The following is a 57,671-nucleotide window of genomic DNA, read 5'->3' as shown; positions in this document are numbered from 1 at the left end:
CGCAGTTCGATGACACCTGGCTGACCTACCTGCGTGACGACATGAATGCCAAGGCCAAAGTCATGTCCACGACCGAGAAAGTGGACCTGCAGTTCGTCGATGCCCGCGCGGATGTCAACAAGCAGCTCGATCAGGTCAAGGACCTGATCAACAAGAAAGTCGACGCCCTGATCGTCAATCCGGTCGACACCGCCGCTACTGCGCGGATCACCAAGGAAGCGGTCGCCGCCGGTATCCCGCTGGTCTACGTCAACCGCCGCCCCGACGATCCGAAACTGCCTGCGGGCGTCGCCACAGTGACGTCGGATGACATGGAGGCCGGCCGACTTCAGGCGCAATACATCGCCGACAAAATGAAGGGCAAGGGCAGCGTCATGATTCTTCTGGGTGACCTGGCCAACAACTCCACGCAAAACCGCACCAAGGGCGTCAAAGAGGTGTTGGCCAAGTACCCGGACATCAAGATAGACCAGGAGCAGACCGGCACCTGGCTGCGCCAGAAGGGCATGGACCTGACCAACGACTGGCTTACCCAGGGCCGAAAATTCAACGCGGTGCTGGCCAACAACGATGAAATGGCCATTGGCGCGGCGATGGCGCTGAAGCAGGCAGGCGTGGATAAAGGCAGCGTTTTCGTTGCCGGTGTCGACGGTACACCGGACGGGCTCAACGCCGTGACCAAGGGCGATCTGGCCGTATCGGTCTATCAGGACGCGAAAGGACAGGCCGACGGGGCGATCGATGCTGCGGTGAAACTGGCCAGGAAGGAGAAGGTCGAGCCCCAGGCGATCATCATTCCTTATCGCCTGATCACCCCTGAAAACGTCGCCACCTTCAAATAACAACGATCGCCAGGCCTGGGAGGGCATGCCAATGCGCTCCCGCAGCCTGCCGCTTGAGGAGTTGTGATCATGTTCGGTTCTGCTACTGCCAATCCGCCCGCGCAACGCGATCTGCCGTCCGGCGACGGGGGTGGAGGGGCGCCTGATGCCCAGGCCCCGTATCTGCTGGAAATCAGCCATGTCAGCAAGGGCTTCCCCGGCGTCATTGCGCTCAATGATGTGCAATTGCGCGTTCGCCCTGGCAGCGTGCTGGCGCTGATGGGCGAGAACGGAGCCGGAAAATCGACCCTGATGAAAATCATTGCGGGCATCTATCAGCCTGACTCGGGCGAAATCCGCCTGCGTGGCAAGCCGGTCCGCTTCGATACGCCTCTGTCAGCGTTGCAGGCGGGTATCGCCATGATCCATCAGGAACTGAACCTGATGCCGTTCATGAGCATTGCCGAGAACATCTGGATCGGTCGCGAACAGCTCAACGGCCTGCACATGGTCGATCACCGCGAGATGCACCGCTGCACTGCCGAACTGCTGGAGCGTCTGCGCATCAAGCTCGATCCCGAGGAGCTGGTCGGCACGCTGAGCATTGCCGAGCGGCAGATGGTGGAGATCGCCAAGGCCGTGTCATACGACTCGGACGTGCTGATCATGGACGAACCGACCTCGGCGATCACCGAAACCGAAGTCGCTCACCTGTTCTCGATCATCAGCGACCTGCGTGCCCAGGGCAAAGGCATCATTTACATCACCCACAAGATGAACGAAGTCTTCGAAATCGCCGACGAAGTGGCGGTGTTCCGCGACGGCGCCTATATCGGCCTGCAGCGCGCCGAAAGCATGGACGGTGACAGCCTGATCACCATGATGGTGGGCCGTGAACTGACCCAGCTGTTCCCCGAGCGGGAAAAACCGGCAGGCGACGTACTGCTGTCCGTCAATCAACTGAGCCTGAACGGCATTTTCAAGGACGTGAGCTTCGACCTGCGTGCCGGGGAGGTGCTTGGCATTGCCGGGCTGATGGGGTCCGGGCGTACCAATGTCGCCGAGACCCTGTTTGGCATAACCCCCAGCGACAGCGGCGAGGTGCGCTTCGATGGCAAGACGGTGCACATCGGCGATCCGCATCAGGCGATTGAACTGGGTTTTGCGCTGCTCACGGAGGACCGCAAATTGACCGGCCTGTTTCCATGCCTGTCAGTGATGGAAAACATGGAGATGGCTGTGCTGGCCAACTATGCCGGTAACGGTTTCGTGCAACAGAAGGCCTTGCGCGCACTGTGCGAAGACATGTGCAAAAAGCTTCGGGTCAAGACGCCTTCGCTGGAGCAGTGCATCGACACATTATCCGGTGGTAACCAGCAGAAGGCACTGCTCGCGCGCTGGCTGATGACCAACCCCAGGGTGCTGATTCTGGATGAACCCACACGCGGTATCGACGTGGGGGCCAAGGTGGAAATCTACCGCCTGATCTCCCTGCTGGCCAGTGAAGGCATGGCGGTCATCATGATTTCTTCGGAGCTGCCGGAAGTGCTTGGCATGAGTGACCGGGTCATGGTCATGCACGAAGGCGAAATGATGGGCATCCTCGATCGTGGCGAAGCGACCCAGGAAAAAGTCATGCATCTGGCCTCCGGCCACAAGGTTCATTGAGTTCGCACTACAGGGCTCGGTAGAAGAAGAACAAGAGGAAACGAACATGAGCGACGCGATTCTGCAAAATAAACCGGCCATGACGCCGACCCGAAGCAAACGGCGGCTGCCCACCGAACTGAGCATCTTTCTGGTGCTGATCGGCATCGGCCTGATCTTTGAACTGTTCGGCTGGATCGTCCGCGATCAGAGCTTCCTGCTCAATTCCCAGCGTCTGGTACTGATGATCCTGCAGGTGTCGATCATCGGCTTGCTGGCCATTGGCGTGACTCAGGTGATCATCACTACAGGCATCGATCTCTCGTCGGGCTCGGTACTTGCACTTTCAGCGATGATTGCCGCGAGCCTGGCACAAACCTCCGACTTCTCCCGGGCGGTTTTCCCGTCGCTGACCGACCTGCCGGTGTGGATTCCGGTCGTTGTCGGTCTCGGGGTCGGGCTGCTGGCGGGCGCCATCAATGGCAGCATCATTGCGATAACCGGCATTCCGCCGTTCATTGCCACGCTGGGCATGATGGTCTCTGCGCGCGGTCTGGCACGCTTCTATACCGAAGGTCAGCCGGTGAGCATGCTCTCCGACTCGTACACGGCCATCGGCCAAGGCGCGATGCCGGTGATCATCTTTCTGGTGGTGGCGGTCATCTTTCATATTGCCCTGCGTTACACCAAGTACGGCAAATACACCTACGCCATTGGCGGCAACATGCAGGCGGCACGTACTTCGGGCATCAACGTCAAGCGCCATCTGGTGATTGTCTACAGCATCGCCGGGCTGCTGGCCGGGCTGGCCGGGGTGGTTGCCTCGGCGCGGGCGGCAACCGGGCAGGCCGGGATGGGCATGTCCTACGAGCTGGACGCAATTGCCGCTGCGGTCATCGGTGGCACCAGCCTTTCCGGAGGGGTCGGGCGGATCACCGGTACGGTGATCGGTGCGCTGATCCTCGGCGTGATGGCCAGCGGTTTCACCTTTGTCGGTGTGGACGCCTATGTTCAGGACATTATCAAAGGCTTGATCATTGTCGTGGCCGTGGTAATCGATCAATATCGCAACAAGCGCAAGACCAAGCGCTGATTCAATCACCTGCAGCAAAGGGCCTTTCAAGGCTCTTTTGTGCGTTGGAGTTTGCAGGAACCGATTCGCTGTCAGTGGGTCAGAGCCTCATCAAGCAACCTGCTGGTCAGGTCTTTCGCCCGCATTTCAAGGGTTTTACGGTATTCGCTGTACAAAAATCCTTCAATTGTGTTGCCGAGCCCGCTAGCCGGCCTTAGACTGCCGCCCCTCGTAAATTGAGTGCCAGGTGGCGCTTGGAGATTATTGGTTTGAACGGCAACGTCAGGCCGCTCCTCAATGCACGTTTTTTTATAGAGAAATAAATGACAAAGGAAAAGTTGCTGGCCATGCCGGCCGATGACTACATGAACGCCGAGCAGCACGCTTTCTTCGTCGAGCTGTTGCAGGGCATGAAGGTCGAGATCCATGAGCGTATCGAGCAGAGCCGCATTGCGATCGAGAGCCTGGACACGCCTGCCGACCCGGCTGACGCCGCTTCGGTCGAAGAAGAGCGTCACTGGCTGGTCAACGTGATCGATCGCGACCAGCGCATGCTGCCACAGTTGGAAATGGCCCTTTCGCGTATTGCCGACGACACCTTCGGCTGGTGCGACGACAGCGGCGAGCCAATCGGCCTCAAGCGCCTGCTGATCAGCCCGACCACCAAGTATTGCATCGAAGCGCAAGAGCGCCACGAGCAGATCGACAAGCACCAGCGCCAGGCCTGATACGCAGGCAACAGCGACTGAGTGACCAGACCGGGAGGCAAGCAATTGCCTCCCGGTTTTGTTGTGCCCGGGATTTGTCGAAAACGCGTTAATCGCCATCGCTCGGTCGCTACGACCAACAGCGCATGGCACAAGGCCGTTATCTGGCGTTTAATAGCGTCATAACGACAATGACAGACGGAGTGACGCAGCATGGCCGAGAACCTATCCATGGCCGCCGGATTACCGCTGGCCGATACGCCCGACGCTGCATCGAGGTGGTGGGTGCCGGCGGTGCAAAGCGTGGTCCTGTGCCTGCTGTTCGCCGCCATGAGCGTTGCAGGTCTGTCGCTGTATGTCGTCGTTCCCCTGGCGCTGCTGGTGGTCTGGTTGCCGCGCCTGGTGCGCAGCAGGCAAGTGCTGCCAGGCAGCGCGGTTTGCGACAGCGATATCGCTTTGCTGACTCGCGACCTGTCGCGCACCACCAGTCATAACGCGCTGTCCGCGGCCCAAGTGGCCTTTTCCGTTGGTCGGCTGGCTGGCAAGGTGCAATCGCAACTGGGGGCTGCCGAACAGATCGTCAGCAGTGCCGAGCAGATGATCGCCACCGAGCAACAGACGGCCCAGTTGAGCCAGCAGGCATTGGTTGCTGCCAGCGAGGCGCGGCAGCGCAGCGAATCGGGTAGCAGCGTGCTGAATGAGTCCATCGAGCGCATGCACCACCTGAGCAAGCGTGCCGTCGGCAGCCGTGAGCTGATCGAGGCACTCAGCCAGCGCAGCGAAGAGATCCAGCGTGTGACGCTGGTCATTCAGTCGATTGCCAGCCAGACCAACCTGTTGGCGCTCAACGCCGCCATCGAAGCGGCGCGGGCTGGCGAGCACGGACGCGGTTTCGCGGTGGTTGCCGACGAAGTCCGTGGTCTGGCCGGCCGCACTGCCAGTGCCACGGGCGGGCAGATGGTGGCGGATATCCAGCAGCGCACCGCACAAGTCGTGGAGCAAATTCGCGAGCTGTCGGCCGATCTGGACGTGGGTGTCGAGCAGGTCGAGCTGACCGGCGAGCACCTGGGCAATATCGCCCGGCTTGCGGTCGAACTGGAAAGCCAGGTCGGCGAGATCGCGCAGGGCGCGAGGAGCAATCAGGATCAATTGGCGAGCCTGTTCGACGCTGTCGAGCATATGCGCAGTGATCTTGCCGTCAGCGATGAGCAGACCCGGCAACTGGCCAAGGCCGCAGTGCAGATGGAGGGGCAGGCCGAGACCATCAGCCAGCGCCTGGCGCAGGTCGGTCTGGATGAATACCACCAGCGCATTTACGACCTGGCTCGTGAAGGCGCGCGCATGATCAGCGAAAAGTTCGAGGCCGATATCGAACAGGGGCGGGTCAGCCTTGATGACCTGTTCGATCGCAATTACAAACCCGTTGCCAATACTTCGCCCACCCGCTTTACAACGCGTTTCGACCGTTACACCGATCAGGTATTGCCCGCACTGCAGGAACCGCTGCTGTCGCGCCATGAAGGTCTGGTATTTGCCATCGCCTGTACGCAACAGGGCTATGTGCCGACGCACAACAACGCCTTCAGCCAGCCTTTGACGGGTGATGCGACGGTGGATAACGCGCGTAATCGAAGCAAGCGCAAGTTCGATGACCGTACCGGCATTCGCTGTGGCAGCCACCAACAGCCGGTTCTGCTGCAAACCTACACGCGAGACACCGGCGAACTGATGCACGACCTGTCCGTGCCGATCATGGTCAACGGACGACACTGGGGTGGTCTGCGCCTGGGGTACAGGCCGCAAGGCCGTTGATACGCGTAACCGATCATTCGGGTTGGCAACGGGGCTGGCCTGTTAGTTGGTTTTCATTGAAAGAGTGCACCAGAAAGTTATCAGTGCGTGTGTGTAGGGTTTTATTTATAAGTAATAAAGTCATGACTATAGAAGTCGTAGGAAAGGTCTGAAAAGGCGCAACATGGCTTGACTGCTCACTGTCTTTAAGCAAGCTGTTTAAATCAACGTTATTTACGTTTTGATTTAAGTGCGGCCTTTTCCTGGCTTGCCTCTAGGGACGGAAAAGTTATGAGCGATAAATGGAGTTTCCAACAGTCAGCAGCCCTTTCAGATGTGGTGACACGCCGCGTCACGGCGCGGGTAGGCATTTTCTTCGATGGGACGGGAAATAACCGGGTCAACAGTCAGATCGGTGCCGACTGCCAGGCATTGATGGAGATCAATGCGGGGCAGCACATTAAAGCGTGTGCGGGTCGTCATGTTCAGCCTGGCAGTAGTTACAGTAATGATCCGAGCAATATAGCCAGACTGGTCGATATCTACCGCCTGCAACCTGTTGCCGAAAATGACGGTGAAGGCCTGAAGGTGTATTACCCGATCTATATAAGTGGCGCCGGCACTACTTCCGGTGGCCGTGATTCGGTATGGCCGGGGCAGAGTTTTGGCCGCGGGGCCACCGGCGTGATATCCAAGGTGGAAAACGCATTCAAAAAGCTGGAATCGGTATTGAAGGCGTTCCCCCGCGACAACCCCGACTGTGTGCTGGACGCGCTGGAACTGGACGTGTTCGGCTTCAGTCGAGGTGCAGCGTCGGCCAGGCATCTGGTCAATGAAATCCTCAAGCAGCGTTCGGGCATGCTCGAGCCGATACTCGAAAGCCGCAAGGTCAGGTTGAGCGACAGTTTCAGCTGGAGCAACGGCAGCGTACGGCTCAAGGTTATCGGTCTGTTCGACACCGTGGCGGCCATAGGCAGCTTCAAGGACATGGGCAATACCCGCGATGCGAGTAACAGGAGGGTCAATCTGTACCTGCCTCCGGGGTGTGCGCAACAGGTGTTGCATCTGGTGGCTCGCGATGAGTCACGGCGTAACTTTGCGTTGAACAGCGTCCTGCCCGTGTGGCCCAGAGAAATCGTTCTGCCCGGTGCACATTCCGATATCGGTGGGGGTTATCCTCCACAGATGGAAGAAAGCGTACTGCTCACGCGCCCCCGTACCAGCGTGGTCAGCCGTGACAGTTCCTGCGAGGCGGCACCGAGCTGGACGGAGGCACAGGCTGAGTTAAACCGGATGAACCGCGATCACTGGATCGACCCGCTCGATAGCCAGGCCTGGCTGAGGGTTCAGACATGCGAGAGCAAGTATTATTCGTGCAGGAAAAGCTTGAATGGCATGAGTACGGTCGCTGCCGCAGTGGGCATGAGCCGCCAGGTATTTGGCCATCTGTCGAGGGTGTCGTTGCTGGTCATGCACACACTGGCGTGTGATGAGGGCGTGCCTTTCAATCCGGTGCCACTGACACCTGAATTCCAGCTGCCTCCCGAACTCGAGAACATCTCTACCCGGTTGATCGACTATGCGCGAGGCGGGCCTTACCTGCTGGACAGTCATGAAGAGGCATTACTGCGCTGGCGCTACATCCATCAGTCCGCGCATTGGAATGCAGTGGTCGGCAGAGTAGGTACGTTAGGCGACGCTGTTTTCGTCCACGCACCCCAGCCAGGCGGCCGGGTATTGCATCCCAATATCGGCCAGCCCGGTTATCCGCAATAGGCCTCAACGCCCGAGTGGCTCACTCGGGCTTTTTGTGAAGACGCACGTTCAGCTCGTCGACCACCATCGCCCATTCGGCATCTTCGTGCAGCTGTTCCTTGAGAAAGTCAGACTGACGCGGCGTCCAGAATTCTGCGTCGATCAGTTTGACGTCGTCGGGCAGAGGATGGCTGGCGATAAACTTTTCGATGCTTTCATCATCGGAATCCAGCGCCAATTGGGCGAACAGGTCGTTGATGGTAGTTGTAGTCTGTTCCATGTCATCTCCTCGCCGGGGGATATCCCCGTATTCATCAGTTCTTATGGGAGTGGTGGGCACAGGCAAGAGTTCGATGCATTTGGCTGTGGAGAAAAGATGGCTTTTTCTGCGACGGCTATAAATGATATGTTTCTGCTATCGCAGGATGCACCCAACGCAGGCTGGAACCCGTCCAGCCTTTGCGCCGTGCCCGGGCTGACTGCAATTTTCAGGGCATCAGCGCTGCTGCGACACTGCTGTGTACAAAAGGTATATATCCCGTAGCTGCCATGAGCCGGTAGAATCCGCCACCCGCCTGCACAAGGTTTGCGGCGGCGCTGTCTGCGCTTCTGCGTGCAGCATGCCGGAAAATCTCCGGCCACATGAAGCGGTCTATGGACGAATCACTTTCTCGACTGCCCTGACATCAGGCAGCCTCATTTCATGTTTGAGGGTTTGTACTTTGGCTGTAAGTAATCTGGATACCCATGCCTTGTTCGTGCTCGGCGACCTCCGTGCACAGTTGGTCAAGCAGTTCCAATCCCGTTTTGTCTACATCACCGAACAATCAGCCGAAGGCATCTATATCGCTGAAATCGACACCGAAACCGCACTGGTAGTCGACGATAAACCTCGCCTTGAGCTCAAGGTGGGCGACCATTTCCGCGCTTCTGTTCTGCCCAGTCGCGAGGGCGGCAAGCTCGAATTGAAATTCCGTGAAATCAAGACCACCGTGTATGGGCTGGGCGAATATGCCTTCGTCGACGTCCCCGAAGGTCACGGTATCGTGTTCAAGGAAGGTCAGACCGTATTCATGGTCTTCGCTGCGCAAGAGCAACTGCAGATCGGCATGAGCAAGCTTCTCAAAGGCGCGGTCGGCAAGGCCGCCAAATGGCGCAAGGGCGAGCTGACCTTCAAGGCCAGCGAGTAACACTGGCCAAGCGTCGGTTCAGCCGCCTGTCGATTCTCCGTTGCCGGCACCGCTGCTGACTTCCGCGGGCACGTCGTCACCGGCCATGCGCTTGCGGAACAGCGCCGTGCGCGCCAGCAGCAGGGTGGTCACCGGTACCGTGATCGCCAGCAATACCGGGATCAGCCAGGCGTGGATCACCGGTTCCGACTTCAGCGCCGAGAAGTAGATGATCGACGCCAGCGCAACGCACCAGGCGCCCAGCGTCGATGCCAGGGCGGGCGGGTGCATGCGCTGGAAAAAGTCCTTGAGGCGCAGCAACCCCAGAGCACCGGTCAAGGCGAACAGGCTGCTGGCAATCAGCAGCCCGGCGGTCAGTATTTCCACCCAGAAGGGCACTGTATTCGGCAGTCCGGTCATTCGATCACTTCTCCGCGCAGCAGGAACTTGGCCAGAGCGAACGAGCCCACGAAGCCGAACAGGGCAATCAGCATGGCCGCTTCGAAATACGTGTCACTGGCGTAGCGAATGCCAAGCACCAGCATCATCAGCATGGCAATGATGTACAGATAATCCAGCGCCAGCACCCGGTCCTGCGCCGAAGGCCCCTTGAGCAGGCGCAGCAGGGTGATCACCATCGCCAGAGCGAAGATCAGCAGGCTGATCAGGATGGCGTTGTCGAGCAGTGCACTCATTGAAAGATCTCCATCAACGGTCGCTCATAGGTGGTTTTGAAGTGCTCGATGAATTGCGCTTCGTCCTCCAGATCGAAGACATGCATCAGCAGCACGCTGCGATCCAGTGCCAGCTCCGACCATACCGTTCCGGGTACTACCGTGGTGACCATCGCCAGCGCGGCCAGGCCGTGGGCGTCGTGCAGGTCCAGTGGAATGCGTACGAAGGCCGAGCGTGGCGGACGGCTTTCGAGCCGCCAGACGCTCAGGCCGACCTGCACATTGGAGACCACCACGTCGCGTCCCACCCGCCATAAGAACTTCAGGATCGTACCTGGTTTGCGAATACGTACCGGCAGCGGGCGCAGCGGGGTCATCAATACGGGGGCGAGAAACCCCAGCACCGCGCCCAGCAGCAAGTGACCGGGGCTGATCGACAGGTTCAATACCAGCCACAGCAGCCAGAGTGCCAACGAGAGGAGCGGGGCGGGAAACAGGCGCTTCATGGTTGCCCCTCCGGATCGACTTCCCGACTGGTGGGGCCGGGTATCGGGCGTGTGGCGAGCACTGACTGCACATACTGTTTGGGCTCATGCAGCGCTGCGGCGGTGTCCTGGGTATAGCGCAGCAAGGGCTCGGCCTTGAAGGTCAGCGCGATGCACAGACCCAGAAGGATGATGATCGGCAGGCATTCGTTGCGGCGCAGCATCGGCGAAGGGCGCTCGTGTGGCGTCCAGAAACGTTGCGTGCCGAGCCTCGAGAAAGCGATAAGCGACGCCAGCCCGGAAAAGATCAGCAGGCCGATCAGCATCCAGGCCTGGGTCGAAAGCGCTTCGTCCTGCGCGACGTCCAGCCCCAGCGGGTTCATCAGGGCGCTGAGCAATGTCAGCTTGCCGATGAACCCGGAGAGCGGCGGCATGCCGATGATCAGCAAGGCGCAGACGATAAAACTCAGGCCCAGAAAGGCCATGGTCATGGGAATGACCTGACCGACCACGACCTTCTGTTCGTCGTCCAGGTTGGTGCCGGGCGGCGGATGCAGAGACTCCAGGGTACGAGGCAATTGATCCACATCGTATTCCAGAGGGATCTCGTTGGCCGAGCGGGAGCGTTCGATCAGCTCGCCCAGGAGGAACATGGCACTCAGCGCCAGCGTCGAACTGACCATATAGAACAGCGCACCCGAGGTCAGGCTTGGCTGGGCGAAACCCACGGCAGACAGCAGAATGCCCGCTGACACCAGTATGCTCAGGCTGGCGAGGCGTTCCAGACGCTGGGCGGCGACGATGGCGATGGCTGCAGTGAAAATCGTTGCCATGCCGCCATAGATCAGCCAGTCGCCGCCGAAGAATGCCGATGCACCGGCCTGGCCGGAAAACAGCAGCGTCCACAGGCGCAGCAGGGTGTAGATCCCCACTTTGGTCATGATCGCAAACATCGCCGCCACCGGCGCGCTGGCTGCCGAGTAAGCAGGGACCAGCCAGAAGTTAAGCGGCCACATGCCGGCCTTGGCCAGGAACGCCGTGGCCAGAATCGCAGCACCCGCATGCAGCAGGCCCAGATCGGACTCCGCCACCTGCGGGATCTTGATGGCCAGATCGGCGAAGTTCAGCGTGCCGGTCACCCCGTAAATCAACGCAGCACCGATCAGAAACAGCGACGAAGCCAGCAGGTTGATCGAAATGTAATGCAGGCCCGTCGATACTCGTGCCCGGCCGGAGCCGTGCAGCATCAGGCCGTATGACGCTGCGAGCAGTACTTCGAAAAATACGAACAGGTTGAACAGATCAGCAGTCAGGAACGCACCGTACAGCCCCATGAGCTGGATCTGGAACAGCGCATGGAAACTGGCACCGGCCCTGTCCCAGCGAGCCAGCGCGAACAGCAGGGCGCAGACACCGACAATCCCGGTCAGCACCAGCATCATCGCTGACAGGTGGTCCACCACCAGTACGATGCCGAACGGCACGCCCCAGTTGCCCGGCAGATAGACACCGATCGAGCCGCTGCTGCCGCTGTGTTGTACCCAGAGGAACAGCACCACGGAAATACCCAGCCCGAAGATGCTGGAAAACAGATTGATACGACCCTTGAGCGGCCGGTGCTTTTCGCCCAGCCAGAGCATCAGCCCGGCGGTCAGCAGCGGCAGCAGGATGGGCGCGATGATCAGTTGGTTCATCCCGCTCATGCCTTGGGCTCCCGGCCATCTACATGGTCGGTGCCGGTCAGGCCTCTGGAGGCGAGCAAGACCACCAGAAACAGCGCCGTCATGGCGAAGCTGATGACAATCGCGGTGAGCACCAGCGCCTGTGGCAACGGGTCGGTGTAATTGAGCAGGTCCTGAGGAATACCGTCCTTGATGATCGGCTCTCTGCCGATGAACAGGCTGCCCATACTGAAGATGAACAGATTGACCCCGTACGACAGCAGGCACAGCCCCATGACCACCTGAAAGGTACGTGGCCTGAGGATCAGCCAGACGCCGGAGGCGGCCAGCACGCCGATGGCGATTGCAATGACTTCTTCCATCAGAGGATTCCTTGCGGGTTGGCGACAGGCTTGGGCAACTGCGTCGGCCGATGGCTACGCACCGACTGGTGCGCCAGTGCGGTGAGAATCAACAGCGTCGAGCCGACCACCACGGCGTACACGCCGACATCGAAGAACAGCGCGCTGGCAATGTGAATATCACCCAGGATCGGCAGATCGACATGGGCGGTGTGGGTGGTCATGAACGGATAACCCAGGAGCATCGAGCCCGCGCCGGTCAGCACTGCGCACAGCAGGCCTGTGCCCATCCAGCGTAACGGGCGCAGGCTCATTTGCGCCTCGACCCACTGGGTGCCTGCCACCATGTATTGCAGGATGAACGCCACCGACATCACCAGCCCGGCAACAAACCCGCCGCCAGGCTGATTGTGACCGCGGACGAACAGGTACATCGAAATAATGAAGGCAATCGGCAGCAGCAATCGAACCAGTGCTGCCGGCACCATCATGAAACCGAGCGCGGTATCGCTGGCGCTGCGCGGGTTGACCAGATCCGTCACCACGTCACGGGCCAGCAGGCGCTGCTGGGCGGGCAGCAGAATGCTTTCCTTCGGTGGGCGGAAGCGTCGCAACAGGGCGAACACTGTCATGGCGACCGCCGCCAGCACGGTGATCTCGCCAAACGTATCGAAGCCGCGGAAATCCACCAGCATCACGTTGACCACATTGGTGCCGCCGCCCTGGGGAAGCGCACGACTCAGGTAGAAGGACGAGATGGCGTTGGGCGTCTGGCGGGTCAGCATGGCGTAGGAGAGTATCGCCATGCCCAACCCCACGAGCACCGCCAGGCCGAAGTCGCGTATGCGCCGGGTGCGGGCACGCAGGCGTGCGCTGAGCGGAGCGACATCTTCGTTGCGTCGCGGCAGCCAGCGCAGACCGAGCAGGATCAGCACCGTGGTCACCACCTCCACGACCAGTTGCGTCAGTGCCAGATCAGGCGCCGAGAACCAGACGAAGGTGATGCAAGTCATCAGACCGCACACGCTGACCATCACCAGTGCTGCCAGACGGTGATATTTACCCTGCCATGCCGCGCCTATGGCGCAGGCAATCGCGATGAGCCATAGCGTGACAAACACCCCGGAGCCCGGAATCTTCGGTCGGTCGCCCCAGGTCAGGCCGCTGAAATACATCGGAATGAAACCGCCCAGTACCGCCGCGAGCACCAGCAGAAACAGTTGTGGCTGCAGGCGGCGAGTGCTGACCTTGCGTTCGAAACGGCGCGCCCAGTGCATCATCACAACCTGACTGCGCTCGAAAAAGCGCTTGCCGTTGAGGCGTCCCACCAGTGGCGGGGCGGTGATGCGCTCGTGCTTGAGCGGCTTGCGCAGCAACAGATACAGAATGATACCGCCGGCCATCGCCACCAGGCTCATGACCATTGGCAGGTTCCAGCCGTGCCAGATCGCCAGGCTGTATTCGGGCAATGTTCCACCGACTACCGGACGCGCAGCGGCGGCGAGCAGGGGGGCGACCGATTGCGCCGGGAAAATCCCCACCACCAGACACGTCAGGACCAGCAGTTCGACCGGTGCACGCATCCAGCGCGGCGGTTCGTGCGGCATGTGCGGCAGATCCTTGGCCGCCGGACCGAAAAACACATCGACCGTGAAGCGCAGCGAATAGGCAACGCTGAAGATCCCGGCAATGGTCGCGATCACCGGCAAGGCGATCTCGACCCAGGCAGTGGCGGAAATGAACACGGTTTCGGCAAAGAACATTTCCTTGGACAGGAAGCCGTTGAGCAGCGGTACGCCGGCCATCGACGCGCTGGCGACCATCGCCAGTGTCGCGGTGTAGGGCAGCAGCCTTACCAGGCCACTGAGACGCCGGATATCGCGGGTTCCGCTCTCGTGGTCGATGATACCGGCGGCCATGAACAGCGACGCCTTGAAGGTCGCGTGGTTGAGAATATGGAACACCGCAGCCACCGCAGCCAGCGGGCTGTTGAGGCCGAGCAGCAGGGTGATCAGGCCCAGATGGCTGATGGTCGAGTAGGCCAGCAGACCCTTGAGATCATTCTGGAAGATGGCGGCGTAGGCGCCGAGAATCAGTGTGCAGGCCCCCGCGCCACTGACGATCCAGAACCATTGCTCGGTGCCGGACAGCGCCGGCCACATACGCGCCAGGAGGAAGACCCCGGCCTTGACCATGGTCGCCGAGTGCAGATACGCCGACACCGGCGTGGGCGCGGCCATCGCGTGCGGCAGCCAGAAATGGAACGGGAACTGGGCGCTTTTGGTTAGCGCGCCGATCAGAATCAGGGTCAGTAACACCGGGTACAGGGCATGCGCACGAATCGCGTCGCCGGAGGCCAGGACACGGTCCAGGTCGTAACTGCCGGCCACATGGCCGAGGATCATCATGCCGGCCAGCAGCGCCAGACCGCCTGCGCCGGTGACCATCAGCGCCATGTACGCGCCGCGTCGGGCATCGGCCCGATGGTGCCAGTAGCCGATCAGCAGGAACGAGAACAGGCTGGTCAGCTCCCAGAAAAACACGATCTGAATCAGATTGCCGGACATCACCAGTCCGAGCATGGCGCCCATGAAAGCCAGGAAAAACGCGAAGAAACGCGGCACCGGATCGTCCGGCGACATGTAATAGCGGGCGTACAGCGAGACCAGCGCACCGATGCCCAGCACCAGCATCGAGAACAGCCAGGCGAAGCCGTCGATGCGCAGCACGAAGTTCATGCCCAGGCTTGGCAGCCAGAAATACTCTTCACGAATCACGCCGCCGTCGGCGATCTGCGGGAACCACAAGGCCATCTGCACAGCGCCGATGAGGGCGATCAGACCGGCCAGAAACGATTCCGCGTTACGCGCGTTGTGCGGCAAAAAGGCCGCCAGACAGCTGCCGATGAAAGGCAGAAGCAGTAGAACTATCAGGGACATAGGCTTCTAATCTGCAGGGGAATGTCAAGCATCATACGTGCCAGACACTCCGATACCAAAGAGACGGTTTCCGAAATTTCCTACAAAAAGTGTCTGCTTTTTTAATTCGGTAAATAATTGCTTCTGATGCGGTGATATGTCGTTGGAACAGTTTCGAAGAAACAAGGTGGTTGACGGCCTGCAATTAAGCACGGTTCATTCAGCTTCGCGCACGCCTCGCTGCTGTTGCTCTTCGTCGACTACGTTCTGTTCGGCGCGCGGAGAACGCCGCTTCATTTCGCTGACGATCACTCCGGCCACAATCAATGCCGCGCCCAGCAGGGCGATGCCCGGCAAACGTTCGCCGGCGAGTCTTCCGACAATTCCGGCCCAGACCGGTTCACCGGCATAAATCACGGTGGCGCGGGTAGGCGAAACACTTTTCTGTGCCCAGTTCATGGCAATCTGGATCGCCGCACTCATGGTCCCAAGTCCCACGGCACTGAGCACCAGCAACCAGGAAAAATCCGGCAAGTGTTCCTCGGTTGGAACGATCATCAGAAATGCCAGCGCTGAAGCGGTGGCCAGTTGCACCACCGTGACTCGACGCACATCGACCTCACCGGCGTAGGCGCTGATCATGATGATCTCGGCGGCAATGGCCACCGTGCTGATCAGCGTCACGATTTCGCCGGAACTGAGTTGCAGGGATGCGCCTTGCGGCCCCGCTACCAGCATCAGCCCGGTGAAAGCCAGGATGATGCCCAGTGTCGGCATCAATCCTGGTCGTCGACCGAGTACCAGCCATTGCAACAAAGGCACGCAGGGCACGTAGAGTGCCGTGATGAACGCGGACTGGCTGCTGGGGATAGTCTGCAGTCCGATCGTCTGCAAACCGTAACCGAGCATGATCGCGGTGCCGATGAAGACGCCCGCCTTGAGTTCGAGGAAGGTAAGACCGCGCAGCACCTTTATTGAAAACAGCGCTACGATAAGCGCTGCGGCGGCAAAGCGCAGGCCGACGAAGAACATCGGCCCGCTAACGGTCATCGCATGCTGGACCAGCAGAAAGGTGCCTCCCCAGAGCATGGTGATCAGAATCAGTACGGCTTCTGCCTTGCTGATGCGGGGTATGCGGCTGATAGACTTCATGTCAGCTCCTGGTTCCTGTTAATTGCCATGCGCGCGGTGAAAGGCGGAACAACCTGACAGTGTTCCTGGGCTGGGCAGTATAATGCGCAACGGTTTGATGTGAGCACCTGCATGCACAAAGAAAATTCCCAGCGCCCTCCGGTGCTGCAGCACGTCAGCCAGAACGTCCGGCGTCTGCGTAACAGTGCGGACCTCAGCCAGACGGCTCTGGCGGAAAAGTCCGGAGTCAGCCGACGCATGCTGGTCGCTATCGAGGCCGGCGAAAAAAACGTCAGCCTGGCGACACTCGACCGCGTGGCCGAAGCCTTGGAAGTGGCGTTCAGCGACCTGATCCAGGCACCTGAAAATCGTGATTACAGCCGCATCAACGAGCTGGCATGGGCCGGTACGATCGTCGGCAGCAAGGCGGTGCTGCTGGCCAGGGCCGTTGCCCGGCGCGAGGTGGAATTGTGGGAATTCTGCCTGCAGCCTGGGGACGCCTATGTCTCGGAGGCCGATCCCGATGGCTGGAGTGAACAGGTCTACGTCGTCGAAGGGCATCTGACGTTGCGCTTTGCCGACCCTGCGGCCGTGCAGCAGGTCGGGGCGGGCGAGTTCTTCATGTTTCCCAGCAACCAGTCGCACCGCTACTGCAATGACGCCGATGTGCCCCTGCGCTTCGTGCGTAATGTCGTGCTCTGACCTTTCCGATTCTTTATCGCAACTCGACCGAGGCGCTGTTCGATGACCGAAGATTCCCACCAGACGGCTGACATTCTGATCATCGGCGGCGGTCTGAGCGGCACCATGCTGGCGGCGCAACTGCTGCGCAGACCGGGCCAGCGCCGAATCCTGATTATCGAAACCCGCAGCGAACTCGGCAGGGGCGAGGCCTACAGTGCGACGGAGCCGGGCCATACACTCAATGGCAACGCTGCGCGGATGAGCCTCGATCCGGATAATCCGGATGACCTCACCCAGTGGCTGACTGACTATCTGGCCGCCGGGGGCTGGCCTGAAGCTTATGAGCAGAGGGTCCCGGTCGCCGAACTGTTTCCGCCACGCGGTGTGTTCGGGCTTTATGTTCAGCAGCGACTGCGTGAAGCCCTAAGCGCTGCTGAAGCCTTTGGCTCGACCGCCGTGCATGTGCCCGGCGAGGCAGTCGACCTGCAGGTCCATGAAGGTGGGGTCAGTGTCTCGCTGGCTGACGGCCGTAAGTTGCGCGGTAGCCGTGCCGTGCTGGCGACCGGCATGTACGCGGCTTCACGCACCCCGCGACGCGATTCGAACGAGCTGAACACGGCAGCGCTGGACCCTTGGGATGTGGCGGTGATGAAAAAGCTTGATCCGCAGTCAAAGGTGCTGATCATCGGTTCGGGGCTGACCATGGTCGATGCGCTGGTCTCGCTGGAAACGGCGGGGCACCGCGGGCCCATTCAGATTTTTTCCCGGCACGGCCTGCTGCCGCACGTTCGGCGTCAGCCGCCGGAATGGTCTGATTTTCTTGCTCAGGACCCGAGTATCCGCAGCACTCGGCAACTGGTGCGCAAAGTGCGTGAACAGTGCGAACTGGCCATCGAGAGCGGCATTGACTGGCAGGCCCCGCTGGACACCGTGCGGGCCAACGTCGGCAGGCTGTGGAATCAGGCCAGCGACCAGCAGCGCCGCCAGTTCGTCCGTCATGTAAGGCCTTGGTGGGAGAGTCACCACCATCGCTCTCCGCCGCCGAGCGCTGCGCTACTGGCGCGGCTGATCAGGCAAGGGCGGTTGAGTATTGATGCGGCCTCGTTGCAGGGCGTGGCCAGCCTGCCGTCAGGTCAGGTACAGATCAGCGTTCGTCGACGCGGGGAGAGTCAGCCGACGCAGATCACCGGCGATGCGTTGATCAACTCCACCGGTATCGAATACGACTGGCGGCGCGTGGACCGCCCGTTGCCCCGGCAACTGCTGGCACGCGGGCTGATCCAGCCCGGTCCGCTGGCACTCGGCATCGCCGCCGACGCCACTGGCGCAGTGCTCGACGCACACGGTCAGTACTCGGCACGTCTGTTCGCCATGGGCCCGCCATTGCGCGGCATGTGGTGGGAAAGCACTGCGGTGACCGACGTGGCAATTCAGGCCAAGGCGCTGGCGATACGCTTGTCGTAAAGCGCCGCCTGCTCAGAAGAGGACGCAGAGCGTCCGGAACGGCATGCCCACGCGGAGCATGGGCACGATAGTGTTTTACCGGACAGTGATCGTTCCTCACGCTCCAGCGTGGCGATGCCGTTCATGACGCTGCGCGTCAGCTCTTGGCGCCGCGCCGCGTAGCATGGACGCGATGGTGTTCTGCCGGACAGTGATCGTTCCTCACGCTCCAGCGTGGGAATGCCGTTCATGACGCTCTGCGTCATCGGTCTTGACCTTCACACCGACAGGTGCAGCATCCGGTCGCCCTGGACATTTTCACCCGGTCTGCGTTTGTTGACCGCCAGCTCGCCAATCTTGATCAAACGCGTACGCGTGACGTTGCGGGTCAGGCCCAGCAGGCTGGCTGTGTGCACCTGGTTGTGGTGGCAGAAGCGATAGGCCGTTCTGAGCAGCGTATCTTCGACCTTCTCGTGCAAGGCTCCGGCCTGTTCTTCAAACAGCTTTTGAAACGCCCGGTTGAGCAGTTGCTCGGCTGATTCGTCAGACGGGGTCTGGTCATCCTGACGCTCGATTCTAAGGTTCGACAGGCGCAGGTCATCACGCTGAATAACGCCTTCACGGCAGACCAGCAGGGTGTGATGGATGACGTTTTCCAACTCGCGAATGTTCCCCGGCCAGCTGTAAGTCTTGAGCTTGTGCTCGGCTTCGGGGCTGATCCGCACCGGACCATGCCGCAGCCGCTGGCCGTAGACCTCTATGAAGTGCCGGGCCAGGGGCAGGATGTCGCCCGGCCGGTCGCGCAGCGGGCTCAATTCCAGATTGACCACATCGAGCCGGTAATAAAGGTCTTCGCGAAAATGCCCGGCGTTGATGGCCTTTTCCAGCTGCACGTTGGTCGCCGCCAGGACGCGCACGTCAATCGGCACACTCTTGCGCGAGCCCAGACGCACCACTTCACGTTCCTGAAGCACGCGCAGCAATTTGACCTGCAGCGACATGGGCAGGTCGCCGATCTCATCGAGAAACAGCGTGCCGCCGTTGGCCTCTTCGAACCAGCCAGCCTTGGCGCTGATCGCTCCGGTGAACGCCCCTTTTTCGTGGCCGAACAGTTCGGCCTCAATCAGGTTTTCGGAGAACGCGCCGCAGTTGACCGCCACGAACGGCTTGTCGCGGCGGGCGCTCAGTTCGTGGACGTGGCGAGCAACCAGTTCCTTGCCGGTGCCGGTCTCGCCGATGATCAGCACGCTGGCATCGCTGGGCGCAACCTGCCGCACGTGAGCGAGCAGGGCCCGGGATTTAGGGTCTTCGAACACCTGCGCGGTGGCCCTGATCGAGGTGGCCAGCGCAGGCGAGTGGGGTAGGGTCAGCAGTTGTCCGGACATCACTTGGCCTGCGGGGGCAGATCGTTGGCGATCATTTCGCCGAACGGGCCCGTCAGGTTGGTGATGCCACGCCCGGCGAGGCTGGCGTAAGGCTCGGGCAGCAGCGGGAAGACCAGTTCGGCGAAGCGGTAGGCTTCTTCAAGATGCGGGTAACCCGAGAAAATGAAGCTCTCGATGCCCAGGTCGGCGTATTCCTTGATGCGTGCCGCGACTTCTTCGGGATTGCCGACCAGCGCCGTGCCTGCACCACCACGCACCAGGCCGACACCGGCCCACAGGTTGGGCGCAATCTCCAGGTTGTCGCGGCGCCCGTCATGCAGTGCTGCCATGCGCCGCTGACCTTCGGAATCAAAGCGTGAAAAGGACTTCTGCGCTGCAGCAATGGTGTCATCGCTGATGTGTTCGATCAGCGTGCTGGCCGCTTTCCAGGCTTCTTCGCTGGTCTCGCGCACGATGACGTGCAGGCGAATGCCGAACTTCACGGTACGTCCCTTGCGCGCTGCCCGTTCACGTACATCGGCGAGTTTCTGCGCCACGGCTGCCGGAGGCTCGCCCCAGGTCAGGTACACGTCCACCTGATCGGCCGCAAGGTCATGCGCCGCGTCGGAGGAACCACCGAAGTACAGCGGCGGGTAGGGTTTTTGAATCGGCGGGTAAAGCGCCTTGGCATTCTGTACGCGCAAGTGCTTGCCTTCGAAGTCGACCGCTTCACCTTGCAGGACGCGACGCCAGATTTTCAGAAATTCGTCAGTGACTTCATAACGCTCACTGTGGTCGAGGAAGCTGCCATCGCCACGGTTTTCGTCCGGGTCGCCGCCGGTCACCACGTTGATCAGCAACCGGCCGCCGGAAAGACGATCCAGCGTGGCTGCCATGCGTGCCGAGACGGTCGGCGAGATGATGCCCGGGCGGATCGCCACCAGGTACTTCAAACGCTCGGTCAACGGCACCAGCGCCGAGGCGATGACCCACGAGTCCTCGCAGGAGCGACCGGTAGGGATCAATACGCCGTAATAGCCCAGGTCATCGGCGGCCTGAGCCACCTGTTTCAAATAGTTGAGGGTGACGGGACGTGCGCCCTTTGTCGTGCCCAGATAATGGCCATCGCCGTGAGTCGGAAGAAACCAGAAAACGTTCATGACAAATCCTTGGAAGTAATCAGCCAGGTGAAAGCTGACGGGACCCGCTGTCGGTTGGCAGACACCTCACCAACAGCGTTCGGGGGTGGGGCCATTTATAGAACGTCTTTTTTATTCCGCAAAAGAACGTTAAACCATATTTTTAGATCCTAAGTGCATATGCGGAGTAAGCAACTTCGTAGAGTCCTGCGCAAACCCTTGCCATACGAGGCTTCGACGGTAATGCGACCCGGATCCCCATCCCGGCTATCAGAAGCCAAAACGTTGATAGTTGGTTCTTCACGATAAAAAACTCGCCCGGCTCAGCAGGTTTCCCGGCGCTCGTCAGCCTGTCGAAACTTTTCTCCGGCCGGCCCTGTCACTTTTCCAGGATCAACAGGAGTCAGACCATGGCAAGGGCAATCTGGAAGGGTGCAATCAGCTTCGGGCTGGTGCATATACCCGTCGCGCTGGTCTCGGCGACAACGTCGACCAGTGTCGACTTCGACTGGCTCGATAAACGCAGCATGGACCCGGTCGGCTACAAGCGGATCAACAAGGTCACTGGCAAGGAAGTCACCAGCGAAAACATCGTCAAGGGCGTGGCGTACGAGAAGGATCGCTATGTGGTGCTCAGCGAGGAGGAAATTCGTTCCGCGCACCCCAAATCGACGCAGACCATCGACATATTCGCTTTCGTCGACAGTCAGCAGATCCCCCTGCAGAACATCGACACACCTTATTTTCTGACCCCCGACAAGCGCGGCGAGAAAGTCTATGCGTTGTTGCGCGAAACCCTGGTCGATACCAAAAAGGTCGCCTTGGCCAATGTGGTGCTGCATACCCGCGAACACCTGGCGGCGGTCATGCCGCTGGAATCGGCGCTGGTGATGGTAATCCTGCGCTGGCCTGCCGACGTGCGTGAGCTGGACGCACTGGAACTGAGCGATGCGGTGACCGACGCCAAGTTGAACAAGAGCGAACGTGACATGGCCAAGCGTCTGGTCAAGGACATGAGCGCCGACTGGCAGCCTGAGCTGTATCGCGACACCTTTCAGGACAAGATCATGCACTTGGTCAAGACCAAGGCAGACGAAGGCGAGATCGAAGATGTCGAGTCCGATCCGGCCGAAGAAGAACGCAAGAGTGCCGATGTCATCGACCTCACCGACTTGCTGCGGCGCAGTCTGGCGGGCAAGGGTGGTGCCAGTAAAGGCAAGGCGAGCAAGCCTGCGACGAAGGAAAAACCGGCCGACAAGGACGGTGCCAGACCCAAGCGGCCCGCCGCGCGCAAGAAAACCAGCAAAGCCTCTTGAGCCCTACGGAGTGACCGGTGATGGCCAAGCCCGCCAGTGAATACACCCGCAAGCGCAACTTCGCCATCACCTCCGAGCCTGCCGAAAGCAAGCGCAAGGGCAAAGGCAAATCGCAGCCCGGTGCGCTCGGTTTCGTGATCCAGAAGCATGATGCACGGAACCTGCACTATGACTTTCGACTGGAGCTCGATGGCACGCTCAAGAGCTGGGCCGTGCCCAAAGGCCCGAGCCTGGACCCCACGCAAAAACGCCTGGCAGTGCATGTCGAAGACCATCCGCTGGACTATGCCGGCTTCGAGGGCAGTATCCCGCAGGGTCAATACGGTGGCGGTGATGTGATCGTCTGGGACCGGGGTGTCTGGCAACCGCACGGCGATGCGCAAAAGACCTACGCGGAGGGCAAACTCAAGTTCACCCTGGTCGGCGAGAAGCTCAGCGGTGACTGGGCGCTGGTGCGTACCCGGCTCAAGGGCAGCGGCAGCAAGGAACAGTGGCTGCTGATCAAGGAAAAGGATGACATCGCGCGACCTGCTGCCGAGTACGACATTACCCAGGAGCAGCCGCAAAGCGTGATCAGTGGTGCTCATGTGGGCGCAGAGCGCAGTACTCCGAAAAAGTCCGCGGCCAGTGCTGCAAACGGAAAAGCCAAGGCCTCCACATCAAAATCAAAAGCGCCGACGCCAGCGGCAAAGCCGACGCGCAGGAAAGCGAAATCGGCTTTCCCGGACACGCTTTCGCCGCAACTGGCGACGCTGGTGGAGGCGCCGCCAGCCGGTGACTGGCTGTACGAAATCAAATTCGACGGTTACCGCATGCTGACCCGTATTGAGGGCGATGACGTGCGTCTGTTCACGCGCAACGGGCATGACTGGACCGAGCGGCTGCCGGAGCTGGTCAAGGCGTTCAAGGGCATGAAGCTGCGCGACAGTTGGTTCGACGGCGAAGTGGTGGTTCTCGACGAGCAAGGACTGCCTGATTTCCAGGGCCTGCAGAATGCTTTTGACGCGGGGAACAGCAAGGACATTCTGTATTACCTGTTCGACATGCCGTTTTTGAGCGCGGAGGACCTGCGCGAAGTGCCGCTTGAGCAGCGTCGTGACGCCTTGAAACACGTTCTCGACGCACAGAAAAGTCGCTTGTTGCGTTATTCGGATGCCTTTCAGGCGGGTCATCAGGACATTGTCGCGAGTGCTGCGGCAATGGGCCTGGAAGGGGTAATCGGCAAGCGTGCCGGCAGTGCGTACGTCAGCAAACGCAATGCCGACTGGATCAAGCTCAAATGTCGCTTGCGGCAGGAATTCGTGGTCGTCGGCTACACGGCACCGCAGGGTAGCCGATCGGCGTTCGGTGCCTTGTTGCTGGCGGTCAATGCCGGTGAGGACGGGCTGGTCTACGCCGGGCGGGTCGGCACCGGGTTCACTGAAGTGAGCCTTGAGCAACTGCATAAACAACTGAAGAAGTTGCAGCGCAAGGATTCACCGCTGGCCAAAAACCTCTCCGCGTCCCAGGCGCGTGGCGTGCAGTGGGTGGAGCCGAAACTGGTCTGCGAAACCGAGTTCGCCCAGTGGACCCGCGAAGGCATTGTCCGCCAGGCTGCCTTTGTCGGGCTGCGTAACGACAAGCCGGCCAAGGACGTGGTGCGTGAAGATGCTCAGCCTGCCAAAGTAGCCAGCCAGACCCCAACCAAAACGGCAGCGCCACAGGCGCGCAAAAAGGCCGCGCAGGGAAAAGTTGATGTGGCGGGCACCGGGGTCAGTCATCCGGACCGCATCATCGATAGCAAGACCGGCACCGGCAAGATCGAACTTGCGCAGTTTTACGAGTCCATCGCCGACTGGATTCTGCCGTACCTGAACAAGCGTCCCGTGGCACTGTTGCGTTGTCCGGAGGGTATCGACGGTGAGCAGTTTTTCCAGAAGCATGCCGAGCATCTGGCGATCCCGCACATCAGACAACTGGATCGTGCGCTGGACCCCGGGCATGCGGCGCTGATGGAAATAGATTCGTTGCCGGCACTGATCGGTGCTGCGCAAATGGGCGCCATCGAGCTGCATACCTGGGGGGCGACGCGTGACAGGATCGAAACGCCGGACCATTTCGTGCTGGACCTTGATCCCGATCCGGCTCTGCCCTGGCGCAGCATGATCGAAGCCACGCAAATGGTGCTCGCCGTACTGGAGGAGCTGGGCCTGGAGGCTTTCCTCAAGACCAGCGGCGGCAAGGGTATGCACATCATCGTGCCGCTGGCGCGCCAAGCCGACTGGGACACCGTGAAGGCGTTCGCCAAGGCCATCGCCGAGTTTGCCAGCCGTCAGTTGCCGGAGCGCTTCACCGCCACCATGGGGCCGAAAAACCGCGTCGGAAAAATCTTCATCGATTACCTGCGCAACAGCCGCGGCGGCAGTACCGTGACTGCCTATTCAGTCCGCGCCCGTCCAGGGTTGCCGGTCTCGGTGCCGATCGCGCTGGATGAGCTGGCGGGTCTGAAGTCCTCGGCGCAGTGGGACATCACCAACCTTGAGCAGCGTTTGAAGCGGCTCAAGGACGACCCGTGGGCCGGTTACAGTAACCGGCGCAAGATCACGCAGAAGATGTGGAAACAACTGGGTGCCAAACGGCCTTGAGGCAAGGCCACTGTTCGGCGTTTGCCAAGGGATACGTGGCGCCGGCACGCCTGACTATGGCTGGCATGCCGGCCGCACGTTTAAGGCTCAGAGAATCCGGTACAACAGTCGCTCGACCCGCACGCGGCTGACACGCTTGAGAAACTTGCGTACGCCTTCGGGGTAGTTGGCGAGGGTGTCGAGTTCGTCATACTGGTTGACGCGCTGCGTGTTGCGCATCAAATGGGCGATTTCCGCTTCCCGTGGTTCGCTCCATCGGCCCTTTGGATCGTCGATCAGCAAGGCGTTTTCCAGGTCCAGGTTGAAGGCGCGAGGGTTCAGGTTGTTGCCGGTCAGCAGGGTATAGCGCTGGTCGACCCAGATGCCTTTGAGGTGGAAGGTGTTATCGCCGTGTTTCCACAGGTGCACATTGAGGCGGTGCTGGGCGATTGCCTTCTGATGCTTGTGGGCAAAGCGCCGCAGGCTGATTTCATACAGATAGGGCAGGGCCGAGATCACCTTGAACGGCTCATCCGGATCGATGAAGAAGTCGTTGGCGGTCTTGTCGCCAATGATGATGTCGACCTGCACACCGCGCTTGAGCGCCCGGTTGATCTCGCGAGTCACGGCCACCGGCAGGTTGAAGTATGGCGTGCAGATGGTCAGCTGGATCTTGCTCGACGCGATCAGATCGCAGATGGCGCGGTTGAGATTGTTGCGCGGGCCGACGCCGAGCAGCGGAATCACCCGCATGTCGCCGTTTTCCTTTTCGCCCGCCGAGGTGTCATAGGCGGCGCGTTTCAGGTCGCCACGAAACGCTCGGATCTCGCTGCGCAAACTGCGTGAGCTGGGTGGCGATTGCAGATCGAGGCGGTGCACGGCCGGCGAAGAGAGTATTTCCCGCTGCACCAGATTCTGGAAAGCGTCGGCCAGTGCCGCGTTTTCGATCAGGTGATAACGGTCCAGACGGTATTTGTCGAGCTTGTGCAGGTAGACGTTGTTGATGCTCGCGCCGCTGTAGATCACGCAGTCGTCGATCACACTGCCCTTGAGGTGCAGCACCCCGAACAGTTCGCGGGTCTGCACCGGCACGCCGTAGATCGGCACTTCTTCATCGTATTCGAGGTTCTGCGCCTGATACCAGGTCGAGTTGCCGGGCTGGCGTCCGGCGCCGATCAGGCCGCGTTGTGCACGGAACCAGTCGACCAGCACCACCACATCCAGCTCCGGCCTCGCGGTTTTGGCGGCGTACAGCGCGTCGAGAATCTCCTGGCCGGCTTCATCCTGTTGGAGGTACAGCGCGATGATATAGATGCGTCGGGTGGCCGAAGCGATCCTTTCCAGCAGGCAGCGTCGATAGTCGGCGGCAGAAGGAACAATGGAGATTGCATCGCTCTGCAAGGCAAAACCACGAAGTGCTGCCAGGGTCGAGCGTCGGAAAGTGGACTGCATAGGCCTCTCGATGGGAAAACCAATAGCCTGTGAGCTTACACGACAGTCGCCCTCCTGTGGCTGTCGCCAACCTGTTTCAAAGCATTGCGCAACGCCACGGAAGCTCATGCGTGCCGGGGGCCTGACACTCCGGCGCAGTAACGCTTGTGTGGCGCCGCTCGATTATCACTTTTCACGTTTAAACAAATGATAAGCATTACCAGTAACATCTGATATCATTTCGCATCCACCCGATCGGCGATGTCCAGGACGGTTGCTTCCGATCTCGTTCAACCTGTCTTCAGGACCTATTGATGAACTCACCATCGTTGCCGATGCGCCTTACGTTGCTCGCGTTTTGCTGTTCCATTGGATCTCCGGCCTGGGCCGCTGCAGAGGCTGCCACTCGGCAGGACGGCCCTGTGGTGCTGGGCGAGACCGATATCAGTGCCGACAAGTCCGACCCTCACGCGCTTGCGCCGGTTTATGCCGGCGGGCAGGTGGCGCGCGGCGGGCAACTGGGTGTTCTGGGCAATGCCGACATCATGGACGTGCCGTTCACCATGAGCAGCTACACCGAACAGTTGATCGAGGACCAGCAGGCCGAAACCGTAGGCGACGTACTGCTCAATGATGCATCGGTGCGTCAGTCGAGTGGCTATGCCAACGCCTCAAGTATCTTCGTCATTCGCGGCTTCAAGCTGACCACCGATGATATTTCCTATAACGGTCTTTACGGCGTACTGCCGCGCCAGATCATATCGGCCGATGCGCTGGAACGCGTTGAAGTGTTCAAGGGCCCCAATGCCTTCATCAACGGCGTGACACCCACCGGTTCCGGGATTGGCGGCGGCGTGAACCTGCAGCCCAAGCGCGCGCAGGATACGCCGACGCGTCGTTTCACCACCGACATCAGCAACGACGGCCGGATCGGCGAGCATCTCGATCTGGGGCAGCGCTTCGGCGAAGGCAATCGCTTCGGCGCGCGTCTCAACCTGTCGCAGCGCGAAGGCGAGACCGGTGTCGAGGACGAAGAGCATCGCAGCAAGCTGTTCGCGCTGGGGCTTGATTACCGAGGTGACAACTTCCGTCTTTCCGGTGATTTTGCCTACCAGAAGCAGCGCATCAACCAGAGCCGCAACACGGTGTTTGTCGACAGCGCTCTGACCAGCGTGCCGCATGCTCCGGACTCGGATACCAATTACGCGCCGAACTGGACCTGGACCGAAACCGAAGACACCTTCGGCATGAGCCGTGCCGAGTACGATCTCAACGAGGACTGGACGCTGTACGCCGCAGCGGGCGCGAAGCACACCCGCGAGGTCGGCGTATATGGCTCGCCAACTGTCCACGATGCCGCGGGCAACACCACGGCCGCACCGTCTTTCATCCCGCACGACGAAGACAACAAGACCGCCATGGCCGGCATCAACGGCAAGCTGCAGACCGGTGCGGTCAGCCACAAGGTCAACTTCGGGCTCTCCGGCATCTGGACCGAGCAGCGCAGTGCGTATCTGTTCGGCGGCACCTCCAGCAACAACCTTTACGAACCTGTCTCCCAGGAGCGCCCGGCACTCGACAGTTTCACCGCAGGCGATCTGAATGATCCCGGCATTGTCGGCAAGAGCCGCATGCGCAGCGTCGCGCTCTCCGACACATTGGGTTTCTTCGATGATCGACTGCTGCTGACCGCAGGCCTGCGCCGCCAGCAATTGCGTGTCCAGGGGTATGAATACGGCAGCGGCCCGCGCAATGCGCTGTACGACGAAGCGATCACCACGCCGGTCTACGGGGTGGTATTCAAGCCCTGGCAATATGTGTCGTTCTACGCCAACCGCATCGAAGGTCTGGCGCAAGGTCCGACGGCTCCAAATACAGTCACCATCAACCCTGGCGAAGTTTTTGCGCCGTCGCGTTCGAAACAGGTGGAAGCGGGCGTCAAGCTGGACATGGGGACATTCGGCGCGAGCCTGGGCGTGTACCGCATCGAGCAACCGGCTGACGGCTACCAGGTTCTGGAAGGCACCGGGTCGCGTTATGTCCGTGACGGTCAGCAGCGCAACCGCGGCGTGGAGATGAACGTCTTTGGCCAGCCTGTCAGCGGCTTGCGTCTCCTGGCCGGTCTGACCCTGATGGACACCGAGGTGAGCGGTACGGACGGTGGCAGCAACGACGGCAATCGGGCCGTGGGTGTGCCGACCTTCCAGTTCAACGCGGGTGCCGATTGGGATATTCCGGGAATCGAAGGCGCGGCCATCAATGCGCGCATGCTGCGCACCGGTGGGCAATATGTCGATGCTGCCAACAACCTGAGCATCCCGACCTGGAACCGCTTCGACCTGGGCGCACGCTATACCTTCAACGTTGCACAAAAGGACGTGACCCTGCGCGCCAATGTCGAAAACCTGATGAACAAGGATTACTGGGAGTCCGCCTATGGCGGTTATCTGACTCAGGGCGAGCCTCGTACCCTCAAGCTGTCGGGCACTATCGACTTCTGATTGACTGGCCGCATCGCCGGATGCGGCCAGCCGCTGGATCAGTAGCCGTTACGCTTCAGAATCGTTTCAATGCTTTCTTTCGCTGGCCGCCCGTAGAACTTCAACAGTTCGGCGGTGCGGTTGGTGAAGAAGCCGTCCGCGCCATCATGGCTGATCCGCTTGAAGTCCTCTGCGTCGTCCACCGTGTACGGGTGGATCACCATGCCTTTCTCGTGGGTCAGGTTGTTCATCCAGGGTTTGACCAGGTCCATATAGCTCTGGTCGCCACCCTTGGCCAGTTGCGACGAAGGGCCGGTGCCGATGGCGCCGTGGGCCTTGGCCCAGTCAATCCACTGCTCGAACTCCTGCGGTGATTTGACTTCCTGGGTCGCGTAATAGCTGGCCTTGTCCTTGGCCCCGGAGTCCTTGAACGCGACGCTGGATTTGGGCTCTATCGAGCCTTCGCCAATCCACAGCAGCATGACCTTGGGCACTTTCGGCATTTCTTTCTGCAGCAGTTCCAGGCTTTGCTTCTCGAACGTCTGCAGGACCAAGCGTCCTGGCATGTGCGCGACATTGACATGGCCGGGCGCTGCCGCAGGGCGCTGTTCGAGCCAGCCGCGTTTGGCCAGCAGTTTCTTCAGGTCGGCTTCGACACCGGGAAACTTGTTCGGCACCTTGGTCTCGATGTACAGCCCCGGCTTGTTGGCGCCGCCCTCGGCGATGTCGATGACCTCATCCAGCGTCAGGATCTGCAACCCGTTGTAACTGTCGCGAGCCCTGTCCGGGTAAGCCTTGTTGAACCACGAGCCGGCATCCAGTTGCTTGAGCTCCGCCAGAGTGAACGTGCTGACCGGGTCTTTTACCCGGGTCGGGAACACGTCAGCGATGTTTGTGGTGCGTTCCAGCACGTCATCGTGCAGCGCTATCAGCACGCCGTCCTTTGTTCGCTGGATGTCCATTTCCAGGTAGTCCGCGCCCAGATCGCGCGCCAGGGTGTAGGCCGGGATGGTTTCTTCCGGTGCGTCGAACGAAGCACCGCGATGGGCGATCACCGCTGGCCAGGGCAGGCCGTATTTCTCGCTCAGCACCTTGCCTGGGGCGTCCGCCGCCGCTGCCATGCCTGACGACAGCATCAGGCCCGACATGACAGCCGCAGCCAAAAGGGTCTTTTTCAACAGGGTGGTGGGAAATCCTTGCATGGGCGGGTGTTTCCTTGTTTTTTGAGAAAGCCTGTTTTTATGAGCAGCCTGCGCGCCAGACCGTAGAGCCACTGGTCGCGTCACTGCACGCAACCATAACGCACTCTGCTGATTGCCAAGTCTGCTTGCGCATTAGTCTGTCCGGCAAATGCGTCCACTTTATGAATGCTCGGCGTGTTCGGGAAGGCTTTTTTCAGTTCCGGCGTCAGCGGCTCTGCACAAGCGCGTCGAGTCGCGTTAAGGTCAACGTTTTGCTGATCGAGCGGGAGCGCGCATGACAACGGTATTGGTGCTGGTCGAAAACCTGGACACGTATTTGCCGATTCTTGAAAGCAGCGGCTTTCAGTTGATTCGCGCCCCGACGGCCGAACTGCGCGCCGAGGCGATTGCCATGCACGGGCCGAGCATCAGCGCAGTGGTGACACGCGGGCCGCTGGGATTTTTCGCTGAGGAAATGGATGCACTGCCGCAGCTGCGCATCATTTGCGTAAGCGGCGCCGGTTACGAGAAGGTCGATCTGCCTGCCGCACAGGCGCGGGGCATCGTCGTGACCAATGGTGCAGGCGTCAACGCCGCCACGGTGGCCGATCATACGCTGGCGTTGCTGCTGTCTTTGGTACGCGACATTCCGCAGGCCGATGCCTCGGTGCGCCGCAGCGAATGGCGCAAGGTGGTGCGCCCGTCGCTGGCTGGCAAGCGCCTGGGTATCGTCGGACTGGGGGCGGTAGGGCTGGCGATTGCCAAGCGGGCAGCCGCCTTCGATATCGCCATCGGTTACCACAATCGCAAGCCGCGCACTGACTGCGATTACACCTGGCATGCTACAGCGCAGGCGCTGGCGGCCGCATCGGATTTTCTGGTCATCGCCACGCCCGGTGGCAGTGGTACGCAGCACCTGATCGACGCCCGAGTGCTTGAAGCGCTGGGCACTGACGGGTTTCTGGTCAACATTGCCCGCGCCAGCGTGGTGGATACCCAGGCGTTGGTCAGTGCACTGCAGAATGAGCAGATTGCCGGGGCTGCGCTGGACGTGTTCGACGATGAGCCGACAGTGCCGGACGTGCTCAAGACGCTGGATAATGTTGTGCTGACACCGCACGTGGCAGGCCTGTCCCCCGAGGCTTCGAGAGACAGTGTGCAGATGGTCAACGATAACCTGCTGGCGTTTTTCGCCGGGCAACCGGTGCTGACGCCTGTGACTGAATGAGCAACCGTGCACGCTTGCACGCGAGGCATTGCTGTAACGCCCATTCTGCTGGTTTTGCTGCCTGTTTATAGTCCCCCGGGCTATACGACATCAAACAGGGAGCAGGGCATGGGCAAAGCAGACAATACAGGCGACGGGATACGGATCGGTCTGATAGGCGACTTCAGTGCGGATGTCCCTGCGCATCAGGCCATTCCATTGGCCTTGCAGAGAGCTGCGGATGCCGCGCAGGTGCCGGTCGGTTTCGAATGGTTGCCGACGCCGCGGATCGGCAGCGGTGCGCAACTCGCCGAATTCGATGGGCTGTGGTGTGTTCCGGCCAGCCCGTATCGGGATATGCAGGGCGCGTTGACGGCCATTCGTTTCGCTCGCGAGCATCGGGTGCCGTTTCTGGGTACGTGCGGAGGCTTTCAGCACGCGTTGCTCGAGTATGCCCGCCACCAGCTGGGCTGGGCAGACGCCGAACATGGCGAAACGGCGCCGGATGCGGCAAACGTGATCATCGAGCCACTCAGTTGCTCGCTGGTTGAATCGGTGGCAGCGATCCAGTTGCAACCCGACACGCTGATTGCCCAAGCCTATGGCAGGCTCGACATCGAAGAGCGCTATCACTGCCGCTACGGCCTGCGCCGCGAGCTGGAGTCGGCGCTGTTTGGCGAGCACCTGAAAGTCAGTGGGCGCGGTCTCGAGGGCGAAGTGCGCTGCATGGAGTTGCAGGGGCACCCGTTTTATGTCGCCACACTGTTCCAGCCCGAGCGAGCTGCGTTGCAGGGTCAGACGCCTCCTGTGGTGGCCGCGTTCGTCCGCGCCTGCCTGAGCAACCCGGCATGATGGCCACGCGGTTTGCCACGCCTTACTTCGCCGTGGTGTTCACCTCGTTGCGTACGCCTGACGATGATCAGGCGTACGCCGAGGCGGCGCAGCGCATGGTCAGCCTGGCCCGACAACAGCCAGGCTTTCTGGGCGTGGAGTCGGCGCGCGGTGACGACGGCCTGGGCATCACCGTGTCCTACTGGCGCGATGAAGCCGCGATTCTGGCCTGGAAACAGCAGGCCGATCATGCCCAGGTCCGCGAGCAGGGACGTTCGCGCTGGTATCAGGCGTTCACCACGCGAATCTGCCGGGTCGAACGTGACTACGCGTTCGACGCTTAACCATTCAGGGCATTACCGGTGGCACATAAGCCAGCGTGGTGCCCAGTGCCCAGAGCAGAAACAGCACCAGCGGCGTGTGGACCAGCAGCTGTACGAACGAGAAGCCTATCAGGTCACGCGCCTTCAAACCCAGTACGCCCAGCAGTGGCAGCATGTAGAACGGGTTTATCAGGTTGGGCAGGGCTTCGGCTGCGTTATAGATCTGTACTGCCCAGCCGAGGTGATACTGCAGGTCGTTGGCGACTTGCATCACGTAGGGCGCTTCGATGATCCACTTGCCGCCACCTGACGGAATGAAAAAGCCCAATATGGCCGAATAGACCCCCATCAGAATTGCGTAAGTGTCGTGCGAGGCAATGCTGGTGAAGAACGTCGAGATGTAATGCGCCAGGGTTTGCGCATCGCCGCCCTTGACCGTGGTCAGCAGCGCTGCGATCGAACCGTACAGAGGGAATTGAATCAGCACGCCGGTGGTGGTGGGCACCGCCCGCGCGACGGCGTCGAGAAAACTGCGCGGCCGCCAGTGCAGCAGAGCACCGAGCATGATGAACAGGAAGTTGTAGGTGTTGAGTCCGGAAATCGCCGTGATCGCCGGTTTGCTCGAAAACTCGTTGAACAGCCAGCCAACGCCCAGCACCACCATCAGGATGATCAGCAGCGGGCTGTATTCCAGCCATTCCCCAGGCCGTGTACGAGGCGGCAGTGGCGGCAGGTTGAAGGCCGGGTCGACACCGCAGGCCTTGGCGTCGCGGGCGCTGTTCGGGCCGGGCGCGGTGGCGTAGGCAACGATCAGTGAGATGACCACCAGCGCGGCGAGCATGACCCCGGATTGCCAGAGAAAGATGGTTTGGGTGAACGGGATCACGCCGGTAATCGCCAGGATCGACGGCGGCAGACTGGCCGGGTTGGCCTGCAATTGCGCGGCCGAAGACGATAGCCCCAACGCCCAGACCGCACCCAGGCCCAGATAGGCGGCGGCGCCGGCTGCGCGGTAATCCATGCGCAAGTCAGTGCGGCGGGCGAGGGCACGTACCAGCAGGCCGCCGAACACCAGTGAAAGGCCCCAGTTGAGCAGCGAAGCGAGCATGGAAATCAGCGCCACCCAGGCCACGGCCGAACGACCGTTGCGCGGCACCCGGGCCAGGCGGTCGATCAGGCGTACCGCAGGCGGTGAGCTGGCGACCACGTAACCGCCGATGACCACGAAGGCCATCTGCATGGTGAATGGGATCAGGCTCCAGAACCCGTCACCGAACGCCTTGGCAGCCTCGGCCGGGCGTGCGCCGATGGCCAGCGTCGCCAGCGTGACGATGACCACCGCCAATGCGGCAAATACCCATGAGTCAGGAAACCAGCGTTCAGCCCATGCGGCGCAGCGCAAGGCAAATCGGGCGGAGCGGCTTTCTTCTATGTTGGCGGCCATCTGGGGCACCTCTTTTTGTAATTATTATCGGGGAGTGACTTAAGCAGCCGACTATTGCGGACGCAGAGCGTCCAGAACGGCGTTCCCAGGCCGGAGCTTGGGAACGAGTATCGTGCCAATTCTCCGCGTTGGCATGCATTTCGTGACGCTCTGCGTCATACCTTTGCGCAGGCCACACAGGCGTGTGGCAACGAGAGGCGCATCAAAGACGCCTGACTCAGAAACTCATCTCGATCACGTCATCCGGCACGATCAGCTTGCCTGCGGTTTTGGCCACGATTTCTTCCACGCTGACCCCCGGTGCGCGTTCGCGGAGGATGAAAGCGCCGTTTTCGATTTCGAGGTAGGCCAGATCAGTCAGCACCTTGCGGATGCAGCCTGCGCCGGTCAATGGCAGGCTGCAACGGGTGAGCAGTTTGGATTCGCCGTCCTTCGACGCGTGGGTCATGGTGACGATGATGTTGTCGGCACCCGCCACCAGGTCCATCGCGCCACCCATGCCCTTGACCAACTTGCCGGGGATCATCCACGAAGCGATGTTGCCCTCGATATCCACCTCGAAAGCGCCGAGCACCGTCAGGTCGACATGGCCGCCGCGGATCATGGCGAAGGATTCGGCCGACGAGAAAATGGAAGCGCCGATGCGCGCGGTGACCGTCTGCTTGCCGGCATTGATCATGTCCGCGTCGATGGTGTCTTCGGTGGGGAAGGCGCCCATGCCCAGCAGGCCGTTTTCCGACTGGAGCATGACGTCGATGTCATCGGGCACGTAGTTGGCCACCAGGGTCGGAATACCGATGCCAAGGTTCACGTAATAGCCATCCTTGAGTTCACGGGCGACACGTTGAGCCATTTGTTCGCGGGAAAGTGCCATCGTCTGAAGCCTCTTTATTGTTGTACGGCCAAGGCTGCGCTATCAGGATTTTCTGACGGTGCGCTGTTCGATGCGTTTTTCGAAAGTGCCCTGAATGACCCGGTCGACGTAGATGCCGGGGGTGTGGATCTGGGTCGGCAGCAGCACGCCGGGCTCGACGATTTCCTCGACCTCGACCACAGTGATCCGTCCGGCGGTGGCCACCACCGGGTTGAAGTTCTGTGCGGTATGACGATAGATAACGTTGCCGAAGTGGTCGGCTTTCCAGCCCTTGATCAGGGCGAAGTCACCGGTAATGGCCTCTTCCAGAATCACGTTGCGGCCGTTGAACTGGCGGGTTTCCTTGCCTTCGGCGACCGGCGTTCCGTAACCGGTTGCGGTATAGAACGCCGGAATGCCCGCGCCACCGGCACGCAGTTTTTCCGCCAGGGTGCCTTGTGGCGTGAGTTCGACTTCCAGCTCGCCGCTGAGCAGCTGTTTTTCGAACAAGGCATTCTCGCCGACGTAGGACGAAATCATTTTGCGGATCTGCCGGTCTTCCAGCAGGATGCCGAGTCCGAAGCCGTCAACGCCGCAGTTGTTGGAAACCACGGTCAGGCCCTTGATGCCCATGCGCTTGATCTGCGCGATCAGGTTTTCCGGAATGCCGCACAGGCCGAAGCCGCCGCAGAGTACCGTCATGTCGTCGGTCAGCCCGGCAAGAGCTTCTTCGTAGGTCGCTACTCGTTTATCGAGTCCAGCCATGATGATCCGCCTTTTGTAGTTGTTGACCGACAGTCGCACTGCCGGAGGATCGGGTGATCTGCATCTTCTCTCGGCAGGACTGATTTGTTAATTTTGTTTTTCTGATCAATTCATAAGAAAAGCAAATATATGAACGTCAAGCAGCTTCGCGCTTTTCTGGCCGTCGCGCAGTACCTGAGCTTCGCTCAGGCCGGCGAGCGACTCAACGTGTCGCAGCCGGCCTTGAGCCTGACGATCAAGAGCCTCGAGGAGGACCTTGGCGGGCAGCTGTTGACGCGCACCACGCGCAACGTCGGTCTGACGCCCGAAGGCGAAACCCTGTTGCCGCTGGCGCGCCAGTTGCTGGCCGACTGGGACAACACCGAAGAACTGCTGCGTCAGCGTTTTACCCTGCAAACGGGCCGGGTATCGGTGGCCGCCATGCCGTCGTTTGCCGGCAACCTGCTGCCAGCGGCCTTGAAGGTGTTTCGCGGGCGCTACCCGCGCGTCAATGTGGCGGTGCATGACGTGATCAATGAACAAGTGCTGGAAATGGTCCGCCATCGCCGTGTCGAACTGGGTATCGGCTTTGAGCCCGAGTCGAACAGTGCCCTGTCGTTCACCCCGTTCTATATGGATCGCTTCGTCGCCGTGGTGCCACGGGAGTCGTCGCTGTCCGAGCGGTGTGAGGTCACCTGGGAAGAACTGCTGCGTGAAGACTTCATCGCCCTGCAACGCCCGTCGGCGGTGCGTTTGCTGCTGGAGCAGGCTATCGAGCCGCGCCACGGCAAGCTGGCGGTCGCGTTCGAGAGTCATCAGTTGTCGACCATCGGGCGCATGGTTGCCAATGGTCTGGGCGTCAGCGCGGTGCCGTCACTGTGCATCGGGCAGATGCAGGAACTGGGGGCCTGCTGCGTAGCGCTGGTGGAGCCGCTGATCGAGCGGCGCATCGGGCTGATGATGCTCGCCGATCACAAGCTTTCAGCGGCGGCTCAGGCGTTGCGCGAGGTGTTGATCGAGAATGCTCGCAACAGTCGATAGCGACTATCACGGCGGATGATTTTTGCTGCGTCAGGGGCAGGCGTAACCTTGCTTCATTCCTGAAATGAAGCCGACCGGAGGCCCCTGATGAACCGTATGCTTGCCCTTGCGCTTGTCCTGACATTCACTGTTGCGCTGGTTTCCGGCTGCTCCACTCACCACGCTGTCGAGCAGCGCGCGTTCAGTGCTGAAGAAAGCCATCAACTGGCCCTTGAAGATCTCAACCGTCGCGGCCTGTCATTTGATGAGTATCAGGCACGCAAGGCGCAATTGATGGCGGATCCGCAGATCCAGCAGGCGCGGGACTTCGATGAAAAAGGCGAAACCAGCGTTGACCTGGGGGTCATGGGGCAGCAGCCACAAGGTTAACAGTCAGCCTGAAAAGGGTTTTACGTAAAAACTGTACTGCTGCAATTGGCCTTTAACTGTCCGTGTGTTTCCTGCACCGCCTTCGATAGGGTGAGTACCTGACTCACTGATCCGGACAGGCAGCATGTTTCTCTCTTTCGATTTGCTTCTGGCGTTCACGCTCTTCGCGTTCGTCACCTCCATTACTCCCGGCCCCAACAACATGATGCTGCTGGCCTCGGGCGTGAATTTCGGTTTCAGTCGCACCCTGCCGCACATGCTGGGTATCAGTGTCGGTTTTTTCGTTCTGGTGCTGGCCGTCGGTTTCGGTCTGGGCAGTGTATTCAAGGCCTGGCCGGTTCTCTACACCATCCTGCGCTACGTGGGCGCTGCCTACCTTCTGTACCTGGCCTGGAAAATCGCCACGTCGGGGCCCGCGTCCGATAAGGTCGACAGCCAGGGCAAGCCGCTGAGTTTCATGAGCGCCGCGCTCTTTCAATGGGTCAATCCCAAGGCCTGGATCATGGCGATCGGCGCGATCAGCACCTACACCCCCATGCAGGGCTACTTCTACAATGTGCTGGTGATTTCGGCAGTGTTTGCGCTGATCAACCTGCCCAGCGTGGGCGTCTGGGCAGGCTTTGGCAGTTTGCTGCGCAACGTTCTGCGCGATCCGCTCGGGTTACGTATTTTCAACGGCGTGATGGCAGCGCTGTTGGTGGCCTCGTTGTATCCGCTGTTTATCGAGCATTGATGCCGAGGCTATTCCGCGGATCTACAACGCCAGTTGCAAATGCCCGCCAGCCTGCTTGTGACGCGCCTGCAAGCGGCGTTGCAGGCCGTGGTGGAAATGTTCCAGCCCTTCATGCAGGCGCTCGGTGAGAACTTCGTCCAGCGTACCGCCTTGTTCGTTGTCGTCGTAGCTGACCTGGGTATCGATGGCGAAGATGCCGTGCAGCACTTCTTGCGACTTGAGCGCCGACAGCACCGGTTTGAGCGCGTAATCCACGGCCAGCATGTGCGCGATACTGCCGCCGGTGGCCAGCGGCAAGACCACTTTGCCATGCAGCGCGCGCTCGGGCAGCACGTCGAGCAGGGTTTTCAGTGCGCCGGAAAATGACGCCTTGTACACCGGCGTACCAATCAGCAGGCCATCGGCCTGGCTGACCGCTTCGATCAATTCCAGCACCTGGGGGCTGTCGAAACGGGCGAAAAGCAGGTCTTCTGCATTGAAGTCGCGTATGCGCAATGTGGTAACTTCAACGCCGTGGCTCTGCAGCCAGCGGCTGGCGTGGGCCAGCACAACGCCGGAACGGGATTTTGGGGAGGGGCTGCCTGAAAGTGAAACGACGCGCATGTGGGATGTCCTTGCGATAAGCGTAAACCTGCAAAGCAGCTTATGTGCCAGCCTCTTTGTGTGGCTGGCTATGGCCCGCAGCTATTGGGTCTGCGTGTATTGCATGCAGGGGGAGAGAGTTCGCCGCGCTGATGCAAAAGCCGTCAACTGTTGAACAGCTGTTGCTCTGGCAACAGTCTGGCGCGGTGTGACAGGCAAAAAAATCCCTGCACAACCGCGTGCAGGGAGATGGGCGAACGGCCGTCCGGGTCAGTTGCGAAAGGCCGCACCGGTCTGTATCACACTGGCCGAGCCGAGCAACTGGCTGATGAAGCGGCTCCAGCGGGTGATATCGGCAGGGCCGACGAACACCACATCCTGCGCCTTGAGCTCGAACTGCCCCGCCAGCAGGTAGGCGGTGGGCTTTTTCGCATTGAGGTGGTAGACGGTGGAAGGCGCCTGGGCAAAGTTTTCCGCACCGCGTATGACGTACACCGCATCGCCGTCTGCGCTGTCCGGGCTGAGGCCGCCGGAGTTTCCCAGCGCTTCGAGCAGGGTCAGGCGGGTGGTGCCGAACGAGATCACCTGAGGGTTACGGACCTCGCCCAGCACGTAGATCTTGTTTCGCGAGTTGCTGTTCAGGTGCAGGTAATCGCCGTTCTTGAGGAAGATCCGGCTCAGTTGCGAGTCCCGGCGGTTCAGCGAGTCGATGTCGATCAGGTAATCCTTGCCCTCCCGGCGCAGGGTCAGCCCGGCCAGGTTGGCGTCGGTCAGGTCGACGCCGGCGACACTCACCGCCTGCACCAGGCTCAACGGAATATTGGTAATCGGTTGCGGGCCTGGGACCTTGAAAGAACCGGACAACAGTATTCGCTGGCTGTTGTAGCGCAGCACTTTGACGTCGACCTTGACCTCGGTGTATTGCGGCGCCAGGCCCATGCGCAACTGCTCACGAACCTCGCTGACCGTTCTGCCACTCGCGCGGATTCTGCCTACATAGGGGAAGTAGAGCGTGCCGTCGTTGAGCACTTCCCGGGTGTTGGCATCCAGTTGGTCCTGTGAGCCCGGCGCGGTCAGTTCGGGGTGTTCGAACACGGTGACCAGCAAGGTATCGCCAGCACCGATCACGTATTCCGGAGTTCTGTAGTCCAGCAGCGCCTGCGGCAGGGCCTTGGCCTCTGCGGTGGCGCGCAGTTGCTGTTGCTGCAGGGTTTTCGGGGTCACCTCGATCAACTGTGCCCGGGGCTCGTCAGGTTTGTCGAGGGTGACGTCATCCGGCGTCATATGTTGCCCCGGCGCGAATGCACAGCCTTGCAGCGCCAGACTGACCAGCAGTAACGCAGTAACGCTTCGATTCATGACGTTTTTCCTTTCATGGGATTGCTCCGTTCGTGTTGCGTACCGAGGGTGTTGGGTGTGTGCTCGGGGCAGCGCCGGCATCAGAAGGCGTTCTTGTTGACGAACCCCTTGAGCAGCGTCAGCAGAATGATTTTCAGGTCCAGCCAGATCGACCAGTGCTCGATGTAGTCCAGGTCGAATTCGACGCGCATGCGCATCTTGTCCAGCGTGTCGGTTTCGCCGCGCCAGCCGTTGATCTGCGCCCAGCCGGTGATGCCGGGCTTGACCTTGTGGCGCAACATGTAGCCGCTGACCTGCCCGCGGTACTGCTCGTTGTGGGCAATGGCATGGGGGCGAGGGCCGACGATGGACATGTCGCCGTGCAGCACATTGAAGAACTGCGGCAGTTCATCCAGCGACGTGCGTCGCAAAAAACGGCCCAGCGGCGTTACCCGCGCGTCGTTGCGCGTCGCCTGAAGCACCCCGTCGGTGTTCTCCTGGACGCGCATGCTGCGAAATTTCCAGACCATGATCGAGCGGCCGTCCAGCCCGTAGCGGCGCTGGCGGAACAGCACCGGGCCGGTCGAGGTGAGCTTGATGGCTGCCGCGATGGTCAGCAGCGGCACAGCGATCAGCAACAGAATCAGGCTCGACAGCACGATGTCTTCGGCACGTTTGGCCAGGCTCCAGGCACCGTCCATGGGCGAGTCGAAAATGCTGATGCTGGCCAGGCCGTTGATGCTTTCACTGCGCGCATGCAGCAGGTCGAACATGAACACATCCGGAATCAGGTACACCGAGGCGGTGGTGTCGCTCAGGCCGGTAATCAACTCGCGCAGTTGCGGTTCGGCGCTGAAGGCGAGGGTGATGTACACCTTGTCGATCCGGCCTGCGCGGGCATCGTCGATCAACTGCTGCAGATCACCCAATACTGGCGGGCGGCGCTTGTGCGCCTGCAGATTCATCTGCTGCGGGTGCGTGTCGTAAAAGCCCAGCAGGATCAGGCCCATCCAGGGCGCCAGGGCGATGGACCGGGCCAGCCGCTCGCCGACCTGCCCGGTGCCGACGATCGCCACCCGACGCGTGTTGAAGCCACGCCGACGCAGCGTGTGCAGGGCTAGACGAATCAGCAGCCGGTAGCCGCACAGCACGGCGAGTGCCAGCGCAAACCACCTCATCTGGCCGTTATCGGGCAATTGCGTCTGGTTGAGCAGCAGGCTGTTCAGCGACAGCAGGGTGATGAAGGTCATCGCCCAGTAACTGAAGACCTTGGTCAGCTCGCGCAGAATGCGCTCGCCGCGCCATGAGCCATACAACTGGTGGTACTCGCTGACCCAGTGAAAGACCAGTACCGCGAGGAAAATATGCGACCAGGCCTCTGTGCTGTCGGTGACCGTCAGCCCGGTTTGCCAGTAACCGATCAGCACGATGACGGTCAGGTCCAGCAAGCGATGGGCGAGCGAAAGCGCTGACTGGTGGGCACGCAGAATGCCGCGGACTGAAGTACGCATGGGAAGGGCTCGCTCAGACGGTTTTCAGGGAGACAACACGGCCCGGCAGTTCGCTGCCCAGGCCAGGCGATGCCTGGGCGACCCATGGCGACTGAGGCAGGCGCGCCAGATGGATCCCGCTTGAGACGGTCAGACGGTCCTCGACGAAGGCCTTGACCTCCTGCTCGAAGCGCGCCACCGAAAACCGCTCGGCATTGGCCCGGCAGGCCTCGGAAGAGATGCGTGATTGCGCTGCTTCGAATTCGCCGATGGCGGCGATCAGTGATGCGATCGTTTGCTGTCGGTAGAACACGCCGGTCGGTTGCGGGTGATCCAAGCCGTGCACGGTCTCCATGACGCCGCCCTTGGCGAAGGCGATGACCGGCGTGCCGCAGGCCTGGGCCTCGACCGGGCTGATGCCGAAGTCCTCCTCGGCGGCAAAGACAAACGCTTTGGCGCTGCGCATGTGCTCGAGCAGCACGTTACCTGGCTGAAAACCCAGCAGCGTCACGTTGCTCACCTGGCTGGCAATGGCCTGCGCCTTGGCCAGGTCCGGTCCGTCGCCGATCATGATCAGGCGTTTGTCAGGCATCGCGGCGAAGGCTTCGACGATCATCGGCATGCGTTTGTAAGGCACCATCCGCGAGGCGCAGAGGTAGAAGTCCCCACGCGCGCCTTGGGCGGTGAAGCCGAGCGTGTCCACGGGCGGGTAGATGACGGTGGAGTCGCGTCGATAGGCCTTGCTGATGCGCGCACCGATAAACCCGGAATTGGCGATGAAGGCATCCACACCGGTCGACGTGCGCTGGTCCCACAGGCGAATGTAATGCAGGATCAGACGTGCCAGACCACCCTTGATGCCCTTGTTCATCCCTGACTCCTGAAGGTACTGGTGCTGCAAGTCCCAGGCCTAGCGGATCGGCGAGTGCACATAACTGATGTGCAATTGGTCCGGGCCGCACAGCACGCCCTTGGCCACTGCGTGGCTGCTGCTGATGATCAGGTCATAACCGGACAGATCCAGTTGCTCGATGGCCAGCGGCATCAGCGGCAGGTAGCGCGCATAGTGTTTGCGGGCGCCGGGCAGCTTCTGGATAAACGTCGTTCTGGCGACCTTGCCGTGCAGGTGCGCGCGGTCCTGATCGCTGAGGAAGTCGATGACGGCAAACAGGTCCGCAGCGGGCCAGACGTTGATCAGTGATGCAAGCACGCGCTCGGCACCGGCGTAACTCACCAGCCAGTCGTGGACGATAGCGATTTTCATGGGCGTTCCTTGCTGTAATGGCCCGCGCTACTGCGGACGCGACGGCGCGCATCCTGGCGTTGCTGTTGTGGAGTCAGGGTTTGCCGGTGGACGATTCGGCGGTGACGTCCAGTCTGCTTTGCTGCGCGGGGTCGGACGCCAGCAACGTGTCGATGCGCTGGGAAAGGCGCTGCGCGGAAAGCGCCCAGGAAAAGCGCTGCACGTTTTGCAGGCCTTGTACACGCAGGGCGTTGCGCAAGGACGCATCCAGCAGAATGCGCTGCATGGCTGCGGCCATGTGGCTGACGTCCAGCGGGTCGAAATACAGAGCACTGCCTTGCAGAACCTCGGGGATCGATGCGGCATTGGCCGCCAGCACCGGGCAGCCGCAGGCCTGGGCTTCGAGCGGCGGGATGCCGAAGCCCTCGTAAAGCGAAGGGAACACGAACGCGGTCGCGCCCTGATATTGCTCGATCAATTCGGCATCACTGAGACGACCCAGAAAACGGATACGCGGGTCACGGCAGGCGAGGTGCTGCAGGTTCGGGTCGGCGAACAGCGCGCTGGCTGCGCCGACAATGTGCAGTTGCAGATCCGTGTGGCCACGCAGGCTGAGAAAGGCCTGAATCATGCGTCTGAAATTCTTGTGCACGGCCGGTGAGGATACGGCCAGCAGGTAGTTCGGCTGACCTACAGCGGTCGACCCCGGGATGAAATCGTCGCTGACCGCAGCCGGTACGACGAGCACCTTGTCTTCTGCGTAGCCATAGAACGAGGATATTTCTTTGCGCGAAAAGTGGCTGCCGGTGATCAGCGTTTTGGCGCGCGACAGCAGGACCGGGGTGATGGTCCGATAGGCCAGCCGGAACAGCCGGGTGTAACTTTGCGGGTAGCGCACATAGTTGATGTCGTGGTGAGTCGCAATCTGGTTGCCATACAGCATGGGCCCGGTGTTGCTGATCGAGATCAGCAGCGGACTGCCCCGACGTTTCAGGTACAGCGGCAGGTCGATCTGCTCCCACGCATGCCCGGTGGAGCGCCCGATGCAGTGCGCCTCCAATGCGCTGGCGCAGTCATGCCGTCTGATGTTGTGCGGGGTAACGAATAGCAGATCGTCGCGCAGTCGCTTCAGCGCTCGACACATCTGCTCTGCGTAGCGCTGTACACCACTGATGTCCTGGGTAAGAAACCGTGCATTGATGAAAATCATCTTGAGCATCCTGCTGATGAAGGTGAGCTGATGGGTGCCAAACCGTGTCCGTGATGTCGTCAAAGGGGGGGCGATTGCGCCCGTGCTAAGTGCTGCGGTCCTGCAAGGTCTGGGCAAAAATGCTTTCGTACTGGTCCAGCATCAGGTCCAGATTCATCAACGACGCCACGCTGCTGCGTGCCTGGCTGCCAAGGCGTGCCAGCAGTTCGGGCTGCTGATGCAGCCTGAGCATCGCCAGCCCCAGTGAGTCAGGATCATCGGGGCTGCACAGCAAGCCATTGAGCGGTTCCTGAATGATTTCCGTGAGCCCGCCCATGCGGCTGGCGATGACCGGCAGCGAGTGCGCGCATGCCTCGACCGCGACCATGCCGAACGGCTCATTCCACAGGGAAGGCACAATCGCCACATCGATCTGGCGATAGAAGTTCTCGGGTCTCTGAAAACCGACGAAACTGATGTCGGTGGACGTGACCATGGCTTTGAAGCGCTTTTCGTCAGTCGACTGTCCGCGCCCGGCAATCTGCAGGGTGGCTTTGAACGGCAGGCGCTGGAACTGCTCGATCAGCCACTCCAGCCCCTTGTTGGTCGACAGGGTGCCCAGGTAACCGAAACGCAACGGTGCGTTATCGACAAGTGCCTTGGGCTGCTCGCGAAGCGCTGGCGTAAACGGGCTGGCGTTATGCACCACATAGCCTCTGGCATGCTTGAAATAATCCTGCTCCCGCAGCGTGTCGAGCATGAAGCGGCTGACACCGACCACCGCGCTGACCTGTTCCGACTGTTGTGCATGCTGGCTGCGCAACCGTGTGCACGTCGTGCAGCGGCGCTGACAGCTTTTGCCCTTTCTGAACATCGTGCTTGCCGGGCACAGCAAGTAAAAGTCGTGCAGCACCTGCACGATCGGGCAATTGGCCTGGGTGATCTGGTCCCATGCCGAGACCGACCAGCCCGTCAGGTTATGGCACACCACCAGTTCTGGCTGCTCCAGCTCCATCACGCGCTCCACGTACTCACGCATGCCTGCGTTGTAGCGATCGCGCCAGTGCCAGGCAAAGCGCGCCAGACGGCCCGGACGCTGGGCGATGAAGTGCCAATAACGGTTAAGCAGGCCGGCTCGATAGACCTTGACCCGGTTGACCTCCGCCAGTTGTAAGCCAGGCCGGTCAGTGGTGGCCAAAACCGCGACGCTGTGCCCGCGCTGCTGCAATCCCTCGACGGTACGTTGCAGAATGATTTCTGCGCCGCCGCCGATATCGGGCGCGTAGAGGCTGTTGATGAAAAGGATTTTCATAGCGGGTAGGCCCTGTTCAGGCCCAGCCTGCCGGCTTCGCCCTCGCGAATGGCGTCGTTGAGCAGGTCCAGACGCTGCGCTGCGCCACAGCGCCAGGCATACAGGTTCAGCAGGCAGAGAAAAACCCAGCGATTGAGCCGATAGCTGATTGGGGAGGCCGCCCAGACATGTTTGTCGAACCAGGCCTGATTGCGCGCTGCGTAGTAGGCGCGCAGATCCGATCCGCCCAGCAGGTAGCTTTCATAGACATTGTGGGTACGTGCCTTGATGTTCCAGGAGTCTTCCAGATCGTCCAGCCGCGCATCGGGCACCAGAAACAGCTTTCCGCCACCGTCGGTGATGCGCCAGGTGTATTCGCTGTCATCGCTGTACAGCTTGAGAGCATCCAACGGCAGGCCGATCTTTTGGTAAAGGCTGCGATGGGCAAGCAGCCCGCCGTAAGTGGCAAAAGGCAGTTGCACGCGTTCCGGCATCAGCCGGGTCGCATCGGGCTTTCCCCACGGCAGGCGTCGCCAGATCTTGTACGGCAACTGTGCGATGTGAAAGCCGAAGAAGCTTGAGCGCCGCTGGATCGCATATTGCAGCGGCACACCTGCGGCGATGTCGGCTTGATGCGTGGGGCGAAAGCCGAGCACCGCGCAGTTGTCCTGGCCGTCGATGAGTTGTCGTTCACGCAAGGATCGATGCAATGCCTCGATGGCATGCGCGGTCGGTGCGTTATCGTCGTCCATCAGCCAGATGCAGTCGTCTCCGGTTTGCAGCGCGGCGTTAATGCCCACCGAGTAGCCATTGGCCGAGCCGGTGTTGTGCGGCAGCCAGATCACCTGAACCCGATCGGGCCACTCATCGCGCAACGCTTGCAGCGGCGCGGTGGAAGCATTGCTGACAACGATCACACGGCCAATCAGCGGGCTTTCCAGCGAGCGGCTGATCAGGGTGTGCAAATAGCTGAAACGGTCACCATAGGTGAGCGTCACCAGGGTGGTCTGGCGCGGCATGGTGCGATTCCGAGGCTGGTGAAACAGGCGTGCGACGCATGCTTTCAGCACACGTCGTGCGGCAGGTTGCGGCGGGTTCGAGCGCTAGGCGCTCGCCTCGATTCGCGACAGGCTGCTGATCGGCAACACCACTTTTTGCTGACGTTGCAGCATATTGAGCAGGATCACCGCGCGCTGCGCGCCATCCTCACTCAGAAAGATGGCCTCGACTTCACCCCAGCTGGCATGGGTGATCAGCACCGCGTCCCCTTGGGTAAACTGTGTTTTCGGCGCGGGTGTGGCGAGTCGTTGGCGGATCTGCTCGATCAGATGATCCCGAACCGGGACCGGATGACCACCGAAAGTCACGATGCGCGAGACGCCGCGGGTGGAGCGAATCGGGTACCAGTTGTCCTGCACCTGATCCATGTGAATGAACAGATAACCGGGGAACAAGGCCTCGCCGGCCTGAACCCTGGTGCCGGGTTTTTTTGCATCGGCCTGTAACGGTCGATAGCACTCGAACTGCTGACGCCGCAAATGTTCTTCGGCGCGGGCTTCCTGCCGTGGTTTGGTCTGGATCAGGTACCAGCGGACATCCTGGTCGGAGTGGGACATGGTTAATTCCTTTTAAATGAAACAGCTCGGTCAGCGGCAAGCAGCGCCCCGGCTATCGGGGCGCGGGGTGGTAGTTGTAGCCGTAGGCGGCGCAGTCGTAGTCGGAGGTCGTGGCCTTGCGCACCACCGCGTTGAAAATGGCGCCCTTGATCAGAATTCCGTTCTGACCCAGACGGCGTTTGCTGGCTTCGATTTCCTGGACGGTGGTCATGCCAAAGCGCGCCACCAGCAGGCAAGTGCCCGCCTGACGGCCCACCAGCGTCGCGTCGGTCACGGCCAGGATGGGCGGGGTGTCGATCAGAATCAGGTCATACAGCGGCGACAGTTCGGCAAGCATCTTGTGGAAGTTGTCATGCATCAGCAGCTCCGAGGGGTTGGGCGCGGCGAAACCACAGGAGATGAAATCCAGATGCCGGACACGGGTGCTGTTGATGACCTCGGTACAGCGCAGACGCGCCGCCAGTGTGTCGGACAGCCCGTGTTTGGGTTGCAGACCGAAGAGGCGATGCAGGTAGCCTTTGCGCATGTCGGCATCGATCAGCAGGACCCGTTTGCCGGTCTGGGCAATGATGGTCGCCAGATTGCTCGACACAAAAGACTTGCCGGCACCCGGTGTCGGGCTGGAGATCATCAGCACGTTGTTGCGCGCTTCAAGCATGGCGAAGTGCAGGCTTGTGCGCAGGCTGCGCAATGACTCGATCGCCAGCTCGGCGGGCGCGGCAATGCTCAGCAACTTCGACTCCTGGCCGGCATGGTCGCGCTTGTCCAGATGCTCCTGTTGGCGCGAGTGCGGCAGCGACGCGTAGACCGGCATGCCCAGATTTTCAATGCTCTCGGCGCTTTCGATGCCGCGATAGAACGCCTGGCGCACGAAAACCATGGTCATCGCGACCAGCGCGCCGAGCAGCGTGGCAATCAGCACGATCAGTGTTTTCATCGGTTTGACGGGTCTTTCGACATTGGTGTCGGCGTTATCGATGACCCGTACGTTGCCGATGTTGCCGGCGCGCAGAATGTCCTGCTCCTGGCTTTTGTTGAGCATCAGTGTGTAGGTCTGGCTGATGACCTGCATATCACGGGTCAGGCGCAACAACTCCTGCTGGGTCATGGGCAGCGCGTCGATTTTTTTCAGCAGGCCCTGGCGCTGTTGTTCCAGCTGGTTCATCTGGCTCATCAGGCTGCGATAGGTCGGGTGCTCGCGGGTATACAGCCGTTCCAGTTCGACGCGTTTGAGTTTCAGTTCCGATAGCATTGAGTCGAGACTGACTACCTGGTCAAGCACCCCCTTGGTTTCGATACTCAGGTCCACCGACCGGGCGCTGGTCTGGAAGGTATTCAGTGCGGTTTCCGATTCTTCGAGCTGCTTGCGTACGGCGGGTAACTGCGAGCGCAAAAACTGCAGTCGCTGGGCGGCTTCGGCAGAACTGCGCTCGATGTTCTGGCGTACATACAGATGGCTGACTTCATCAAGAATCCGGTTGGCCCGTTGCGCATCCTGGTCCTCGATCGACAGGTAGATGATCCCCGAATCCCTGCCGGCCTCGGCGATCTTCAGGCGGTTCTGATAGATCAGCGCGGTGCTGAGTGTGCGCTGTCTGGAGACAGTGAAATCGGTACCGGGCCGGGCCTGCAACGTAGCGACCTGAATCTTGATTCCGTGGCCTTCGACCACGCGATTGATCGCCCCGCCGAGCAGCAGATTGTGTTCGCTATCGTAGAGCGAGAACTGGCCGGGTTTGCCTGCGGTCAGGGTGAGTTTTTCACCCAGCAGGTGCTCTGGCACTTCCAGTTGGAACACCTCTATTTTTTCGCCGCCCCACGCATATTGGGTCAGGCCGAATAAAGGCTGCGCCAGTTCACCGTCGCGTGCGGGCTTGAAGGTGCGATACAGATAAGGACCGATCACAGGAAACAAATCAGGTGTCTGGAGCCTATTGAGCTTCAGATCGTCGACGACCTTGCCCAGCAGCGCGCGGGACTTGATCAACTCGATCTCGGTGGTCGCCTGCGACACCGAGAGTGGCTTGGCACTGACTTCCGGCGTACCCTCGATGCCGATTTTTCGGGGTTCTATCTGAATCATGGCGGTGGCCTGATACACCGGCGTGGCCAGAATGGCGTAGCCCAGGCCGAGCAGAAAAAACAGGCCGACGGTCCACAGGATCAGGGTTTTGTGATCGAACAGCATCCGCAGGACCGTTGCCAGATCAATCCGGGAGTCCGCTTGGAAATTCAGGGAAGGATGGTTCATGACGGTCATTTATCCTGGTGCTCCTGACTGAAAATGGGGAAGCCAGTCGTCGATGCAGCGTGAGAGCTGCGCGTAGGTCTGTTCGAAGGCTGACGCAGGCCGCCGGTAAGGGTCGGTGATGTCGAGCGGGTCCTGCCATTTACCGATCAGAAACGCTTTGCCGCGCACTTCGGGGGCCAGTTCGAGGACGTTGGAAAAATGCGCCTGCTCCATCAGCAGGATCAGGTCGGCCTCGCGCAGCAGCTCGCGATTCACTTGGCGAGCGGCATGCCGCCGAGGCTGCACCCGGTGCGACTGCAGCACCGCATGTGCCGTCGGGTCGATCGACGAACCCGATAGCGCGGCGATGCCTGCCGACTGGATACGCACCTGAGTGGCCTTCAGGCGTTCATGCAGCATCGCGACCGCCATCGGGCTGCGGCAAACGTTGCCGACGCACAACACCAGCACACTACTGAACATGAGCGTTGCCAGTGTCCGGCAACAGGCGCCTGCGCAGATTGCCGATCACGTTGCCTGCCACCTTCCACACCGTCTGCAGCTTGTGGCGGGGGGCGAGTGCGGCCAGCGACAGGCACACCGTCTGCATCAGGAAATGCTGGTACAGCGGCTGATTGCCCAGGCGGTTGTAATAGTTGGCCAGGCTTGAGCAGGTCTGCAGGTTCATGTGCAACTTGCGTTTGTCACTGCGCATCGAGAACACCCCGCCAGGGTGCATGCGATAGGCGGCCGGCTTGATCCCGGCCATGAACTTGCCCTTGCCGTAGGCCCCCAGCAACGACCACCAGCACATATCGTTCAACGGCGCGCTGCACAGGCTCAATTCGGGCGGCATCTGGCTGAACACATTGCGAAAACAGACAGTCAGGGTCGAGAGGCGTCTCGCTTTTTGCAACTCCAGCGCCGAGGCATCGGCGCGCAGATGACCTTGCAACTGCACGCCATACTGCCCGTGCTCATCGAAGACGAACGCATCGTGATAAGTGATGACGTAATCCGGATGAGCTTCGAGAAAGTCCACTTGCAGCTGCAGTTTTTGCGGATCGGTCCAGTAGTCATCGGCTTCGCAGTAGGCGATGTAGCGACCGCGTGCTTCGCCAAACAGGCCCGGGACGCACGCGCTGCCCTGACTGTACTGATTGACCTGTTGATAGAAGGCCCGAATGATCGTCGGATACCGCTCGGCGTAGTGCGCAATGATGCGCGCGGTGCCGTCGGTGGAGGCGTCGTCGTTGATCAGGATTTCGTACCTGAAATCGGTCTGCTGTGCCAAAAGCCCGTCCAGCGTCTGAGCGATGAAGCCCTCTTGATTGTAGGCGGGGCATACGATGCTCAGCAGCGGCGGCGCCAGGCAGGTTTCGTCGGTATTCTTTACAGTGTCGTCCATGGCTCAAGTACTCGGTTTACTGAACAGAACATAGAGTTTCGATGCCAGCGGCCGGTGACTCGTCGCCACCAGTGTCAGGGTGACAAGCCCGCTGAGCGCGAGTGCCAGAAGCACGCTGATTCGGCTTTCACCGGCAATCAGATTGAAGACGGGGACGCTGACCACCAGGCCTGCAGCGCTCATCGCGCTGATCCGCAGAATGTCGCTCAACCACTGGCGATGAAGACCGGGGGCCAGGTGTCGATGCACGATGACTGGCCATATCGCGAAGGACGTCGCCCGCAGAAAAAACCACGCCAACGCCGCGCCGTACATGCCCTGGTAATGGATCGCCAGAACCATCACCGGCACGCTGACCAGCGTCGATATCAGGCTGTACCACAGGTGCAAATGCATCCGGCCATAGGCGTATTGCAAATAGAACTGAAAGGCACTGGCGGCCATGATGGCGCTGCCCAGCGCGTACCACCCCAGCACCGGGCGACTCCAGCGCGCGGCAACCGGATCGCCGGTCCAGGCGAGGATCAACGGCTCTGCATACAGGGCAATGACCGCAGCCAGCGGGAATAAAAAGGTACAGGCGAGGCGATTGGCGGCCAGAAACAGGGCGTGCATATCGTCGCGTCGCCCTTCGGCCATCAACACGGTCAGGCGCGGCAGCAGCGTCTGGACCAGCGGGTTGGTCAGCATCACGATGCCGGTAGTGATCAACGCCACCAATGAGAAATAGCCGTACTGGTCCAGCGGCAGCAGATTCGACAAAAGAGCCTTGTCCACCTGAGTCAGCACGATCCACAGCACAGCACTCAGCGACAGGCTGGCGGCGAACGGCAGGATCGGCTTGATCAATGGCCAGTCCAGACCGGTCAGCCAATGCGGCGCAGGCATTTGCCCACGTGCCTTGCCGGCAAACAGCAGGGTTTCGATCAGCCCCACCGCCAGTTGAAATTCAAAGAAGTCCCGTGGGTCCCGGGAAAACTGACTGACCAGCACCAGGCCACCGAAGTAGCGCAACGTCGCGATCGACACATTGGCGGCGTTGAGCCAGGCATGTTGTTCAAGACCCTGAATCGCGCTTTTGTACAGCGTCGAACACAGGCGCAGGGCAATGATGATGCCCATCAAGGTGATGCAATGGGTCAGCGTGTCGGGTTGTAGCGTGTTTGCGTTCAGCCAGTGCGCGGCGATCCAGGGGCTGAGGACACCGACAAGCAGGGCGCTGAACATTGCCAATGGCAGAAAGATCAGTTCGAACGAGCGCAGCAGACGACCCAGGTGTTGTTTACGTGCTGGAGTGTCTCGCGCATGCGCCACCGCACGTACCAGGCTGGGCGACAGGCCGACATCCAGCAATTGCAGCCAGGCCTGCAGCAGGGTGAAGAAACCGATCAGGCCGTACGCTTCGGCGCCCAGGTGGCCCAGATAGAACGGCATGATCAGAATTCCGATCAGCAGTACGTAAGCCTGCCCGCTGTAATTCAGGAGGGTGTTGCGAATGAGGGAGTGTTTGCTCGGCATGATCGTCAGCAGACCTGTGCAACCGTGCAAGCCCGATAGTCAGTCTCGCTGCAGGCTTCGATCAGGGTGCGGATGACCAGGTCCTGCTCGCTTCTCAGCAGACCGGGATAGATCGGCAGGCACAGCACTCGCTCGCTCAACGCTCTGGAGACTGGCTGGCCGGGTTGTGGCTGCAGGTATTCAAGGGTATCCAGTGAAGGGTAGAAGTAGCGGCGAGGGTTGATCTTGTGCTGGTTGAGTGCCGTGCGCACGCCCAGCAATTGTTGCTCGTCGCGCAGGGCCACGGGGTAATAGCTGTGATTAAGCTGGCTATCGGCCTGGGGTGTCTGCAGATCCAGATAATCTTGCAGCGACGAAGTGTAGTGGTCGGCTATCTCCGCGCGCGCTTCGAGAATATTGCCGATGTTGTCGAGAATGCACAGCCCCATGGCGGCGGAGAACTCATTGAGCTTGGCGTTTATGCCGAGGCCATCGATCCGGTCGACGCCGGAAATGCCGAAGTTGCACATCAGATGGGCCTGTCTGGCCAGCTCGTCATCGTTGGTGATGATCGCGCCACCTTCAATGGTGTGAAACAGCTTGGTGGCATGGAAGCTCAAGGTACTGATGTCGCCGTGATTGAGCACCGACTGGCCTGCGTGACGCACGGCGAATGCGTGTGCGCCGTCATAGACGACCTTGAGCTTGTGCTTGCGGGCTATTTGCTCGATGGCTTGCACGTCGCAAGGATTGCCGAACACGTGGGTGGCGACGATCGCCGTGGTGTCTTCGGTAATGCTGTTTTCGATGTGGTTGGGCGAGATGTTCCAGGTGTGCGCATCGATGTCGGCAAAGATGGGCCGAATGCCTTCCCATTGCAGCGAGCTGCTGGTCGCGACAAAACTGAATGGCGTAGTCACTGCGCTGCCGCTCAGCCCCAGCGCCCGATAGGCCACTTGCAGGGCCAGGGTGCCGTTGTTGGTCAGAATAATGTGCCTGACGCCCAGGTAGTCCTTGAGTCGGTCCGTCAGCTCCCTGGCCAGCGGCCCGTGATTGGTCAGCCAGCCACGTGCGTAGATGCCTTCGACATAGCGTTTGAACTGGTCGATATCACCCAGGTACGTCTTGGTCACGTTAATCATCGAAGCCTCCATGTTTCTATGAATCAGTGCGTTGCCAAGCGGGTGACCGGGCATCCGTTGCAGACGTACGTTGATTGCCGGGCACGCTACCGCCGAACCGGTCGATCCAGTCAGGGAGCCGTTTACCGAGCATCAACGCATAAGCGTCGAGTGGGTCGCATTGCAACAGGCAACGCTACCGCCACACCGAACGCATTCAGCATTTAAAAAAGGAATGGAGAGTCAACAGGCATCCGCCAGCGCCGGATAAGCGCCGTGGAAATAACTGACAGGGTGAGACGGGACAGCAGTCAACTTCGGCTGATTATTCCGACGCTATGCTCTGCGGCATGTGCGTAAAACCGGAGTGTGCCTGACGGTCCTATATATCGGTGGCGGCAGGGTATCTGTCAAATTATTTCGTCAGGTTTCTGTTAGATTTTTGATAAATGGTAGATTGGATAATCTAAAGTATTGATTTATAAGACTGTCAAAAAAATATCATCTTTCGATGTGTATTTAATGACACAGACTGCCGCCTCAGTCGGGCGTGCAGAGATCAACAGACTTTACGATGGCCAATTTCTTTATATTCTATTTTTGTCTATATAAATATTAATTGATAATTTTTAGTTCTATTTGATTTCGTGCATGATCCTCTTCATGGTCTGTGAACGAGGAGCGCGCATGAACGAGCCAGTGCTGTATTTCGATTACGCCGCCACCACCCCTGTGGACGAGCGCGTTATCAGAGTGATGGTCGATTGCCTGGGGGTGTCAGGCAACTTCGGCAATCCGGCCTCCAGCTCCCATTCGTTCGGCCAGAAGGCCCGCCTTGCAGTGGAGCTTGCCCGTGAGCAGGTTGCGCATCTGGTGGGTGCGCAAGCCTCGCAGATCATCTGGACTTCCGGCGCGACCGAGTCCAGCAATCTGGCACTCAAGGGGGTGGCTCAGGAGCGTGCCAAGCGCCAGGCAGCCGTCGCCGGAGGCAAACCCGGTCATATCATCACCAGCCTGATCGAGCACAAGGCTACCCTCGACACCGCCCGTCAACTTGAGCAGGAGGGCGTCGAGGTCACCTGGCTGGCGCCGGACAGCGAGGGCCTGATCAGTGCCGATGCCGTCAGTGCAGCCTTGCGTGACGATACATTTCTGGTCTCGCTGATGCTGGTCAATAACGAACTGGGTACCGTTAACGACATCGCCGAAATCGGCAGACGCGTACGGGGGCACGGGGCGCTGTTGCATGTCGACGCTGCACAGGGCGCTGGCAAGCTGCCAATCGACCTCAGCCAGCTCGCGGTAGATTTGATGTCGCTCTCGGCACACAAAATCTACGGGCCCAAGGGCATCGGCGCTTTGTACGTCGGTCCGCGTGCGCAGCAGCGTGTTCTCGCCCAGATACATGGGGGAGGGCACGAATGTGGCTTACGCTCGGGGACACTGGCAACGCATCAGATTGCCGGAATGGGCGCGGCCTTTGCCTTGGCGGCAGAGGTGCTCGAAGGTGAGGTGGTTGAAATACAGCGGCTGAGCGATCTTCTTTGTAAACGCCTGGCCGGGATTCCCGGGGTATGTATCAACGGCAGTCCCACACAGCGGATTGCCCACACACTCAGTTTTACGTTCACCCATAACGATCTGGACGTCGCCGCGCTGGGTGAGAGCCTCGCCTTTTCGTCCACTTCCGCCTGCAACTCGGCGAAAAACCTGCCGTCGCATGTCCTGCTGGCCCTTGGGCTGAGCCCGCAGGCCGCCAGCCAGACCATACGCCTGAGTCTGGGGCGCTTCACTCGCGAGCAGGACATAGCGCGCGCGGCTGACTCGATTCGCGCCTCTCTGATTCAGCCAGCGTTCTGGGCGGTTGCTCAGGCTCGATGAGTGCTCCATTATCTGAACCGGTGAAAGCAGTCAATTTCCGGGTCAGCAGGAGAGTCAATGAGTACGCAATCCAATGCCAGTTCAGACGTGGCAGAACGTTTGGCGCAAACCCGCGCCTTGATGAGCAGGGAGCGCATCGATGCCTATCTGGTGCCGTCAGCGGATCCGCACCTCTCCGAATACCTGCCCGGCTATTGGCAGGGGCGCCAGTGGCTGTCGGGTTTTCACGGCTCGGTCGGTACGCTGATCATCACCCAGGATTTCGCCGGCATATGGGCTGACAGCCGCTATTGGGAACAGGCCTCCAAAGAGCTGGCTGGCAGCGGCATCGAATTGGTGAAGCTGATGCCCGGCCAACAAGGCCCGCTCGAATGGCTGGCAGATGAAGCCAAGGCAGAGAGCGTGGTTGCCGTTGATGGGGCGGTTCTGGCCGTTGCCTCTTCGCGGACATTGGCAAGCAAGCTCTACGAACGTGGTGCGCGGCTGCGAACCGATATCGACCTGCTCACCGAGCTGTGGCAGGACCGCCCCGCGTTGCCGTCTCACCCGATTTACGAGCATTTGCCTCCCCAGGCGTCACTGGACCGTAACGAAAAACTCGCGCGGGTTCGTCAGATTATCGTCGAGCGAAAAGCTGACTGGCATTTCATCGCCACACTGGACGACATCGCCTGGCTGTTCAATCTGCGTGGCGCAGACGTTTCCTACAATCCGGTGTTCATCGCATTTGCCTTGATCGGTCCGCAAAGCGTCACGCTGTTCGTGGACTCGAAGAAAGTACCGGACTCGGTACGTGCGCGCCTGGAGCGCGACGGTATCAACCTCATGGAATACACGCAGATTGGCGCCGCCTTGCGCGAACTGCCTAAGGACGCGCGACTGCTGGTCGATCCGGCGCGGGTTACCTGCGGGCTGCTCGATTACCTGGACAGCGAGGTCACGCTGGTTGAAGGGCTCAACCCCAGCACGTTGCTGAAATCGCAAAAAACCGAGACCGATACGGCCCACATCCGTCAGGCCATGGAGCAGGACGGCGCCGCGCTCTGCGAGTTCTTCGCCTGGCTGGACAGTGCGCTGGGGCGAGAGCCTGTCAGCGAACTGACCATTGATGAAAAGCTCACTCAGGCACGCGAGCGACGTCCGGGTTATGTCTCGCCCAGCTTTGCCACCATTGCGGGATTCAACGCCAATGGCGCGATGCCGCATTACCGCGCGACCGAGGCGGAGCATGCGCGGATAGAAGGCGACGGTTTGCTGCTGATCGATTCGGGCGGGCAGTACCTTGGTGGTACCACCGACATCACGCGCATGGTGGCGATCGGAACACCGAGCGCTGAACAGAAACAGGACTGTACTCGCGTGCTCAAGGGTGTGATCGCGCTATCGCGTGCGCACTTTCCCAAGGGTATTCAGTCGCCGCTGCTGGACGCAATTGCCCGAGCGCCTATCTGGAGTGAGGGTGTCAATTACGGCCATGGCACCGGGCACGGTGTGGGGTATTTCCTGAATGTGCACGAGGGGCCGCAGGTCATTGCCTATCAGGCACCTGCAACGCCGCAGACGGCCATGCTGCCGGGCATGATCACGTCCATCGAGCCGGGTACTTACCGGCCTGGGCGCTGGGGAGTGCGTATCGAAAACCTGGTGATCAACCAGGAAGCCGGCAAAACCGAGTTCGGCGAGTTTTTGCGCTTCGAAACGCTGACCCTGTGCCCGATCGACACCCGTTGCCTTGAGGTGTCGATGTTGAACGCAGAAGAACGCACTTGGCTGAATGACTACCATGTGCAGGTTCTGACGCGCTTGAGCCCGTTGCTGCAGGGCACTGCGCTGCTGTGGCTGCAGGCCCGGACGATTCCTGTCTGATCAAGCTTTCGCGTTGCCGCAGGCTCAGTCCTGCGGTAACGGTTCAGCCAGTGGTGCAGCTTTCCTGCAGACGATGATCATGCTGCGGCTGGTGTAACCCGCCGGGTTCAGGCCGAACGGATAGTCTTCGGGCTCCTCGGTGGCATCGCCGGACTTGGCGATCACCTTGAATGTTCTCGACGCGCAGGAGTTGGTAGCCAGTTCGTAGCATTTTGCCCAGGACGAGGTGAGGCCTGAGCAGTTGATGTGGATGCCTCGCTTGCTTTGCGTGACGGGTTTGGACGTGGCTGCACAACCTGCCACAGCCAAGATGGCCAATACGACAAAAATGTATTTCATTCCTTTCCTTAGCGGGCCATTGCTGATCGCGATCCATCCGATTGACTGGACCATGAGTCTTTTGAACTGTAACGCATAGCCACCGAAGATAAATCGGTCAGGTACAAACATGGCGCATGCGCGTAACAAATGCTAGTGCCATATGGCTTCTTGATGCGTGGTAAGTTCAGTCGGCCGGTACCAATTGAGGTTTGCTGTTTGCAGAGCCAAGGGTTGCGCCGATGGACGCGAAGATGATTGCGCCGATCGCCAGCCATTGAGTCAGTGAAAGGCTTTCATGGAGAAACACCAGGCCTGAAAGCGCGGCGAAGACGGGTTCCAGGCTTGCCAGCGTGCCGAATGTACGCGCTGACATCCGCGTCAGGGCAATCATCTCCAGGCTATAGGGCAGGGCGGTCGAGAGGATGGCGACACCCAATGCTGCGGGTATCAGTGAAATATCCAGTAACGCAGAGCCTGCGTGTATCACGCCTATTGGCCCTATGAACAGCGCGGCAATCACAACGCCAAGCGCTGCTGTCTGCACACCATTGTCGGCGCCGGCCTTGTGACCGAACACGATGTATGCGGCCCAGCACACGCCTGCGCCCAAAGCATAGCCGGCACCGAGCAGATCAATTGCGGCAGCTGAGGTCCCCAGCGGGATCAACAACAGCAGGCCGATGACTGCCAGAGTCACCCAGAGAAAATCAATGGGCTTGCGGGAAGACAGCAAAGCCACAGCCAGCGGACCGGTGAATTCCAGCGCTACTGCAATCCCCAGGGGCACTGTCTGCAACGACATATAGAAGAGAAGGTTCATGCAACCCAGCGCAATGCCGTAGATCACGACGGTGCGTAACGACTTAGCTGTCAGATTCGCCCGCCATGGTCGCAGGACGGCAACCAGAATAAGGCTGGCAAATACCAGTCTCAGGGTCGTGGTGCCTTGCGCGCCCACGACAGGGAAAAGACTCTTTGCCAGCGATGCGCCGCTTTGAATGGAGATCATGGCGATCATCAGCAGCCCCAGAGGGAACAGGGCAGAGGCTATGTTGCGGGATTTCTCAGACATTTCAGATGTACATCCTGGGTGTGATCCGGGCAAAGGTAATGATGCATGATGCGGAATAATCAAACGTTGGGCAATATATTGCGCAAGGCGCGCGTGCTCTTCTATATAGGTAATCACGAAATGGTCAATTTCGGCGATTTTGAAATT

Annotated in this window: 49 protein-coding genes and 1 pseudogene (1 of these 50 running past the window's edge); 20 read left to right on the top strand and 30 right to left on the bottom strand. The window is 60.3% G+C overall.

What is annotated here, in order from left to right; genetic code table 11:
• The 6 genes from PI739_RS09370 to PI739_RS09345 form a co-directional block, all read left to right on the top strand.
• Nucleotides 1–842: the 3' portion of a sugar ABC transporter substrate-binding protein gene (locus PI739_RS09370; RefSeq protein ID WP_003370534.1), read on the top strand. 94 nt of this gene lie to the left of the window's left edge; 842 of the gene's 936 nt are visible here — the last part of the coding sequence; the start codon falls outside the window, past its left edge; it ends in the stop codon at nt 840–842.
• Nucleotides 843–911: 69 nt separating this feature from the next.
• The gene (locus PI739_RS09365; RefSeq protein ID WP_003370535.1) at nt 912–2,489 is read left to right on the top strand and encodes a sugar ABC transporter ATP-binding protein; all 1,578 of its coding nucleotides are present in this window, start codon (nt 912–914) and stop codon (nt 2,487–2,489) included.
• A gap of 46 nt (nt 2,490–2,535) precedes the next feature.
• Nucleotides 2,536–3,561, top strand: coding sequence for an ABC transporter permease (locus tag PI739_RS09360; RefSeq protein ID WP_003370536.1), 1,026 nt, complete (start codon nt 2,536–2,538; stop codon nt 3,559–3,561).
• Nucleotides 3,562–3,863: 302 nt separating this feature from the next.
• Nucleotides 3,864–4,268: a TraR/DksA family transcriptional regulator gene (locus PI739_RS09355; RefSeq protein WP_002554078.1), complete on the top strand. Its 405-nt coding sequence runs from the start codon at nt 3,864–3,866 to the stop codon at nt 4,266–4,268.
• 192 nt (nt 4,269–4,460) lie between these two features.
• On the top strand, nt 4,461–6,059 hold the full coding sequence (locus PI739_RS09350; RefSeq protein WP_271351775.1) for a methyl-accepting chemotaxis protein: 1,599 nt from the start codon (nt 4,461–4,463) through the stop codon (nt 6,057–6,059).
• A 270-nt stretch (nt 6,060–6,329) separates the two neighbouring features.
• Nucleotides 6,330–7,814 carry a phospholipase effector Tle1 domain-containing protein gene (locus PI739_RS09345; RefSeq protein WP_271351774.1) on the top strand — a complete coding sequence of 495 codons (1,485 nt, stop codon included), beginning with the start codon at nt 6,330–6,332 and terminating at the stop codon, nt 7,812–7,814.
• Nucleotides 7,815–7,833: 19 nt separating this feature from the next.
• On the opposite strand, the gene PI739_RS09340 is transcribed toward PI739_RS09345, so the two are convergent.
• A complete protein-coding gene (locus PI739_RS09340; RefSeq protein ID WP_003315766.1) occupies nt 7,834–8,073 on the bottom strand; it encodes a DUF2789 domain-containing protein in 240 nt (79 codons plus the stop codon).
• A gap of 442 nt (nt 8,074–8,515) precedes the next feature.
• Here PI739_RS09340 and PI739_RS09335 point away from each other — a divergent pair, with 442 nt between their 5' ends.
• Nucleotides 8,516–8,983, top strand: a complete 468-nt coding sequence (locus PI739_RS09335; protein ID WP_003370542.1) for a hypothetical protein — start codon at nt 8,516–8,518, stop codon at nt 8,981–8,983.
• Between the two features lie 18 nt (nt 8,984–9,001).
• Here PI739_RS09335 and PI739_RS09330 read toward each other — a convergent pair whose 3' ends face one another.
• The 7 genes from PI739_RS09330 to PI739_RS09300 all read right to left on the bottom strand — a co-directional run bounded on the left by PI739_RS09330 (nt 9,002) and on the right by PI739_RS09300 (nt 16,214).
• The gene (locus PI739_RS09330) at nt 9,002–9,382 is read right to left on the bottom strand and encodes a Na+/H+ antiporter subunit G (protein WP_003370543.1); all 381 of its coding nucleotides are present in this window, start codon (nt 9,380–9,382) and stop codon (nt 9,002–9,004) included.
• Entirely contained in the window at nt 9,379–9,657 is a 279-nt protein-coding gene (locus tag PI739_RS09325) for a K+/H+ antiporter subunit F (RefSeq protein ID WP_002554071.1), read from the bottom strand. The genes PI739_RS09330 and PI739_RS09325 overlap by 4 nt, the downstream gene beginning before the upstream one ends.
• Nucleotides 9,654–10,142: a Na+/H+ antiporter subunit E gene (locus PI739_RS09320; RefSeq protein ID WP_271351773.1), complete on the bottom strand. Its 489-nt coding sequence runs from the start codon at nt 10,140–10,142 to the stop codon at nt 9,654–9,656. The genes PI739_RS09325 and PI739_RS09320 overlap by 4 nt, the downstream gene beginning before the upstream one ends.
• Nucleotides 10,139–11,824, bottom strand: coding sequence for a monovalent cation/H+ antiporter subunit D (locus PI739_RS09315; RefSeq protein WP_271351772.1), 1,686 nt, complete (start codon nt 11,822–11,824; stop codon nt 10,139–10,141). The genes PI739_RS09320 and PI739_RS09315 overlap by 4 nt, the downstream gene beginning before the upstream one ends.
• Nucleotides 11,821–12,165 (bottom strand): Na+/H+ antiporter subunit C, encoded by a 345-nt coding sequence (locus PI739_RS09310; protein WP_002554068.1) that lies wholly within the window; start codon nt 12,163–12,165, stop codon nt 11,821–11,823. The genes PI739_RS09315 and PI739_RS09310 overlap by 4 nt, the downstream gene beginning before the upstream one ends.
• The gene (locus tag PI739_RS09305) at nt 12,165–15,083 is read right to left on the bottom strand and encodes a monovalent cation/H+ antiporter subunit A (protein ID WP_065349536.1); all 2,919 of its coding nucleotides are present in this window, start codon (nt 15,081–15,083) and stop codon (nt 12,165–12,167) included. The genes PI739_RS09310 and PI739_RS09305 overlap by 1 nt, the downstream gene beginning before the upstream one ends.
• A gap of 195 nt (nt 15,084–15,278) precedes the next feature.
• Nucleotides 15,279–16,214 (bottom strand): DMT family transporter, encoded by a 936-nt coding sequence (locus PI739_RS09300; protein ID WP_044308566.1) that lies wholly within the window; start codon nt 16,212–16,214, stop codon nt 15,279–15,281.
• A 111-nt stretch (nt 16,215–16,325) separates the two neighbouring features.
• Between PI739_RS09300 and PI739_RS09295 the strand changes: the two genes are divergently transcribed.
• Nucleotides 16,326–16,895 (top strand): helix-turn-helix domain-containing protein, encoded by a 570-nt coding sequence (locus PI739_RS09295; RefSeq protein WP_003436399.1) that lies wholly within the window; start codon nt 16,326–16,328, stop codon nt 16,893–16,895.
• 42 nt (nt 16,896–16,937) lie between these two features.
• Nucleotides 16,938–18,341, top strand: coding sequence for an FAD/NAD(P)-binding protein (locus tag PI739_RS09290; protein WP_271351767.1), 1,404 nt, complete (start codon nt 16,938–16,940; stop codon nt 18,339–18,341).
• Between the two features lie 257 nt (nt 18,342–18,598).
• On the opposite strand, the gene PI739_RS09285 is transcribed toward PI739_RS09290, so the two are convergent.
• On the bottom strand, nt 18,599–19,705 hold the full coding sequence (locus PI739_RS09285; protein WP_058397930.1) for a sigma-54 interaction domain-containing protein: 1,107 nt from the start codon (nt 19,703–19,705) through the stop codon (nt 18,599–18,601).
• Complete coding sequence (ssuD, locus tag PI739_RS09280; RefSeq protein ID WP_003436407.1) at nt 19,705–20,844, bottom strand: FMNH2-dependent alkanesulfonate monooxygenase; 1,140 nt, start codon at nt 20,842–20,844, stop codon at nt 19,705–19,707. The genes PI739_RS09285 and ssuD overlap by 1 nt, the downstream gene beginning before the upstream one ends.
• Nucleotides 20,845–21,233: 389 nt before the next feature.
• Between ssuD and ku the strand changes: the two genes are divergently transcribed.
• Both ku and ligD read left to right on the top strand, forming a co-directional pair.
• Nucleotides 21,234–22,139: a non-homologous end joining protein Ku gene (gene ku / locus PI739_RS09275; RefSeq protein WP_003370557.1), complete on the top strand. Its 906-nt coding sequence runs from the start codon at nt 21,234–21,236 to the stop codon at nt 22,137–22,139.
• Between the two features lie 20 nt (nt 22,140–22,159).
• Nucleotides 22,160–24,763, top strand: coding sequence for a DNA ligase D (gene ligD / locus PI739_RS09270; RefSeq protein WP_271351765.1), 2,604 nt, complete (start codon nt 22,160–22,162; stop codon nt 24,761–24,763).
• Between the two features lie 87 nt (nt 24,764–24,850).
• Here the strand turns inward: ligD and pssA are convergent, their stop codons facing one another.
• Entirely contained in the window at nt 24,851–26,194 is a 1,344-nt protein-coding gene (gene pssA / locus PI739_RS09265) for a CDP-diacylglycerol--serine O-phosphatidyltransferase (protein ID WP_003436422.1), read from the bottom strand.
• Between the two features lie 293 nt (nt 26,195–26,487).
• Between pssA and PI739_RS09260 the strand changes: the two genes are divergently transcribed.
• Nucleotides 26,488–28,674: a TonB-dependent receptor gene (locus tag PI739_RS09260; protein WP_046719227.1), complete on the top strand. Its 2,187-nt coding sequence runs from the start codon at nt 26,488–26,490 to the stop codon at nt 28,672–28,674.
• A 38-nt stretch (nt 28,675–28,712) separates the two neighbouring features.
• Here PI739_RS09260 and PI739_RS09255 read toward each other — a convergent pair whose 3' ends face one another.
• Nucleotides 28,713–29,855, bottom strand: coding sequence for a glycerophosphodiester phosphodiesterase (locus PI739_RS09255; RefSeq protein WP_187809392.1), 1,143 nt, complete (start codon nt 29,853–29,855; stop codon nt 28,713–28,715).
• A 274-nt stretch (nt 29,856–30,129) separates the two neighbouring features.
• Here PI739_RS09255 and PI739_RS09250 point away from each other — a divergent pair, with 274 nt between their 5' ends.
• The 3 genes from PI739_RS09250 (at nt 30,130) to PI739_RS09240 (ending at nt 32,216) form a co-directional block, all read left to right on the top strand.
• Nucleotides 30,130–31,062 (top strand): 2-hydroxyacid dehydrogenase, encoded by a 933-nt coding sequence (locus tag PI739_RS09250; RefSeq protein WP_044308573.1) that lies wholly within the window; start codon nt 30,130–30,132, stop codon nt 31,060–31,062.
• A gap of 108 nt (nt 31,063–31,170) precedes the next feature.
• Nucleotides 31,171–31,893: a CTP synthase C-terminal region-related (seleno)protein gene (locus tag PI739_RS09245; RefSeq protein WP_054081633.1), complete on the top strand. Its 723-nt coding sequence runs from the start codon at nt 31,171–31,173 to the stop codon at nt 31,891–31,893.
• Complete coding sequence (locus PI739_RS09240) at nt 31,890–32,216, top strand: antibiotic biosynthesis monooxygenase family protein (protein WP_024661476.1); 327 nt, start codon at nt 31,890–31,892, stop codon at nt 32,214–32,216. The genes PI739_RS09245 and PI739_RS09240 overlap by 4 nt, the downstream gene beginning before the upstream one ends.
• Nucleotides 32,217–32,220: 4 nt before the next feature.
• On the opposite strand, the gene PI739_RS09235 is transcribed toward PI739_RS09240, so the two are convergent.
• From PI739_RS09235 to PI739_RS09225, 3 genes are all read right to left on the bottom strand, one after another.
• On the bottom strand, nt 32,221–33,639 hold the full coding sequence (locus PI739_RS09235) for a short-chain fatty acid transporter (RefSeq protein WP_003436434.1): 1,419 nt from the start codon (nt 33,637–33,639) through the stop codon (nt 32,221–32,223).
• 217 nt (nt 33,640–33,856) lie between these two features.
• Nucleotides 33,857–34,513 carry a CoA transferase subunit B gene (locus tag PI739_RS09230; RefSeq protein WP_003370578.1) on the bottom strand — a complete coding sequence of 219 codons (657 nt, stop codon included), beginning with the start codon at nt 34,511–34,513 and terminating at the stop codon, nt 33,857–33,859.
• Between the two features lie 42 nt (nt 34,514–34,555).
• Entirely contained in the window at nt 34,556–35,257 is a 702-nt protein-coding gene (locus PI739_RS09225) for a CoA transferase subunit A (RefSeq protein WP_003391701.1), read from the bottom strand.
• 129 nt (nt 35,258–35,386) lie between these two features.
• Here PI739_RS09225 and PI739_RS09220 point away from each other — a divergent pair, with 129 nt between their 5' ends.
• The 3 genes from PI739_RS09220 (at nt 35,387) to PI739_RS09210 (ending at nt 37,379) form a co-directional block, all read left to right on the top strand.
• Nucleotides 35,387–36,277 (top strand): LysR family transcriptional regulator, encoded by an 891-nt coding sequence (locus PI739_RS09220; RefSeq protein ID WP_003436436.1) that lies wholly within the window; start codon nt 35,387–35,389, stop codon nt 36,275–36,277.
• Between the two features lie 87 nt (nt 36,278–36,364).
• Nucleotides 36,365–36,646: a hypothetical protein gene (locus tag PI739_RS09215; protein ID WP_003436437.1), complete on the top strand. Its 282-nt coding sequence runs from the start codon at nt 36,365–36,367 to the stop codon at nt 36,644–36,646.
• A gap of 124 nt (nt 36,647–36,770) precedes the next feature.
• Nucleotides 36,771–37,379: a LysE family translocator gene (locus PI739_RS09210; RefSeq protein ID WP_003370588.1), complete on the top strand. Its 609-nt coding sequence runs from the start codon at nt 36,771–36,773 to the stop codon at nt 37,377–37,379.
• 21 nt (nt 37,380–37,400) lie between these two features.
• Here PI739_RS09210 and ssuE read toward each other — a convergent pair whose 3' ends face one another.
• From ssuE to PI739_RS09145, 13 genes and pseudogenes are all read right to left on the bottom strand, one after another.
• Complete coding sequence (gene ssuE, locus PI739_RS09205; RefSeq protein ID WP_003436439.1) at nt 37,401–37,982, bottom strand: NADPH-dependent FMN reductase; 582 nt, start codon at nt 37,980–37,982, stop codon at nt 37,401–37,403.
• A gap of 249 nt (nt 37,983–38,231) precedes the next feature.
• Nucleotides 38,232–39,320, bottom strand: a complete 1,089-nt coding sequence (locus tag PI739_RS09200; RefSeq protein ID WP_003436440.1) for a polysaccharide biosynthesis/export family protein — start codon at nt 39,318–39,320, stop codon at nt 38,232–38,234.
• A gap of 80 nt (nt 39,321–39,400) precedes the next feature.
• Nucleotides 39,401–40,810: an undecaprenyl-phosphate glucose phosphotransferase gene (locus PI739_RS09195; RefSeq protein WP_058397920.1), complete on the bottom strand. Its 1,410-nt coding sequence runs from the start codon at nt 40,808–40,810 to the stop codon at nt 39,401–39,403.
• Nucleotides 40,811–40,823: 13 nt separating this feature from the next.
• Nucleotides 40,824–42,053: pseudogene (locus PI739_RS09190) on the bottom strand (glycosyltransferase family 4 protein).
• A gap of 73 nt (nt 42,054–42,126) precedes the next feature.
• Nucleotides 42,127–43,242 (bottom strand): glycosyltransferase family 4 protein, encoded by a 1,116-nt coding sequence (locus PI739_RS09185; RefSeq protein ID WP_099266223.1) that lies wholly within the window; start codon nt 43,240–43,242, stop codon nt 42,127–42,129.
• A gap of 85 nt (nt 43,243–43,327) precedes the next feature.
• On the bottom strand, nt 43,328–44,533 hold the full coding sequence (locus PI739_RS09180) for a glycosyltransferase family 4 protein (protein WP_099266222.1): 1,206 nt from the start codon (nt 44,531–44,533) through the stop codon (nt 43,328–43,330).
• Nucleotides 44,530–45,531, bottom strand: a complete 1,002-nt coding sequence (locus PI739_RS09175) for a glycosyltransferase (protein WP_099266221.1) — start codon at nt 45,529–45,531, stop codon at nt 44,530–44,532. Before PI739_RS09175 ends, PI739_RS09180 begins: the two co-directional genes overlap by 4 nt.
• 84 nt (nt 45,532–45,615) lie before the next feature.
• A complete protein-coding gene (rfaH, locus tag PI739_RS09170) occupies nt 45,616–46,128 on the bottom strand; it encodes a transcription/translation regulatory transformer protein RfaH (protein ID WP_054081640.1) in 513 nt (170 codons plus the stop codon).
• 52 nt (nt 46,129–46,180) lie between these two features.
• A complete protein-coding gene (locus PI739_RS09165) occupies nt 46,181–48,388 on the bottom strand; it encodes a polysaccharide biosynthesis tyrosine autokinase (protein WP_271351759.1) in 2,208 nt (735 codons plus the stop codon).
• Nucleotides 48,389–48,841, bottom strand: a complete 453-nt coding sequence (locus tag PI739_RS09160) for a low molecular weight protein-tyrosine-phosphatase (RefSeq protein WP_003370610.1) — start codon at nt 48,839–48,841, stop codon at nt 48,389–48,391.
• Nucleotides 48,831–49,766 (bottom strand): glycosyltransferase family 2 protein, encoded by a 936-nt coding sequence (locus PI739_RS09155; protein WP_240880209.1) that lies wholly within the window; start codon nt 49,764–49,766, stop codon nt 48,831–48,833. The genes PI739_RS09160 and PI739_RS09155 overlap by 11 nt, the downstream gene beginning before the upstream one ends.
• Before the next feature lie 3 nt (nt 49,767–49,769).
• Nucleotides 49,770–51,284 carry a lipopolysaccharide biosynthesis protein gene (locus tag PI739_RS09150; protein ID WP_240880210.1) on the bottom strand — a complete coding sequence of 505 codons (1,515 nt, stop codon included), beginning with the start codon at nt 51,282–51,284 and terminating at the stop codon, nt 49,770–49,772.
• A gap of 5 nt (nt 51,285–51,289) precedes the next feature.
• Nucleotides 51,290–52,405 (bottom strand): DegT/DnrJ/EryC1/StrS family aminotransferase, encoded by a 1,116-nt coding sequence (locus tag PI739_RS09145; RefSeq protein ID WP_122266625.1) that lies wholly within the window; start codon nt 52,403–52,405, stop codon nt 51,290–51,292.
• Between the two features lie 666 nt (nt 52,406–53,071).
• On the opposite strand from PI739_RS09145, the gene PI739_RS09140 reads away from it, so the two are divergent.
• Together PI739_RS09140 and PI739_RS09135 are read left to right on the top strand one after the other, a co-directional pair.
• Nucleotides 53,072–54,265, top strand: coding sequence for a cysteine desulfurase family protein (locus PI739_RS09140; protein WP_072366950.1), 1,194 nt, complete (start codon nt 53,072–53,074; stop codon nt 54,263–54,265).
• Nucleotides 54,266–54,322: 57 nt separating this feature from the next.
• A complete protein-coding gene (locus PI739_RS09135) occupies nt 54,323–56,131 on the top strand; it encodes an aminopeptidase P family protein (protein WP_003436469.1) in 1,809 nt (602 codons plus the stop codon).
• Nucleotides 56,132–56,155: 24 nt separating this feature from the next.
• On the opposite strand, the gene PI739_RS09130 is transcribed toward PI739_RS09135, so the two are convergent.
• Both PI739_RS09130 and rhtA read right to left on the bottom strand, forming a co-directional pair.
• A complete protein-coding gene (locus tag PI739_RS09130; protein WP_003370625.1) occupies nt 56,156–56,470 on the bottom strand; it encodes a hypothetical protein in 315 nt (104 codons plus the stop codon).
• Between the two features lie 166 nt (nt 56,471–56,636).
• Nucleotides 56,637–57,524, bottom strand: a complete 888-nt coding sequence (gene rhtA, locus PI739_RS09125; protein ID WP_003370628.1) for a threonine/homoserine exporter RhtA — start codon at nt 57,522–57,524, stop codon at nt 56,637–56,639.
• Nucleotides 57,525–57,671 lie beyond the last annotated feature (147 nt).

The organism is Pseudomonas cerasi, assembly GCF_027983475.1.
Lineage (GTDB): Bacteria > Pseudomonadota > Gammaproteobacteria > Pseudomonadales > Pseudomonadaceae > Aquipseudomonas > Aquipseudomonas cerasi.
The sequence above is the reverse complement of the archived record's forward strand: the minus strand, read 5'-3'. Positions and strand labels throughout refer to the sequence as shown.

Bases quoted from the DNA above. Each gene is read 5' to 3' on its own strand.
- PI739_RS09240 (WP_024661476.1), top strand. From the start codon at position 31,890: ATGATGGCCACGCGGTTTGCCACGCCTTACTTCGCCGTGGTGTTCACC.
- PI739_RS09155 (WP_240880209.1), bottom strand. From the start codon at position 49,766: ATGGACGACACTGTAAAGAATACCGACGAAACCTGCCTGGCGCCGCCG.
- PI739_RS09195 (WP_058397920.1), bottom strand. From the start codon at position 40,810: ATGCGTACTTCAGTCCGCGGCATTCTGCGTGCCCACCAGTCAGCGCTT.
- PI739_RS09145 (WP_122266625.1), bottom strand. From the start codon at position 52,405: ATGATTAACGTGACCAAGACGTACCTGGGTGATATCGACCAGTTCAAA.
- rfaH (WP_054081640.1), bottom strand. From the start codon at position 46,128: ATGTCCCACTCCGACCAGGATGTCCGCTGGTACCTGATCCAGACCAAA.
- PI739_RS09140 (WP_072366950.1), top strand. From the start codon at position 53,072: ATGAACGAGCCAGTGCTGTATTTCGATTACGCCGCCACCACCCCTGTG.
- ssuE (WP_003436439.1), bottom strand. From the start codon at position 37,982: ATGCGCGTCGTTTCACTTTCAGGCAGCCCCTCCCCAAAATCCCGTTCC.
- ligD (WP_271351765.1), top strand. From the start codon at position 22,160: ATGGCCAAGCCCGCCAGTGAATACACCCGCAAGCGCAACTTCGCCATC.
- PI739_RS09160 (WP_003370610.1), bottom strand. From the start codon at position 48,841: ATGTTCAGTAGTGTGCTGGTGTTGTGCGTCGGCAACGTTTGCCGCAGC.
- PI739_RS09345 (WP_271351774.1), top strand. From the start codon at position 6,330: ATGAGCGATAAATGGAGTTTCCAACAGTCAGCAGCCCTTTCAGATGTG.
- PI739_RS09320 (WP_271351773.1), bottom strand. From the start codon at position 10,142: ATGAAGCGCCTGTTTCCCGCCCCGCTCCTCTCGTTGGCACTCTGGCTG.
- PI739_RS09180 (WP_099266222.1), bottom strand. From the start codon at position 44,533: ATGAAAATCCTTTTCATCAACAGCCTCTACGCGCCCGATATCGGCGGC.
- PI739_RS09175 (WP_099266221.1), bottom strand. From the start codon at position 45,531: ATGCCGCGCCAGACCACCCTGGTGACGCTCACCTATGGTGACCGTTTC.
- PI739_RS09340 (WP_003315766.1), bottom strand. From the start codon at position 8,073: ATGGAACAGACTACAACTACCATCAACGACCTGTTCGCCCAATTGGCG.
- PI739_RS09310 (WP_002554068.1), bottom strand. From the start codon at position 12,165: ATGGAAGAAGTCATTGCAATCGCCATCGGCGTGCTGGCCGCCTCCGGC.
- PI739_RS09330 (WP_003370543.1), bottom strand. From the start codon at position 9,382: ATGACCGGACTGCCGAATACAGTGCCCTTCTGGGTGGAAATACTGACC.
- PI739_RS09300 (WP_044308566.1), bottom strand. From the start codon at position 16,214: ATGAAGTCTATCAGCCGCATACCCCGCATCAGCAAGGCAGAAGCCGTA.
- ssuD (WP_003436407.1), bottom strand. From the start codon at position 20,844: ATGAACGTTTTCTGGTTTCTTCCGACTCACGGCGATGGCCATTATCTG.
- PI739_RS09215 (WP_003436437.1), top strand. From the start codon at position 36,365: ATGAACCGTATGCTTGCCCTTGCGCTTGTCCTGACATTCACTGTTGCG.
- PI739_RS09135 (WP_003436469.1), top strand. From the start codon at position 54,323: ATGAGTACGCAATCCAATGCCAGTTCAGACGTGGCAGAACGTTTGGCG.
- PI739_RS09235 (WP_003436434.1), bottom strand. From the start codon at position 33,639: ATGGCCGCCAACATAGAAGAAAGCCGCTCCGCCCGATTTGCCTTGCGC.
- PI739_RS09350 (WP_271351775.1), top strand. From the start codon at position 4,461: ATGGCCGAGAACCTATCCATGGCCGCCGGATTACCGCTGGCCGATACG.
- rhtA (WP_003370628.1), bottom strand. From the start codon at position 57,524: ATGTCTGAGAAATCCCGCAACATAGCCTCTGCCCTGTTCCCTCTGGGG.
- PI739_RS09290 (WP_271351767.1), top strand. From the start codon at position 16,938: ATGACCGAAGATTCCCACCAGACGGCTGACATTCTGATCATCGGCGGC.
- PI739_RS09220 (WP_003436436.1), top strand. From the start codon at position 35,387: ATGAACGTCAAGCAGCTTCGCGCTTTTCTGGCCGTCGCGCAGTACCTG.
- PI739_RS09260 (WP_046719227.1), top strand. From the start codon at position 26,488: ATGAACTCACCATCGTTGCCGATGCGCCTTACGTTGCTCGCGTTTTGC.
- PI739_RS09250 (WP_044308573.1), top strand. From the start codon at position 30,130: ATGACAACGGTATTGGTGCTGGTCGAAAACCTGGACACGTATTTGCCG.
- PI739_RS09225 (WP_003391701.1), bottom strand. From the start codon at position 35,257: ATGGCTGGACTCGATAAACGAGTAGCGACCTACGAAGAAGCTCTTGCC.
- PI739_RS09130 (WP_003370625.1), bottom strand. From the start codon at position 56,470: ATGAAATACATTTTTGTCGTATTGGCCATCTTGGCTGTGGCAGGTTGT.
- PI739_RS09185 (WP_099266223.1), bottom strand. From the start codon at position 43,242: ATGATTTTCATCAATGCACGGTTTCTTACCCAGGACATCAGTGGTGTA.
- PI739_RS09305 (WP_065349536.1), bottom strand. From the start codon at position 15,083: ATGTCCCTGATAGTTCTACTGCTTCTGCCTTTCATCGGCAGCTGTCTG.
- PI739_RS09365 (WP_003370535.1), top strand. From the start codon at position 912: ATGTTCGGTTCTGCTACTGCCAATCCGCCCGCGCAACGCGATCTGCCG.
- PI739_RS09355 (WP_002554078.1), top strand. From the start codon at position 3,864: ATGACAAAGGAAAAGTTGCTGGCCATGCCGGCCGATGACTACATGAAC.
- pssA (WP_003436422.1), bottom strand. From the start codon at position 26,194: ATGCAGTCCACTTTCCGACGCTCGACCCTGGCAGCACTTCGTGGTTTT.
- PI739_RS09325 (WP_002554071.1), bottom strand. From the start codon at position 9,657: ATGAGTGCACTGCTCGACAACGCCATCCTGATCAGCCTGCTGATCTTC.
- PI739_RS09360 (WP_003370536.1), top strand. From the start codon at position 2,536: ATGAGCGACGCGATTCTGCAAAATAAACCGGCCATGACGCCGACCCGA.
- PI739_RS09315 (WP_271351772.1), bottom strand. From the start codon at position 11,824: ATGAGCGGGATGAACCAACTGATCATCGCGCCCATCCTGCTGCCGCTG.
- PI739_RS09150 (WP_240880210.1), bottom strand. From the start codon at position 51,284: ATGCCGAGCAAACACTCCCTCATTCGCAACACCCTCCTGAATTACAGC.
- ku (WP_003370557.1), top strand. From the start codon at position 21,234: ATGGCAAGGGCAATCTGGAAGGGTGCAATCAGCTTCGGGCTGGTGCAT.
- PI739_RS09165 (WP_271351759.1), bottom strand. From the start codon at position 48,388: ATGACCGTCATGAACCATCCTTCCCTGAATTTCCAAGCGGACTCCCGG.
- PI739_RS09210 (WP_003370588.1), top strand. From the start codon at position 36,771: ATGTTTCTCTCTTTCGATTTGCTTCTGGCGTTCACGCTCTTCGCGTTC.
- PI739_RS09200 (WP_003436440.1), bottom strand. From the start codon at position 39,320: ATGAATCGAAGCGTTACTGCGTTACTGCTGGTCAGTCTGGCGCTGCAA.
- PI739_RS09245 (WP_054081633.1), top strand. From the start codon at position 31,171: ATGGGCAAAGCAGACAATACAGGCGACGGGATACGGATCGGTCTGATA.
- PI739_RS09255 (WP_187809392.1), bottom strand. From the start codon at position 29,855: ATGCAAGGATTTCCCACCACCCTGTTGAAAAAGACCCTTTTGGCTGCG.
- PI739_RS09230 (WP_003370578.1), bottom strand. From the start codon at position 34,513: ATGGCACTTTCCCGCGAACAAATGGCTCAACGTGTCGCCCGTGAACTC.
- PI739_RS09285 (WP_058397930.1), bottom strand. From the start codon at position 19,705: ATGTCCGGACAACTGCTGACCCTACCCCACTCGCCTGCGCTGGCCACC.
- PI739_RS09295 (WP_003436399.1), top strand. From the start codon at position 16,326: ATGCACAAAGAAAATTCCCAGCGCCCTCCGGTGCTGCAGCACGTCAGC.